This window comes from Francisella sp. SYW-9 (genome assembly GCF_008711465.1).
GTDB lineage: Bacteria > Pseudomonadota > Gammaproteobacteria > Francisellales > Francisellaceae > Francisella.
On sequence record NZ_VXKQ01000017.1, the window covers coordinates 57672 to 110335 of the forward strand.

Genomic DNA, 52664 nt, shown 5'->3' on the forward strand with positions numbered 1-52664 from the left:
AAACATCAGTAGGCGCATATCATCTATCCACTGAGTCCTAGTAATATCAAATGCAGTTTCATAAGCTCTTGAGAAGCCTGCTTGATATGCCAGAGGGCAAATACCACAAATACGTGCTACAGCATCTATAATTGCATTTGGTTCTCTACCTTCGAGGAATTTCTCAAAGTAACGTGGAGGCTCATAGATTCTTAGATCACATTTATCTATTTTGCCATCTTTAATTCTTAAATCTAAAGCACCTTCACCTTCAACACGGGCTAAAATAGGTACTTCTATAACTGTTTCTCTACTCATAACTATACTCCAGCCTTTTTAAATACATCATCTTGGCTACTGATAAATCTATATTTATCATGAATCTGTTTATCTGATAAGCCTAACTCTTTTAGTTTACGTGTCATTGCCCCTAGGTTGGCATATTTAGATGCTCCAAAGCAACCATAGCAACCACGTCCAAGTTTTGGACATATTGCACCACAACCATCTGCGATTACAGGTCCTAAGCATGGCTCACCTTTAGCTACCATTACACAAGTAACACCAGCATGCTTACAAGTTGTACAGACTGGATCAACAACTTTCTCAGGTTCTACACCAAAGAGTAGCTGACGAATAGCTTTAAGTATTTGCTCAGTAGTTATCGGACAACCAGAGATTTCAAAATCAACATTTACATATTCTTTGATAGCTTTAGCAGTTGGAAGATCTTCATCGATGATTACTTGAGTCTCTTGCGGGTAAACAGCTTTTTGCCATTCTAAAAGCTCAGCATCATTTGTGAAGTTTCTTAGAGCTTGGATACCTCCAGCTACAGCACAAGCACCCATAGATATTACATACTTTGCTTTTTCTCTGATTTTTTCTAAACGATGAATATCATGATGAGTGTTTACACTACCTTCGATAAATGCGATATCAACTTCAGCAAACTCATCAAGGGGGCCTGCTTCTGCAAAGTGGACAATATCAACCATCTCAGCAAGGGTAAGAAGTGATACAGCATCGTTTATTAAAGCAAGCTGACAACCATCGCATGAACTAAATTTATGCACGGCTATTTTAGGGCGAGGAGCTAAATTTTTTAATTTATCTTGAGCGGACATAATTATACTCCTTTTATTTCTAGTAGTTTCTTAACAGCTGGATAAGCATATACAGCACCATCTTTACAGACAAACTCTTTGCCCATTTGGCAATGACCACAATGCCCGATAGCACATTTCATGCTACGCTCTAAGCTGACAAAAATTTGCTCTTCTGGTACACCAACTTTAGCAAACTCTTTAGCGACATTTTTCATCATAATCTCAGGGCCAACACTCATTACATAGGTATTCGCATAATCAATGTTTAAATCTGGAATTGCTGCAGTTACAAAACCGTCATACCACTTCCATGGACCATGAGGCTCACCAGCGGTAGCAGCTAGAAGTACTTGTGTATTTGGTTGGTTATTCCAGTTGGTATATTTATCTTGGTAAATAAGTCCAGAAGTATCACGAATACCTTGTACGACATATACTTTGCCATAGTTATTTCTATCTTTCATAATCTCTTCTGTAGCTGCAACTAGAGGAGCATTTCCAAGACCACCAGTCATGATTACAACATCTTTGCCCTTAGCTTGTTCTATTGGCCAAGAGCTACCAAAAGGCCCTCTGACACCGATAGTCTCACCAGTTTTTAGCTTATTCATACCTTTAGTTATACGTCCAACTACTTGGATAGTATGCTCAAAGATATCATCAGCAAAATTTCTATCATTAACAATAGATATAGCTACTTCACCAACACCATACAGATACAGCATATTAAACTGACCTGGATGAAACTTATAATTTTTGCGTAACTCTTCATCTACAAAGCGTAAACGCAGGGTAAAAATATCATGATCATCTTGGATAAACTCAATTATCTTAGCTTCATGAGGTAAATAAGCATCTTGTGGGTATATCATAATTATTTCTCCTCACAAATAGCGTTAATTTCTTCTGTAACATCAATTTTTACAGGGCACCATGTAACGCAACGACCGCAGCCTACACAGCCTTTAGTTTTAAACTGTTCTCTCCAAGTACCAAACTTGTGAGTTAGCCATTGGCGATATCTGTGTTTTGGCTCTTCACGGTATAGTTCACCATGAGTGTAGCTATGATCTAAACCAAAGCATGAATCCCATTCACGTGTATGCTCACTTTCTTTACCATCTAAGCTTGGTTGCTCTTTTTCTGTGTGGCAGAAGCAAGTAGGGCATGATTGCGTACAGCTACCACAAGATAGACACCTCTCTGCAACATCTTCCCACTGTGGATGATCATATGAGCTAGTTAGAGCTTTTTCTACTTGAGCTATTGGTGGTAGAGTTTTCTCTTGCATACTATACACAGCTTTTACTTTTTGCTTAGCTTGGTATGTTTGAGCACCTGTTGCAGGCTCTAATTGTAGAGCTAATATTGTTTGTCTGCCTTTATCGCTACCTGTCTCGATAACAAAACCGTTCTCAATCTCTGTCATAGCTAAATCAAAACCTTTATCAGCCTCAGGCTTATCACCTAGTGCGATACAAAAACAGTTACTATGTGCTGTAGTACAATTAGCTGCTACGATAAACATAGCTTCCCTTCTAGCTTTATAGCGTACATCTTGATAGGCATTTTCAACAAATACTCTATCTTGAATTTCAATAGCTCTTAGATCACAAGGTCTGACACCTAGTACAGCATATTTTTTATTATTTAAGCTTTGATTGAATGTTAGCTTACCATTCTCATCACGTGAAACTTTCCAGAGTGTTTCTTTCTCTTCAAAAAGCATTGGCTTAACAGATTGAACAGGTACACTCCAACCAAAAGCTTTTTTTGCATCTGTTTTGATGACTTCATATTTTGCAGGCTCTTGTATATCTACATAACCCCATGGAAGCTCACTTGCATTATTTATATTGTCATAAACAATAGATTTATCTCTAACTGCTGGTGCCATAACTTCATAGCCTTGCCCTGAGAAGTAAGAAATCATCCTATCTAGATCATCATGTTTTAAAAAATAAAACTGACTCATACCATTCTCCTTAACATATTCTTGGTAATTGCTCACCACTTAACCAGTCCACGCGTCTTTTACCACCAAATGTGGTTTTCATAAATACATGTGGCTGTTCACTTTTTCTTACGGTTGCTATCACTTGGGCATTTTCTCCTAATGGATGACCCCTTAAGCAGTCTAAAACCTTTTGAGTTTGACTAGGCTTACAAGCGATTAAAACTTTGCCTTCATTGGCGATATACAATGGATCTAAACCAAGTAGCTCACAAGCTGATTGAACTTCAGTTGATATAGGAAGTTTTGCCTCATCTATCTCGATAGCTACACTATGTTGGTTAGCCCATTCATTAAGTGTTGCGCCGACTCCTCCACGAGTAGGATCACGCATAGTTTTTACTCTACAGTTATTGTTATAAATTGATTCGACTAGGTCATCTAAGGATGTTGCATCACTCACTACTTGGCATTGGAAATCTAGTCCAGCACGTTGTGACATCACAGCGACACCATGATCACCTAGAGAGCCATTTATGATAATCTCATCGCCATCTTCAAGAGTATCTCTAGTAACAAAATCATCACGAATTACACCAACTCCAGTTGTATTGATAAAGATGCCATCACCTTTACCTTTCTCGACAACCTTAGTATCTCCTGTTACAATCTGGACATTAGCTTTTTTAGCAGCTTCTGCCATAGAGTCTAAGATTATTTTTAGATCTTTAAGAGGTAATCCTTCTTCTAATATAAGCCCTACAGAGATATAGAGTGGTTTAGCTCCTCCGACTACTAAATCATTGACTGTGCCGTGAATTGCAAGACTACCAATATTACCACCACTAAAAAAATACGGTGTAATAACATAGCTATCTGTAGTCATCGCAACCTTACCGTTTATCTGTGGTAGTACAGCTTGATCTTCTGCTTGAGCTAAATACTGGCTATTAAAACTTTTCTTTATCATCTGCTCTATTAAATGGTGCATAGCTTTACCACCAGCTCCCATAGCTAGATCAACAACACCATTTTTGATATTTAATTTCACAGCCATTTTAGTCTCCGTATTGGTAATGTGCTGCACAAGCACCTTCAGATGAAACCATACACGCTCCCATAGGTTGCTCAGGAGTACAAACCACACCAAATAACTTACAATCTTTGGGCTCTTTTAGTCCTCTTAGAATATCAGGACAAGCACATTGCTTATGCTCTAGGCCTTGCACCTCGGGTATTTGATAATACTTTTCAGCATCAAATTTTGAGTATGCATCTTTTATCTCTAAAGCACTATTTGGAATATATCTAAGTCCACGCCATTCAAAAGTATCCCTAATTGTTAGGTATTGAGATATTAAATCTTGAGCTAGTTGATTACCGTTTGGTACTACAGCCCTTGTATACTGGTTCTCTACACCAGTTTTACCAGCATTTATCATCTTAATAAGCATAAGTATAGATTGCAGCACATCTAAAGGTTCAAAACCTGCGACAACCATTGGTTTTTGATATTCTTTAGTCACCTTATCATAAGCATTACTACCGATAATCACACTGACATGAGATGGACCTAAAAAACCATCGATCTTAACATCTTCAGATAGAATAGCTTGCATAGCTACCGGCGTAAGTACATGGTTACAAAAGATTAAAAAATTGTCTAACTTTTTAGCTATTACAAGTTGTATAGCTACAGCAGTTGGGGGAGTAGTTGTCTCAAAACCAATAGCAAAAAATATAACCTTTTTATTAGGATTCTCTTCAGCTAATTTTAGAGCATCTTCTACTGAGTAAATCATACGTACATCAGCACCACGCGCCTTAGCTTTGATTAGACTATCTTGATGAGATCCTGGTACGCGTAACATATCTGCATAACTACAAAATATCACATCTTTTTGTGATGCTAAAAATATTGCTTGATCAACTCTTTTGATAGGTAGTACACAAACAGGGCAACCTGGCCCATGTATCATTTTGACATTTGCAGGTAATAGACTAGGAATCCCATAACGGTGTAAAGCATGTGTATGCCCACCGCAGAACTCCATCAGATTGTATTTTCTATTAGGGTCAACTTCTTTAGCGATTTGTTGTAAAAGACTTTTTGCAACTTTCGGGGCCCTAAATTCTTGTATGTAATCCATAACATCACCCCTTACTTATATTGTAACATTTCTTCAAAATCTTTGAGAGTCTGATGAGCCATTTCTTTGTCTAATTTGCTTAATGCAAAACCAACATGGATTATTACAAAATCACCAATCTCTACACTCTCAGCAAGTAGTGCTAGCGAGACTTCTTTTTTTACTCCACCAACATTTACTACTGCTTGATTATCTTGTTTAATTTCTACAATTTCTGCAGGTATTGCTAAACACATTTTACTTCACCTTTTTTAAATTTTTTGGCTCCAAGCCAAGCTTGTCCAAGACTTATACCACCATCATTTAGAGGTACTTTTTCTGAGATGTAAACATTAAAATATAACTTTTTAAGTTGAGTATAAACCTCGGTTAGTAGTAGCTTATTTTGAAAACATCCACCACTTAGTATTATTGTTTTTATGTTTTTTTGTTGGGCTGATTTACTAGCCCATTCAACTAAAGCATAAGCTAGAGTGCCGTGCCATAAATTACTAGCTATATATTTATCATTAGCTTTAATAATTTTTTTGAATAGTTTTTCTAAAACTAACCTATTCTCATCGGATATTTCAAATAGATTTTCTTCAATGATTATTTGGTTAGTTAATGACTCTAATTCAATTGCACCCTGGGCTTCATAGCTATTTATATGGCAGATGTTAAGTAGGCTAGAAACAGCGTCAAATAGTCTGCCTATACTCGTAGTTTTTCCTTTTGCTAAAGAGTCATTTTGTAAAAGTTTGATAAGACTTTCAGCCTGTGGAAATTCTTTGAGATGATTTGGTATATCAAGATCGTATTTATGACATACTGCCAAAGCCATACGCCAAGGCTCTTTAGCAACTTTGTCTCCACCTATATATTCGATAGGATCTAGCTCACCAATGCGATTAAACTCTAAATTATCAATATCACAATTATAAAGCTCACCGCCTCGAGCTAAACCATCTTCACCTAAACCAAAACCATCTAGTACGAGACCTATAGCTTGACCTTGCAAATTGTGCTCAGCAATTACAGCTCCAAGATGGGCTTGATGATGTTGAATCTGATAAATTGGTAGATTAAACTTTTGCGCAAAATGCGTAGTATAAATATCAGGATGTAAATCACAAGCAATACCATAAAATTTAAGTCCAAACATCTTTTGGAAATGCTCTAAAGACTGCTCAAAAAACTCTATATTAGCTTGGCTATCCATATCACCAATATGTTGCGATACAAAAGCTTGATTATCTTTGATGAAGCAAAAAGTATTCTTTAAGAATGCTCCTGTAGCTAATATATTTGGTAAGTTCTCAGATAGCTGTATTGATTGTGGTACAAGACCTCGAGATCTTCTAATTGGTAGATTTTTATTTATCATAGTATGAAAGACACTATCATCACTTTTTATTGTAATATCACGGTTATCTGTGACTATTAGATCAGCAATATCTTTAAGTTTTTCATAAGCTTCATTATTATCAGCGATAATGCTCTCACCAGATATATTTGCACTTGTAACTATCAAAGCCAAATCATAAGCTTCATCTAGCCAGCTAGAGCCAGTAGGTTGGTTTAGCAGATGGTAAAAAAGGATATAATCAGTCCCTGTTGTAGGTAGCATAAAACCAAGCTGATTTATATTAGGTGCAATGGCTTTACTAATAATACTAGTAGAATGTCTTTTAAGTAAAGCGATAGGTCTAATAGTCGTGTTTAGTAAGTCACTTTGTTGTTTGCTAACTTCTGCGAAATGCTCTTGTATACTTCGAGTATTTAGAGCCATTAGAGCAAATGGTTTATTAGGGCGATGCTTTCTTTTACGGAGTTTTTCGACTGCTTGAGTATTTGTAGCATCTACAACTAGTTTAAAGCCATTTTGACTTTTTATAGCGATGATTTTACCAGTTTTGATAGCTTGTGATATTTCTGCAAAAGAGTGTGATAATTCTGGCCCACATCTAGAGCATGCAACGGTTTGAGCATGGTAGTGTCTATCTAGTGGATTTGTATAGCTATCATGACAGCTATCACAGAGTGGAAAATCTTTATAAGTAGTTTTATCTCTATCATAAGGTAGACTTTGTATCGTGCTAAAGCGAGGACCACAATGAGTACAGCTAGTATATGGATATAGATAGTAGCGGCTTTGTGGGTTAAAGATATCATCTAAACATAAGTCACAAATAGCTGTATCAGCAGGGATCTTGGTCGTAGAGCTACCTTGTAGAGTTTCTAAGATTTTAAAATCTGTAAATTTAGTTTCAGTTTGGTAAATTGTCTTTTCAATAGTTTCTATACTAGCTAGAGGAGGCAATTTTGCCTTCATATTAGCTATAAAGCTATCTGCAACAGATTCACCACATTGTAGAATGATTTCAACACCATTAAGAGTATTTTGCACCGAGCCACATAAATCCATATCTTTTGCAAGGCAATAGATAAAAGGGCGGAATCCAACCCCCTGAACTATACCATTGACGAGAATTTTTGTTATGACATGTTGCATTTTTTCCATTTCTTATAAATATTTATCACTTGTATATTAATCTTAGCTATTTAGTTCTATTGTCTAACTTAAACTATTTAAAAATATAGGAATATATGTTCCATATGCAGAGATTAAAGTACCTAATACTGTGAATAAAATACCTTTAACTTCTGTTCGTAATTCTTTTTTTAGACGAATTCTTGCTTTCTTTATATTTTTTTCTTTTAATCTAATTGATTCTTCTTGGCTTAATGGAGGTCCTGTTACGCCAGTACTTGAAGAAACTATCTGTTCTTGATTAATAAATTTTTCAATAGTAGTAAACTTAATCATTGAGAATAGGCCAAAAATAGTCATTATAGAACCTGATGCAGAGAATAAACTCATATCGTTTAACTTTTGACCATAAAAAAAGCTCGCAATACAATATATAATAATAAATATTATGGAAACCCAAGAATTCAAAGCATTTAAAAGGAATCTATAGATTTTATTCATTTCACCCCCAGTTACTACTATATCAATTTAAAGAATTATAGACCTTTATAATTCTCAATATACTCTAAGACAATCTCATGATGATCTTTTGTTTTAAACTTATCAAACACATGATTGATCTTGCCGTCTTTGTCGATAAAGAAGCTAATTCTATGGATACCATCATATACTTTGCCCATAAACTTCTTCTCGCCCCAAACACCAAACTCTTCAGCAATTTTGTGATTTTCATCACTTAGTAGTTGTACTGTTAGGCTATCTCTTTCTTCAAATTTCTTGAGGCGTTTTGGAGCATCTGGACTAATACCAAGAACTACAGTATCAAGCTTAGCTAGTTTATCACTAATGCTACTTAGACCGATAGACTGAGTAGTGCACCCCGGAGTCATCGCTTTTGGGTAGAAGTAGACTAAGACATTCTTTTTACCTTTAAAGTCGCTTAGCGAGACTTCTTCATTATTTTGGTTTTCTAATTTAAAGTTTGGGGCTAGTTGTCCTTGTTTTAGTATTTTCATTGGTTTTCCCTATTTGATAATTGATTTATTTGAAATATTAGGAGTGGAATATCATCATTGATGTGTTTTGGAGGTTTAGGATCAACAAAGATTGATAAGCATGCTATATTATCTCTTTCCCACTCAACCTTATGTGATGTTAGCATGACTTTACTAATATGTATTTTTTTACCAGTTTGTTCATGAATTATATCTAACTTGCCACATCTATATTGTTTTGATTTATCTTTTATATTGTATATTGGTCTATCCAAAATTAAGTATGCAACAGTCTCTATAAAGTTAACACTTATTAGATTATCTTTATCTGGTAATTCATTAATATTAAAAGTTTTTCTTAAAAAGAGATTAATATCTTCTCTAAGTGTTTCTAGACCAATTGCTTTAGAGATATTTGCTAAAATTAATTCTTTATTACCCCAATTAGAGTTGAGAGTATCTGCAATAGTGTTAAATACCCAACTTGTATGACCGTAATTATATTTTGTCAACTCTTTGTGTAAAATTAAGTTACAGTAAAAACTTATAAGTTTCCAATCTTTTTTATTATCTTGATATTCTAAAAGAGTTCTTAGCATTGTCATAAAAGCCATAACATCTCTGATAGAAAGTTTATAATTTACTTTGGTTAAAAGATATAAAAAAGATGTAATCTCATTTTTTATACAAACTTCATTCATTATTTTCTATTTCCGACATCATTTATAATGTTATTTCAGCTTCTTCAACCAATCCAGCCAGCTATCAAAACCAGCACCAGTTTTTACAGATAGCTCAAATATTTTTACATCTGAACGAATCTTTTTAATATTAGTGATACATTTTTGGATATCAAAATCTACATAAGGCGATAGATCAACCTTATTGATAACAACTACATCTGCATAGTAAAACATATCCGGATACTTAAGAGGCTTGTCAGCTCCCTCAGTAGTTGAGATAACTGCAACACGATGCTTTTCACCAAGATCAAACATCGCTGGACATATCAAATTACCGACATTCTCAATCATTACAAAACCATCTTTAATATCACCAAGATGTTCAAAAGCATGACCAACCATGTGAGCATCTAGATGGCAAGCTTTACCAGTATTTATCTGATAAGCTTTTGCACCTGCTTTACGGATTCTCTCAGCATCAAGATCTGTATGCTGATCGCCTTCAACAACTGCGATAGGGTGGCTATTACCAAGCTCTTTGATAGTTCTCTCAAGTAGAGACGTCTTACCAGAACCAGGGCTTGAGACAAAGTTCAGCGCAATATTATTATCTTTAGCTAATACATCTCTATTTTGTTGAGCATATTGATCATTCGCATCTAAGATTGCTTTCTCTAGCTTTACAGCATCGCCTTCATGGCCATGATGATGGTGGTGATGATTACTATCTGTTCCACATCCACAAGTTGTACACATATCTGACTCCTTAATTAAAAACTATAGATTCTACAAGCATATCTTTACCTTTGATAATATCTTTCTCAAAGCTGCCACAATTTGGGCACTGCTCATATAGCTTAGTTAATTCAAACTCATGTTCACAAGCTTTGCACTTTGCTATAGCTTGTTCATGTATTATTTCTAGCTTTGCTTGCTCTAAGACACTATCTTTTGCTGCTACAGGAAACCAAAACTCAAAAGACTCAACATCAACGCCAGCTAGAGTACCTATTTTAACTATGACTTTAGCTATCTGTTTTGAGCTATCTTTAGGTGTTTTCTCAGCAATACTGATAACACTTTGACAGAGTGAGAATTCATGCATTCTTAGACCGAACAAAATAAATACCTTATAAATATATTATAACATATACATAAATTAGATATCTAAATTTAATGCGGGAACCCTTATTCTATAAGGCTTTTAATGATAATAATTACCATTTAGAAAAATAACAATGTAATTAATTTTCTATCTATATATAATAAATGATATACATAAGAAAACATTAGTTAGGATGATACATCAACTAACTTTTAAAGATAAAGTAAAAACAGTTTCTATAATAAATTTAGGAGCAGTTTTAGAGTGGTTTGAGTTTTGTCTATATGGTTATTTGACAACCTACTTAACTCTACTTTTCTTTCCGAAAGAAGATCAAGTTGTCGCAATGATAACAGTCTTTGGGATCTTTGCCGCTAGCTATATTATGCGACCATTAGGTGGTTTTGTACTCGGTTCTATCGGAGATAGGTTTGGTAGGCGCTATGCTATCAGACTAAGTATGATTTTAATGTGTATTCCAATGTTATTGATGACTGTTATGCCGACATATCAATCAGCTGGAATATGGGCTATTTTGATTTTGCTATTTGCTAGGATGTTGCAAGGTTTTTCAGTAGGTGGTGAATATACAGGTATTCTTGTGGCTCTAGCAGAGAGCGCTTCTGAGAAATATCGTGGTCTGACAACAGCGCTAGCAGGGCTTGCATCGCAAATAGGTGTGATACTGAGTGCGACAACTGTAGGGATTTTATCAAGTTTATTAACCAAACAGCAGATGCTAGCTTATGGTTGGCGAGTAGCTTTCTTTATAGGTTTGATCTTGGCTATTTCTTCAACAATTATCCAAAAGAAAGCTAAAGAATCGCCATTTTTTAAAGAGATGAAAGAGAACAATAAGCTAAGCAAAAGCCCTCTTAAAGATGCTATAAAAGGTCCTAAAATGCCATTAGTTTGGACTTTTGTTTTAACAGGGTATGTTGGTATAGCATATTATATGATGGCGACATTCTTACCTAATATTCTTATCTCAGATAGAGGCTTTGATGTCAATAAAATCATGTTTATAACTGTTGCAGTATCATGCTTTTATGCTGCGATGTCACCACTATTTGGTTGGTTATCTGATATCTATGGTAGAAAACCACTTCTTTATATACCAATACTATTGTTGGCAGTATTTGGCTATCCAATGTTTATCTTTTTTAATAAAGGTGGCTTAGAAAGTATATTGATTGCTGAGGTTATACTAGCGATTATAATATCTGCAATGACAGCATCATTCCAAATAACAGTTGCTGAGCTTTTCCCAACCAATCATAGATATAGTGGTATGTCAGCGGCCTATAATACAGGTAATGCACTATTTGCAGGGTCAACGCCGATGATATGTGTTTGGTTATCAGGAGTATTTAACTCAAGCTATGCGCCGAGTTTTTATCTAATAATATCTTCTATTATCACACTTCTACTTATCTATAAGATGCCTGAAACAAGACATTCTCAAGAGTTTAAATTTATATAAAGTATTCTATAAAAGCTTGTGATTAGAATATTTTATTCACTGAGTAATTAATTTTGAGAAGTTTTTTTCTGAATTAATGCATTTATAATCATTGCTATTAATGTGATTATTGCACCAGCTATAAGTATATAAGCAGGTGCTGTCTTATCACTAGTAAACTTAATTGCGCCAATTACTATCATTGGTGTTAGGCCACCAAATACTGCAAAACCTAAGTTATATGAGAAGCCTATACCACTATACCTAACATCTTGTTTAAATAGATCAATAAGTATGGCAGATATATTGCCCCAAGAAAGAGCTACTAAGACAGCACTAATAACAATAGCTATGAAATAGTAGTCTTGATTGTAAACATAAATGTTATAGATAACAAAACTAAAGATGCATGTAGCTATTATACTAACTAGCAAGATAAATGTACGATTTATTTTATCTGCAAAGAAGCCTACTACCATACAAAGTATAGATATAATAATAACTCCAAGACTATTAATCCAAGTAAAATCTTTTAGATGTAGCTTTAATATAGTTGAAAAATAAGATGGTAATAGTATAAACAGCGTTACAAATGAAAGAGCTCCAAATGAAACTATTATACATGCATAAATGAAGTTCCAACTATGTGTTGCAAGCATCTTTGTAATAGGTAAAGAGAATTCTTCTTTTATAAAAGGATTAAACTCTTTGATATCTATTAGTTGGCGTCTAAGGTAATAGGCAATAAGTCCAAATATGCCTCCTAGGATAAAAGGTATACGCCAGCCATACGATAACATTTCAGCACTGTTGAAGAAAACTAGCAATAGACTTTCAACAATAAAACCTACGGCAACACCAGCTATTAAAAAGCAGAAAATTGTGCCGGTAACGAACCCTTGTCTTTCTGGCACAACTTCTCCTACATAAGTAATAGCTCCAGGGATCTCACCCCCTACAGATATACCTTGGGCAACTCGACAAAGTACCAGTAAAATAGGCGCGATAAAACCTATATGGTTATATGTTGGAAGTATTCCTATAATAAATGTAGACAAGGCCATGATAAGAATAGAGATTGTAAATGTTTTTTTTCTACTATATTTGTCACCGAAGTGACCAAAAATAATACCACCTAATGGTCTTGCAAGATAGCCGATAGCATAAGCACTAAAAGTAATTAATAGTGATGTGATTGCAGATCCTGTTGGGAAAAATAGCTTTGAAATAAAGCTTGCAAGTAAGGCGTAAATAATAAAGTCATAGAACTCAAGCATACCACCTAAGCTTGATAAGAAGAGCGCTTTGCTCTGATTTTTCTGTAACATAAGCTGTTAGTACTCCTTTAAATTTATAAGGGGTTTTATTTTATTCTAGCTATAATATTATCTTTTAATACTAGCTCATGGTATAACGCTGCGGCTATGTGTAGCACAACTAATACCAATAAAATAGTAGCAAATACATAATGATAGCTGAATATTTTTACACCTAAAGAATAATTTACTTCAAATATTTCTGGAAAAGGAATAATAAAGAATATCTTCCATTGATAGCCCATGAACATAGAACCAAGAAGACCAGATAAAGCCATACCAATACTGCTAATGTATAGGCCTAAGTGAACAATCTTAGCAATTATGTGTTGTATAAGAGGTAAAGGAGGATTGTAGCTAAGTTTTTTACTAAAGATTCTAGCAATCACTAACATTATTATTACAAAGAGAGTTAATAACCCTAAAGACTTGTGCAGCACTATAACCCAACTAAAGTCTAATATTTCAAAAACAAAGCCAAAACCTAGTATTAGCTGGATAATTATTAAACTTGCTAATATTTTGTGAAGTAGTCTTATACAAAAGTTATATCTCATAATAAACAAAAAGTACTTAGTAATAATAGTTTTATATCATTTAATATTTTGAACGAAAAGGTATTTGTTAAATTTCCCAAATTTTTCTGAACTCTTTTATTATTTGATCATGACGTAAAAGAAAGTCATTAGTATTATAGTTTTCATCAAATTTTTGGGTTTTGACAATCCTTTTATCTTCATTGAGAATGATCTTGTTAGTAAGACTAAATAGCTTATCAGCAAGAGGTTTTATAAACTTATTTGTCATAAAGCTACGATAGTTTACTAGATATAGTTTTGTTTTATGTTCATTTATTGGTACAAAATAGACACAGATTTTTAGCTTATCAGAATTATTTAGAAGCCAAAAGTTTGGTAAGATATACTTTAACATTAGGCGATCATTTTTAATTGCTTCAATATACTCAGGTGTAATATTTAAAGTTACATTATCAGGGATCTGATATCCTCTACCGATGGATTTTTTATGAACTGTTGCAAGGTGAGTATAGTCTAGCTGATTTTCTATACAGTGACGGATATTGTTTTGCCAGATATCTGTAAGAAGAGAGTATTGGGCTTTAAAACTATCGTGTGTTTTTTGGATAAACTCAAAGGCATAGCTATTATCAATTTCTTCATTAAAAATATTTATCCAAAGCATATCTGCAACTACTTTTGTTGGATATGTTTTTGCCTTTAGTTTTGGTACTGCACTTTTTGTTTCAGGGGTATATATACAGATACCGTTACTATCAAACTCAAAGCCATGAAAAGGACAAACTATAGCATTATTACAGATCTTGCCAGAGCTAAGTTCGGCCCCTCTATGAGGACAGCGATTTTCCATGACGATAATACTATCTAAAGATTTCCAAGCAACGAGATTTTTACCAAACCTTTGTAGCGTGATAGGTTTATTTTTAATCTCTTTTATATGAGCTATGGCATACCAAAATTTTGGAAGGTTTCTCATTTAAGTGAAAATCTTTTTTTCATAAGTAGAATTATACCTCAAGCTATTAGATAATAAAAAGATAAGGTATGTAAAGTGGTTGGTATATATGAGTGTCAATTCTAACAATCAAGAACTAGTCGGTGGGGTAATTTTATTTTCAGCTGCTATTCTCGCTATCTTGGTTAATAACTCTCCGCTATCTTTATATTATGGGATGTTAGATACTGTTAATGTCAAATTAGGTGTTGAGAGTTTAGTTATAGACAAAAGTCTTACGCACTGGATAAATGATGGCTTAATGGCTATATACTTTTTGTATATTGGCTTAGAAATTAAAAGAGAAGTAATCACTGGCGTATTATCGCGACCATCTAGCATAATAACACCAGCAATCGCGGCCTTTGCTGGTTTGATATTGCCAAGCTTAATTTATTTATTAATAAACTTTCATGATACTCAACTTATTGATGGTTGGGCAATTCCATCAGCTACAGATATAGCTTTTACACTGGGGATACTAGCATTACTTGGATCAAGAGTATCACCAAAGCTAAAGCTACTAGTAATCACAATAGCGATATTTGATGATATTGCTGCAATAGTTATAATAGCTTTTTTCTATTCGAAATCTCTATCTTTGATTTCTTTGGTATTAGGTTTATTTTTTATTGCGGTAATGATCTTTTGTAGCTTAGTTTTAAAAGTTAATAGAGCTTCAATATATATCGTTTTAGGCTTCTTAGCATGGTTTTGTACAATTAAATCGGGAGTTCATGCAACCTTAGCGGGGTTTGTTACTGCACTATGTATTCCTTATCGAGATGGTGATCCAGAATCTCCTGCTAAGTTTATGGAAGAGTCTCTTCATTCGTGGGTTATTTATTTTATACTGCCTATTTTTGCTTTTGCTAATGCAGGCATAAATTTCTCTGGGATTAGCATTTCAATCATTTTTGAACCACTAACTTTAGGAATAATATTAGGCTTATTTGTAGGTAAGCAAATAGGTATTTTTTCTATATTAGCTCTTTTTAAGAAGTTAAAGATTTTTAAGTTAGGAGAGTCTTTCTCAAACGTACAGCTATATGGTGTTAGTATACTCTGTGGAATAGGCTTTACAATGAGCTTATTTATAGGAACTTTAGCTTTTAATGATAGCCATCTATTAAATGCTATAAAAATAGGCGTGATTATTGGCTCAGTATTATCAGGAGTTGCAGGCTACATTATACTAAGGTTTTTTGCAACAAGCCCTAAGTAATTTAAGCGATAGTCATATTTTCATATATAATAAAAATATAACTATAAAGATAAGAATACTAAATGTTTGATAGTGAAACGCAAAGGGATTATTCTAGAAAATTTTGCTTAATGAGTTGGAATACTTATAAGATAGACTATAAAGATTCTCAAATATTTAATTCATATATTAGTCAAGTTTATGATGAGCATGATATAGATATTTTCTGTTTACAAGAAGCTGTTCATCATCATGAAACTAGGTTTCCTATCGAGAAGTTTGATATCAACTTTGCTTCAAACATTGTTCTACGTTACCATAACTATGGTGTAGCAACGGTTAGTCACTATCCTGTGATAAAAAATGTCAGGATACTTACCACACATAGAGAATCAGTTATAAACACGCATAAAGCATCACTGATTACGCACTTTAATATTGATGATACTAAGGTTATTGTGGTAAATATTCATGCGATAAACTTTAAACGTAATAAGGTCTATGAGTACGAATTTGAGAAGATAAAAGAAGTAATAAATCCAACAAAATATAAGTATCCTATAATTATTGCAGGAGACTTTAATTCTTGGAATAGAAAAAGGATTAAGTTTATAAAGGACTTTTGTCGAGAATTTAACTTTAAGGTAGCTTTTCTTGAAGAGGTAGAGCTAATTAAATCTTTTCAAAAGAATCATTTAGACTTTGTCTTGTACCGTGGATTAAAATTAGAAAAGGCATATGCTTTAGATTGTCAAAAAATATCAGATCATAATCCAATTGTTGCTAATTTTTCGATTGGGTAATTTAGCCACCGAATGATTTTGTCTTATCATTTATGATGTTATAGCATAGGTCAGTCAGCTCAGCGACAGTGTATTTTTTAGGGTCTATAGCTTTTTCAAAAGACATTCTTGCTATACCTGGTTTAATAAAGTCACCTTTTTTACGTCCAAAGAAAACCCCAAAATTATGTGCTACGGGAATTATTGGAATATCAGTTACTGTGGCTAGTTTCATTGCTGAGCGATGAAATTTAGGATACTCACCAACCGGAACTCTTGTACCTTCTGGGAATATGATAATGCTAAGCCCTTTATTTTTAACTCTATCTTTACCATCTTGTAGAACCTTCTTGATAGCGGAAAGCCCTTTAGATCTATCGATACCTATTGCTTCAGCAAAGTGATTTGTTTTACCAAAGACAGGCTTTTCTAAAAGTTCTTGCTTCATTACAAAACAGCTTTTACGAATTAGGCCATAAAAAACAAAAGTCTCAAGCATTGATTGATGCTTTGAGACATAAATACATGGATAGTCTGGGATATTCTCCTTGCCTTCTATTTTTACATAAATTTGTAGGAGGATGAATACACCTAGTCTATATAGACAAGACCATAACCAGCATACAAAAAGTCGCACTCTTAGAGAAGCTCCTAGAACACCAACGATATTCATTAAAATACAGCATAATGCTAATACGACATTAGCATATATTTTAAAAATATGCATTCTTGCTACTAATAGCAGATGAATAAGCTTTTTCATCTTTTTTCCTTAACCTTTGAACTCTTTTGTTTTTTCAGTTATTACTTTGTGGCAGTAGCTTGTTAGCTCTTTAGAGTTAAACTCATGTGGGTCAATTCTTTTACCAAAATCCATTCTAGCAATGCCAGGTTTAATAACTTGTCCCCACTTTTTAGGGAAAAACTTACCAAAATTATGTGCAACAGGTATAATGAAAACGTTTGCATCTGTAGCTAGTTTCATTGCAGAACGTTGAAATTCCGGGTATTCGCCAACACCAACTCTAGTTCCTTCTGGGAATATTACAACATTTATGCCATCTGCAATGCTTTGCTTTCCATCGGTAACAACTTTTTTTAATGATTCTCTTGGTTTTTCTCTATCTATAGCAATACTGCCTAAGTTTTTCATTGCTGGACCAAATATTGGTGCTTCAAACAGCTCTTGTTTCATAATAAAGTGGCTCTTACCGATCAACCCATAAAACATAAAAGTTTCTAGCATTGATTGGTGTTTTGAAACATAGATACAAGGGTAATCTTTGTCTATATTAACTCTACCTGTAACACGGATATAGACTTGAAGAAATACTAACATACCTATCCAGTAAAGATAGGTCCATACATAGCATACAGCCATTCTCCATGATATTGGAAGTTTAAAAAAAGTAAAAATATTTATAAGAATGCTACAACCACCTATTACTGCAAAAGAGTATAGTTGAAATGCGGACATTCTTATCCACATTAGGGCGTTCCAAATCTTTTTTAGAAAAGATTTCATTAAATAGTCTCCATGTTATTTTTTATAAAAAAATAGTCTTAAATAACTACGGTACCAAAAACTACGGTACAATTTTATTTCCACTATTATACACTTTTTGAGACGATCTGCCGATAGGAAAGTAAATTTATAAACTATAAAAATTACTTTTAAACTTTATAGGTTATATTATTTTTTTAGATATATAGTAAAAGAATTAAACTTTAGAAGTTTAAAAACATTAGGAAAATTGATTTATAGGAGAGATTATTACAAATAAGTTTTTTTGACACAAAAACTCCTTATTAACCCAATAACTTATAATGAACTAGCTTATAAGTACTTATGTGAAATATTGACACTTAAAGTAACAAGGTATTTACCTGAAAATTTCTAAAAAGTTAATTCTATAGCAAGAGCTAAAGAGTTTTTAAGTATAATGTAGAGCAAGAGTAATGTGCTTGGTATTTCCAATAGAAATAATGAAAAGCTAATTGGGCTGCTGATAATAAAGCATCTTCTAAGTTATTAGAGAAAAAAGGTTTAAAAAAACAATTAATACTGAAAACTCAATGCTGGAATACTACTTAGATATTAGATAGCTATTTTCTAGACCATTTAAGTTACAAATTGTTACACATTATAAATATTTCAGATAATTCAACCTATTAATATTTAAAGTATTAAAAGATTAAAGGTTTTATTAATGGAGTAAAAGATGATATTAGGTCTAATAAAAAGTGTAGCAAGTAAAGAAGATGTCTTTTATAAAACAGAAGTGAATGAGCTTGAGGCTATATATTCAGCTATAGAGAATGAAAAGTATTTAACTGTCAAAGCTCTGTCTTTGGAGCAGATTGATAAGGGGTGTTTAGATCCCCGCTATGTAATATATGCCGAATTTGGATATTGGTATGAGGCTGTAGAGTCTAATATTAAAGGTGAAATTCTTATGGAGTTAATTGAGATTCACCAGTTTTTCTTGGAAAAAATTGAAGATGGTAAAATTCGCTTCAAAGTTTATCTAGCGATCCTTGAATGGCTTCATTCTAGTATGCTAGCTCACGTGAAGTTTATAAAATCAAAATCTGATAGCTACTCTAAAGAAGATAAGGGAGCTTTAGAGCGAGCTTTTGATGAGTATATTTTATTCATCAAAGCAAGTTTTGAAGATATTAATATAGTTCAGCTATATCAAATCAAGGATATATATAAGACTTTTAAAGTTGCCCAAGAAGTAGAAAATATTGATCAATTTGAAAACCAAAATGAACAATATAATGAAGTAAGTGATACCAAAGAGCAATGTGAAGATCCTTCTTTAAATCATAGGGATCTTTATATAAGTGATGAATGGAGTAAGCTCTTACGAAATATAAGGATTTATCGAAAACTTGTAAGTGAAAAGTCATGGCTTAGAGCCGCCGTTGTTTATCAGGTTATTAATAGCAGCTTGAAAGAGTTTGATCCTATCAAATACTTCCCTGAGACATTTTATCCTTATCTTAAAGACACAGCAAATGCATATGACCACTTAATGCATCAGTTAAGTCTTTCTAATAATCCATTATGGCAAATGTTATCACAAACATTTAGTAGCGACCCTGAGAGTTTTAGTACAGATGATTCATTGGAGAACACTAGAGAAGTACTGGCGAAACGAGTTAGTGATAGTTTTACAGATCAGCCTCAAAAATATGAAACAGCTATGAGTAATGATGAGCAAGATCAACTAAATTGGTGAGTGTTATGTTAGATAATTTATTTGTTGGAGAGATTAATTTTGATGATTTAACTGATATAAAGCTTGAAGAGCTTAAATCACAATTTAATTATGGTTCACCGAGAAGTCTTCCAGAACTTAAGTTTGCACAGCAATATGATAAGTGGTTTGCTTCTAAGCAGATGGCGGGTATCGTTAATGGAAGACTGCAGGTCAGCATTATTTCCCTAAATGAAGACTTATCTGAAAATACTCAGAAAATAAAATACTTACATACAACCCAAATCAAGGATTTAGAACTTGATTTTGCACTATATGGATTTAGTGGAGAATTGTCTTTTAATATTCCATATGATCTTGAAAAAGAGAGCTTGTGGGATGATTTATCTAATTATCAAAATAAGTTCGTAATTGATATAAAATATCAAGAGGATTTGAAGAACGCTAGTTTCAGCCAGCCTAACAGACAAAACAATTGGAGTATTAAAGGCTACATAGACCTTACAAAAGACAATGCTGTAGAGTTAGTAGATCAAGTAAGCCATATTAATGTTAGACGCTATTTGTCTTGTAAATTGCTTTTTACTGATGCTCTTACATTTATTACAAAACAACACTATCCAGTTAAGATATATCCCCAATCTAGTTATACTGATGTATTCAACGATATATTTGGAAAATTTGATAAATTATTAAGTATAAGTATCAATGAAAATATTACAGCTTTTTATACGCAATATAATTGGATATGTGTAAATTGTGATTATCCAAAATATAGTTTTTATGATTTCTTTTTTTATACGTTAAGACATTATCAGCTACAGCTGATTTATGACTATTCAATTCAAGACCCTAACTATAGCATAGTCGATTTAAGTAAGTCTGAAACTAAAGAAGGAACTGTTACTGAATTACCTACGGGAATAATTAGTAAAATTGTAAATCAAATAGGAAACTATAGTTTTAGTAATAGTAGTTTGATAAATCAGTACTGGGCACTAGAAGAAGAGTCACCGATTAAAAGTGTACATGCTTCGAGTAAGAGTATACCAGCATCAAAAGATCATATATTTAGCTATGCTGTACCATCAACACAATTAGAAAGTGCGGAAGAGTTTTATAAAAAAGAAATTGATAATGCAAAGAAAAAATTAAAATATATAAATCTGGAATGGGATTATTTTCCAGCAGAGTTTATGAGCTTACCAAGAAGTAAATTTTCTTTACCAAAAGCATATAAGAAAATATTATCTCAATATATTGGAGCTTTAGTGATTTCTAGCACAAAGATATCCTTTAGAAATTATAATAATATAGCTATATATGCAGGACAAACATCCATATATACAACTTGCGCATCCAATAAAGATATTTCTAGTATCGATTACCAGTTAAAACATGGTGTAGGTATTAAGACATGTGTATGTTCAGCGGATGCTTTGACGTTATCTTTTCCAAGCTTTAGTAAATCTGTCAAAGCATTAAATATTTATGGTTGGATTGATGGTCAATCCTCAGGCACAGATACTACATATTCTATTGTAGCAGCAGATCAGAAAGATTCTCAGAAAGATATTAATAAAGATTTTTTAACAGAGAAGTCTGTTTTTTTGATGCATGATCATACACTTAAAGAGCTTTCTTATATAGTGAGAATACCTTCACTATTAAATGGGAATTCTAATAAATCACCTTATATAACTTTACCATATTTTATATTACATGATCATGCAGTTATGCCTCTACGTAATGGTACCCCAGTAGCAATTAGTTTAAGTCAGGAAAATGGCTCAATTGATAAGGTTATGTGGCATAGCATGTTAGATGAATCATTTAACAAAGATTCTCAGATTAATAAAATGACATTTGGGGCTAATGATTCAGCAGGAGTTGTTCACCAAGCAGAAAATAAAAACTTACAAGAGGGGGCTTTAGAAATATTTTCACAGACTTCAAATAATAAAACACAAATAATATCTGATAAAACACAGATGTCTTTGGTTTATAGAGAGGAATGATATGAACGCTTTACTCGAAAAACAAAATATTTTGTCTATCTTTGCAATAGGTATCGTGGGAGTAGTTGTATTTATAATAATAATTAAGATGTATAAAAAGCTGATGCAAAGGTCACTCTTTTATAAAAAGGGGCTTGGTAAGATAAATGCCTTTTTTGCTAAATTATTTAAGGTAAATGCTCTTAATGAAATATATCTGGAGTTCTATAGATCGTTAAGCTTATGGAAAAGGTTTAGACTATATTTTGCAAGGAAAAGTATATTAATTGATAGCTCTCTTAAAGTCGAAAATGAGTTCGGAATTTATTTTAAATTAGATGCTAATCACCTTAGATTATATATCAATCCTAAAAAGCTGTATAAATCCAGTCTTAAAGAAGCAGATATTTTATGCTTATTTAATAAGGTATTTAAGGGGCGTATAAATTTAGTTGCAGTTAATTTAAGTACTAGATTTGATAATCATGGCTTAACTAGTCAGATAGATCATATCAGGATGTGTTTTGCTGATATTTCTAGATATTTATCTAGTAGTTTTAGTTATATGGTAAATATAGTTGAACAAGAGAATAATATTTATTATGAGACATGGTGTCAGTATGCACAAGTTGCTAATATTAAAAACTTTTGGGTAGATGAGAAGCCCTCTCTATCATGGTTTGATATAGTTACCACTAAATATACAGATAAACAACTTTACCTAGGTGAACAACCTTTTAGCTCTAAACAGATAAGAGATTTATATTGTTTTTTAAATAACCATCTTCGATTTGAGTACGTTATTAATTCATTACAATCAAAGATACCTAATAATGTGGCTAGGTATAGAGGCTTTGCTATTGATATTTTCAAGCTAAATGAGCTTTTTAAAGATAGCTTGATTGAGAGAGTCTACTATACTCAAAAGTTTACAAAAAAGTTAAAGAAAAAGATTTGTTTAATTATCCTATTTTTATTAACTGGATGTTTTATCTTAGGTTGGTACCAGGTAAAAAACAATATAAAAACAATAGCAAGTCAAATACCATTGAATTGTAAGTATTCAGGCAACTTAAGTGAGATTAATCTAAAGAATTATCATAAAAGTTTAAATAATGCCTTTTATAATAGCTTGATTGTCAAGTTAGCATATCATAATGCAGGAAAGAAACGTTTAGATAGGTTATGGGAAAAGTTTATATATAATCATGTAATACTTATAATATTGTCAAAGGCTAATAGTCCTATACAGAAATTAGCTTTAAATACTCTCCAAAATCATATGGCAGATCCTCATCTGAGAGAATTAGTTTCAGATAATTTATGGTTATGGTCTAAAGTCACTAAGATCCCTGAGAATATTCTGAGTGTATGGTTAGAAGTAGGTTATGAAAAGACTAATACTAAAGATAAGTATGATCTACCTTCTAAAGCACAGCAATATTATAAGACAATTAAGTATCTTAATAATTTTATCGTGCATATATTTGAGCAAAAAAAACCTCTAAAAATTTCATTAGATAAAACATTAGTCAAGAGAACCTTAGAGTTAGCGTTATTAGATCAGCTATTAAATGATCATAATCTAAATATTTATGTAAATGATCCTAAATTAAGAGAACAGTTATTTCTTTCATATGATCAAAGAGTGTTCTTAAATCATTTTATTACTTACTTAGAGCTTAGAGATGTTATTGAAACAGTTGTAAGTCAAGTAAGTACTAGAGATAAAATAGATCAATTAGCTAATATTAAGAAGAGCATAAAGCAGCTAGCTAAAACATCATGGGATATAAAATTAGCTAGTTCTATGTTACAGAGTGTCAGTTATAGCTTCTACTTAAGTTCGCAGGATGAAAGTAAAGATTATTATAGTTATAACTTCTATGAAAAGAATATAAAACCTATCAATTTAAAGCTTTTGAAAACTGTTAAAGCATATGCTGAGATAGGTATTAATATTAGTCCTATATATATGGAGTTTAAATTATCATTAGATAAATATAAAAAAGCTTATAAAAACTATTATTATCAAAAGGCTTTAGAGGCTCTTGAAGTTGATTCTAGAGATATTGATACTTTGATATTTAGTTTAAGAAGGATTAATACATCATCAAATATAGAACCTTTACTATTGTCTATTCAAAAAAACGTTTTACAGCATAAAAATGTTTTTATGTCTGAAAAAAGTCTTAAAGGGATTAATGATTTCCATAACAACCTTCAAAGATATAACAAGATTATGGATAAGTATATTGATATATTAAATAAGGCAAAATCAAATCCTGAAATATTAATTAAATTTTATCAAGATGATAAACATCCTTTTAAAAAAGATATGGATAAGTTTCTACAATCTATTAAGGTAATACCAGAGTTTGCTAAACCTCTTTCTCAACCTGCACTAGCGAGTGAACAAGTAACAACAGAGTTATTACAAGAGCATGTTCAAAAGTATTGGTGTACAAATTTACAAGGCAGTTATAATAAGGTTTTTGACTCCTTTCCATTTAACGAAGATGCTACTAATGAAATAAGTGTAGATACTTTAATAAAAACTATTGGAAAAGGTGGAACGTTTTGGAGATCTTATGCAAAGATTGCACCTTTAATCAGAAATTATAAGGGAAATAAATGGCTTACAGATAGGCAGTTTAAAGAATATCAAAAGATAAGTAAGCTATCTAAGCTTCTTTGGGATGCTAATGGCAAACCAAAACCTATAAAGTTTACTTTAAAAACATCTGAGTTATTACCAAGTTATAGTCATGTTGAAACATCTTGGATTTTCTTCAAAGATAAAAAAACATCTTACTATGAAGGTATTTTATCGGTAGGTGAAAACAGCATTTCTGATATAGGAGTTGGAGAGGTTAAGCGCATCTTTGAAGTTCAGTGGTGGTTAAATAAACCTGCATCAATTGCTTTAGTAAGTGACAAGAAAGATTTAATAGCTCAGCAAGTAATAGAGGGTGACTGGTCATTTTGGAAGTTATTAAAATCATCAGATCATAAAGGGAGTACTTTTTATTGGAATTTTAATAATGATAAGACAGATGTTTCGTTTGATATTAATTACTCAAACATATGGCTTAATTAATGAGTATTCTGGAGGTATTTTATGGATGACTTATCTATTACTGTAAAAGAGATGATAAATGCTCTAAATCAAATACAGTCTCAAGCAGAGAGGGACTTCAAAAATTATACAAGATGCTTATATTCTTCTAAAGTGAAAGCTCATTTTCCTCATATGTTAACCCCAACATTTCAAGGGTGTTATATTAAAGTTTCAGATTGCTATCTACACGATGATAGTAACTATATTGACCTAGAGCAGCAGGTTGAGGTAGATATATTAAAGAAACAACAACTTTTATATTCAGCAATTTCTACAAGGATATTGCCTTTTGATGTCGTGAATGTTGAGAATCAAACTCAGGGGATAAGCCTAAGATTTGCCGCTAAATCAGAGAGTTTCACTTTACAAGATAATAGTTTTAGCTTTTGGCTACATTCCGATTCTATGGCTATAGAAGAGCTTGTTGATATTTATGGGAAATTAAATATATTAGATAAAGCTTCCTTGAAAATAGAATTCGTTGATAGTCCCACACTTGAAAAAGTAGTCGATATTAGTTGTGGTTATGATTATATACAACACTCTAATCATAGGTTTCGTCAAAATTTGGCTGATCCTAGATTACAGTTTAGAATTAATGTGAATTTACACCAACATTTGTCACAGAAGATCAAGTCAATAGAGTTATTAGTTCAAGGTTTTTCTATTGAAGAACTACGCCAAGATCAGTTAAGTGATCTGTTTCATACAAACTTAATACCTGTGATTGACCAATACCAAGCTATTAGTGATAGCTTTGTTATGGATGGTGACTATGAGGTTTATTGGTTAAGGAGTAAAGAAAAGACTGATTTTTATATTCATGAAGTATTAACTGTATATGTAGATAAAAAACCTTTAGCACCTATAGATTATAAGGTCATTTATAAAGATAATCAGGTTGGGTTAGAGTTTAATCAAATTTCTCAAGTTTATAATAAAGTTATTTCGGCGGATATATACATTAGTCGTAAGTTTGATCAGGGATTGATGAACAGTTATCATAAGGCAAAGGTAAAGTGGTTAAACCAAAATATATCTACTTATAAGCTAGAAGTTAAGAGCCTAATAACAACTTCTGAAATTCAATATGATATTCAATTAATAGAGCCCTTATTAAAGATCCTTAGAATACCGAGTATCCATAGGTGGTATTTACAAGATTGGAAAGGCTTACTCAAATTTACAGATATATCAGCACTAGTTGATATTCAGCCTTGGCTTAATGACATATCTATAGGTGAAGAAATGCAAATATCTTTGTATTTTAAGAGTGTTCCTAAAAGCTATCAAAATTGGGTCAGATTCTATCTTATACAGATAGGGATATTCTTGCAAAAAAATACTAAATATAACTTTAAGATAAAGGGGGTTTTTCAATGATATCTTTTCCACGAAATTATAAAAACTGTATTCGCTATATAAATGAACAGTATCCAAACTATAGGAAGCATTGGTATGCAAATTGGGATCAAGATAATGCTGTTTATATTATTAAAGAAGTTATAGTTGAAGGTACGGTCATAAGTATTTGGATTAATATTTGGTTATTAAATAAAGATACTAGAAATTTAGAAATACTTAAAGGTTGTCTGGATGTTGCTGCAACTAAAAATCTTAAGAGCCAGATATTAGAAAAGTGGTTAACACTATATAACTACGCTCTTTATCCTGAGTTATTAAGCTACCAAAGTAATATTTACCACAATGGAGAAATCATCTTTTCTAAAGATGATTATAACTATCGATCTCTTTCTTCAATAGAACAACTTATTCGTAAATCACTGGGTAAATATAGACTCAGAGTCGATTTGAAATATCTTAATAAGGTTAGAGGTAGCCTTTTAGGAGAGGCTAAATTAAATAGTCCTCTATTAAAAGCTTATGCAGATAGATTAACTATTATAAGTGGTAAGATTACTTTTAGAATGTTAACACAGGAGTCAGAAAGAAACCTTAGCAAACTTTATAAAGAGATAATCGCAAAACTTATGGGCCTTAGTTCTGAACTTTATGTCGCTTTTAAGAGTATTTTACTAGTAATTGATAATGGTTTAGAAACTCTGAATTTAGGAGATCTACTAAATAGTAGTAGCTTATCAGGAAGCTTTATATATAAGGTTATAGAAAATGAAAAGTACTAGAATAAAAAATATAAAATCAGTTTCGGTGCTCATATTATTTTTACTTCTTTTAGGATGCACAAGCTCAAACTTTAATCTAATAATTCAACCAAACAAGCTAAGCAATGATGGTCAACCTTTCTATGTTATTGTTAAAAAGGAGTCAATGTTTAATTACTTAGATAGTAACGTAGATAGCGTCTATGATAGTTATCTTAATACAGGTAAAAAAGATTATGGTGTTTTGATATATCCAAGTAAAGGTAAACAGGTTATACCTATAGGAAAGTCAAAGAACCAAGGCATATCAGTATATTTCTTGTTTAAGAGAAATAAAGGAGAAGGGTCTTGGAAGTTTTATATTAATCCAAATAATCAGGAGGATAAAACAGTTAATATTTCAAAAAATAATGTAATGGAGGTCTTGTAAATGTGGAGATTGAAATTTTATAGTATTATTGATGAAGTTGATAACTATATTACTAAAAGTGATATTGATTTTTATCAACATGTTGAAACTTTGTATAAAGAAATTTTATCGTTACAGTTAGAGTTGGTTGATATAAATCGTGAAGAAGGAAAGTATAGTCAATCACATCTAATTACATTTGCCTTAGCAGCATACTGTGATGAGAGATTAAATATAAAAGCAATATCTTCTGGATACTGTTATGAAATGCTACAGACCCAGCTGTTTAAAACATTAGAGGCTGGCAAAGTTTATTACCAATATTTAGAATACTTAGTAGCTCAGAGATCACAACTTTATGTTGATACTTATTGGGTATATTATTATTTACTTATTCATGGCTATAAAGGGATGTATGATTCTGATAATTATTTTGAAAGAAGTCTTTATTTAAGGCAGCTAAAAATATTGTTAATAGATTATACTCCCTTAAAGTTTTCTATTGAATCTCCTTCAAAAATAAAAAGAATTAAAGATAAGCTTAAAAGAGCATCTTTAAGGGTATTAGGCCTAGTAGAATTAGCATCATTTTTCTGTCTAATTTGTAGTTATTTCATAATTAATTATTTATAGGGAGTTAAAAGATATGTCAAAACAAGTTTGTGCAGGAGCTAAGCTCAAGTGTAGCTTTGGTCAAGCACCATCTAGCCTAATAGTTTTACCTAAACCTTTTAGTTGTGATCAGAAGCCTGCAGCAGTTATTACGGATAATGTACCAATGATCAATATTCCCTCATTTGGGATGTGTTCATGTCTAGCAAATCCAGAAGTTGCATCTGCTACATCTGCAGCATTTGGTGTATTAACACCAATGCCATGTATACCTGCTATAGCTACACAATGGTTTCCTGGTAATCCTAAAGTAAGAATAAATGAAATATTATCATTAACTGATGACTGTAAACTAAATTGTATTTATGGAGGTGTTATAGAAATTGAGACGTCAGGGCAAAATAAGGTAATAATAAAATAGAGAGGTTTTATTATGGTTAAACATATAATTACTCAAAATACGCAAGGTATTAATTTAGAGGCTAATAACGATAACAAAATAGTATCTATATTTTGTAATGCAGCAGATGAAGTTATAGTTTTGACAACTCAACAAGCATCGGTAAATTTAAATTCAAAAGAAGGGACAATTCTTTTAAAAACAAATGATATAAAGATATCGCTAGATAAATCAGGAAGTATAACTTTAGATAATGGCAATTCTAATATTAATATAAAAGGTTCAGATGTTAATATTCACGCCTCAAATATTAACATAAAAGGTTCAAATATTAGTATGCAAGGTAATATTAGTATCAAAGGTAACCTTAGTGTTGCTTAACCTTTAAGCAATCTTATACTTATATACAACTAAAAAATCTTTAGATAGCCTTATCTATGTACATCTTCACCTTATAATGAATTTCAAGAAATCGTTCCCTTTAATAGACAAAAGAAAGTTACAAAATTTTACAAATGCTTAATATTTAAGATACATCCAACAATTACTTTAGTATATAGAAACTACAAATAGTTTTATCAAAAAAAGAAAAGGGGTGTTTAAATGAAAGTTAATGAATCAATTCCAAAATCTCGTATTACAATCACATATGACATGGAGGTTAAAGGAACTAAAAAGAAAAAAGAGTTACCTTTTAGACAACTATTAATAGGAGATCTTTCTTTAGGCAACTCACAGGAAAGAAAAAAGGATTTACCTAATCGCAAAATTTATGAGCTAGCAAGTCCAAATTTATCAGAAGTGATGGAGCCTATGGGCATTCAGTTAAATATTCGTGTACCAAATCATCTCAAAGAAAATGCTGAAGATATTAAGGTCAACTTATATGTGGACTCGATGAAAGTATTTGATCCAAGTACTATTGCTCAGCTTATTCCTGAATTAGCATCGTTACTTCAAGCTAAGAGGTTAATACAAGAATTTACCTCTACTATTGATAATAATCGAAAACTTAGGAACTTATTTAATAATGGAATTAATAATGCTCAAGCTATAGAAAAGATTCAAGAAGAGCTTCCTCAACTTGAGTCGTATGAGCTTAATAAAAGGGGAGAGTAAAATGAATGAAACTAAATATAAATGCGCTGATATTCTCTCAGCAGCAGGCTTTGAAGATAGTAGTTGTTTTGATCTTATAGCCCAAGATCAACTAAGTAAAAGTAAGTTACAGGCAAGTTATGAATCAAGATTTATGACAGCATTATCAATATTACTTAGTAATAGAAAGGATGAAACGGTTATTGATAAAAATTTGATTAATCGAGTAACTAATATGATTGATCAGATGCTTAATAAGCAGGTTTCAGAAATACTAGCACATCCAGATTTTAGGAAGTTAGAAACCAGCTGGAGATCTGTTCAAGAAGTTGCAAATAGCGTTAATTTTCAAAATACGCAGCTATCTATAATGGATGTTGAAAAAGATGAGTTAGCAGAAGATTTTGAAAATAATAGTGTAGATGTATCTGGTAGTGACTTCTTTAAGAAGGTCTATGTTGCTGAATATGATCAGTTTGGAGGTGAGCCATATGGAGCATTGATAGGTCTTTATGATTTTGATAAGTCACAAGAAGATATTGAATGGCTTACTGTTATGGGTAAGGTTGCAGAAGCTTCTCATGCACCATTTATCGCAGCAGTATCGCCAAAATTATTTGGCTGTGAGACATATAATGATTTAAGTGAAATCAAAGATGTAGATGGTCTGATGGCCCATCCTCGGTTTGGACGGTGGAATGTGTTTCGTAAGACAAGGGCAGCTGGATATATAGGCTTAACACTGCCTAACTTCATGCTGAGAGCTCCATATGATCCTGTTAATAATCCTGCAGGCAAAGGACCTTTAAGCGATTTTAAAGAAGAGGTTAGTCTGACTATTCCAGATCAAAATTGTTTATGGGGTAATGCATCAGTACTATTTGCTAAAAATTTAGCTAGGTCATTTGAGGCTACAGGCTGGTGCCAATCAATTTGCGGTCCTACAAGCGGAGGAAAACTTGAAGGTTTGCCTATTTATAACTTTAATGAACGTGATAGTAATGCTTTTGTCTTGCCTGTTAACTTATTAATTCCAGATCATAAAGAATATAGCTTAGCTAAGGCTGGTTTTATAGGTTTAGTTTATGAGAAGAAAACCTCAAATGCATGCTTTTTCAGTGCACAATCATTAAAGGTGAGTGAGGAGTTTGAAGATCCAAATGATAGTGAAAATAGTCAGTTAATTACTAAGCTACCATATACATTTTCAGCTTGTAAGATAGCTCATTATGTTAAGTGTATGGCTCGTGATGAGATTGGTTCTGAGTCAGATGAAACAATTATAGCTAACAAATTAAATACATGGATTAGTAAATATATAACAACTCTTCCAAACCCTGATACGTTAACTGTTTCTTATTACCCGTTTAAGGCAGCTAATATTGAAGTCAGCAAATCTCATGGTATGGCTGGTTGGTATAATTGCTCGATCGAAGTCTTGCCTCATGTCAAATTTGAGGGCATGGATGTGGCTATTAAATTAGATACAAGACTTGCTTGAGAAAGAATAACTACAAAAGGAGAAAAGAGATGTCAGAAATTAATAGATTAGTTTTTAATGAAGGTGGGATGTTTCATTTAGAGTCTAATTCACTAGTAAGTGCCCAACCTGATTCACATAATATAACGGACTCACGGTTATTACTAGGAAGTAGTTTCTCTATTAGTATCGCTGGTCAACCTGTTACACTGACTAAGTTTAAAGCTATGCAACCTGGAGGTGCTTCAGAACCAAGAAGTGATATTGTAGCGACACTTGAGCGTATGGATATTGAGAATGCTACTTTAGGGACTTTGGCAAATAACTCTATAACTATAGGGGTAACAAGTGAGACTCTTAATGCTATACAAACGGCATATGCTTCTGCTGCTGCTCGTAGTAGTTTGATTACAACCCAAGTTACAATTACTCCAGATTCTTTAATTCCTGAAGGCCAGTTTTATTTTATATCTGCTACAGGAAAAGAAGGTATTTGGGAAAGTATGGCAAGGCTTGAAACATCAGTAACATTTACAACTATAGCTAGGGCTCAAATCTCTCCAATGGATGCAGGTGGAGGTCCAAATGCTCCAGGATATGTGACTTTTTATAATGTACTTGCGAGTAATAACTTTGATGTTTCAATCGCCACATCAAAGATAAAGCCTAGCGATAAAATAGTTGTACCAGTTCGAGCAAATAATTCAGCAGCAGCTGGGGGATAGGGGTTTTGTTATGAGTCAAGTGCACTGGAGTATGGGGCAAGTATTATTACCGGAACACTTCATCTTACAGCAAAAATATATGCATCAGCTGAGTAGTCATGTGAATAGTGTAATTAATGGCTACGATGATGGTATTTTGGATATTGTTATAGATGAGAAAGCATTATCTTATAATATTTTAAAAATAACTGATTTAGCTATGTTTATGCCCAATCATATTTTTGTATCATTAAAGTTTAATGCTATATGTGAAGCTTATGAGCTAGATTCAGAGCAAGTAAAGGATAATCAGTTAAGCCTATATCTAACCTTAAAAGAGAGTCCAAGTATACAGCTTAAAAGGGTTAATAATTATGATATTGAGATAGAATATTTTGAATTTTTTATAAGTGATTCTTTAGTAGCTAATGCAGAATACTCAGTAAAGCTTTTTGAGTTAATTTATATAGAGGATGAGCAAGAATGGCAAATTGGTAAATATATGCCTAAATGTATACTTTTACCACAGATGTTTGCTAGGGCATTTTTAGAATCTCTAAAAGAAAAGCTATCTAATGTTAAAGAGAAGCTACAGTCTATTTGTATAAGCAAGAATTTATATGATAGATACCAGTCAGTTCATCTTAATCTGTCAGAAATAGAATATTGGCTAAGTCTCCAGCAATTAGGAACTAAGCCTATAAATATACAAGACCTACAATATAGTTTATATAAGCTATATCAGTGTACGTCTATTGTATGGGATAACAGAACTTATCTTTATGAAAGTTGTGGTCAATATTTATATGATTGTATTAAACTTTTAGAGTTAATAAATAAGTACTTCTTAGAGAGGTTGAAAGATCCAAACATATATAGTTTGACTTATAAATATGGTATATATCAATCAGGCATATTAGATGATGCGTTTTTTATATCTGAATCTAAATATCTAGTATATGAGAGTAGCAAATCAGCAGTGTCTGAAAAGAAAGTTTTAATTAAAGGTTTTGCTCCTTCCAGAACTGAGAATATTTTGTTAAAAGCTTTACCTGGTATTGAGATAAAAACAGTTGATGAAAAAATATTTTTGGATAATTTTCCAAATGCAGATCAAGTTTTTGAAATAATACCAAAAGGAGATCAGTGGCAGTCTATAGCTGATGAAAGAGTCTTATGTTTTAATACTAATTTATTAAGCGAAGAAATATCTCAAATATACTTAAGTTGCATATAAAAATAAAAGTATATAGAAAAGCCTTTACTATCTCCTGAATATAATTAAATTAGCATATTCTTAATATATAATTAGAATATGCCTATTAGATAGGGGGATGTATGCATATATTGATTGTCGATGACGATGAAAAAATCTGCTCTATGCTTGAACTTTTTTTTAATAAGTACAACTATGAAGTAGATGCAGTATACTCAGGTGAAGAAGCTCTTAGCCTTTTAGAAACTAGCCATGACCAATTTGATGCTATTATACTAGATATACATATGCAAGGGATATGTGGTATAGAAACTTGTAAGAGAATTAGGCACTTCTCAGAGATACCTATATTAATGTTAACTTCAAGCCAAGAAGATGTTAATACGATATTAGCATTAGAAATAGGTGCTGATGATTATATGACGAAGCCTTTTAATATAATGGTTTTGCATTCAAGAATTAAAAACATTCTTAAAAGATCTCATCAACATTTTCAGATCTTAACAAATAAAAAATTTATTAAGTATACTTTTTCAGACTGTACTCTTGATATAAGTACACAAGCATTAATCTATAAAGATAAAATAATACCGATAACAACTGGAGTCTATAAGATTCTTAAATATTTTCTAGAAAATCCAAATATTGTTCTTTCTAGAGACCTTTTAATGGAAAATGTACAAAATAGATCTTTAGAAAGTTTTGATAGGTCAATAGATATTCAAGTCTCGAGATTGAGGAAAATACTTAAAGATATTGGCATTAATGATGCTATAAAGACTATACATGGTTCAGGGTACATGTGTACTCTACGAGTGCATCAGGATATTAGATAAAGACTTTAAATTAACTATATCTTAATTATTTATTGTTGATCTATCAAAGATAGTATATCCTGAAGTTGATAGATTATTATTTTAAGGAGCTTTTATATCTATTTGATTTAATTTGTACAGGAGTAGCTGATGAAATCAACATTAAGGCTAATATTAAAGAATAAGGTTTTTAAATTGTTATTCATATTAATATTAGTTTTACTTGTTGTACAGCTTATCGTAGCATCATATGTGATATCTAATAAGGCTTCTGCTACAAACCTTAGCAAAGAGCTGATTAGTGCTCATAAAAAAAATATTAGCATGATTAAATTACTCTTAAATCATCAAAGAGATACTATCGGAAATACAATGTTCTTTGATTTCAGATTTAACTTTGTTAAAGCATATTTCTCGAAGAAGCCCATATGTAAAACACGCTTAAGTCAGGAAGATCTCGATAAATATAGTGTTTGTAATAAGGATTTTTGTTTTCATGTAGAAAACTGTATTTCTATTAAGAGCACTAAATCAGGGTGGCTAAATTATATTAGTAAACCATCCTTGCCTAAAGCAAAAGATTTGCTAGTAGCTAATTTAATGACAGCTATATTTATAATTATGATAATTATATTATGCTGGCTTTTGCTGAAGGTTATTATCCCATCTAGGAAGTTAGAAGATAATGTATATGAGCTTGGAATGTCTTTAGTGAAAAGGGATGTTAAAGTAAATGGAGTTAGCTTATTGGGTCGTTTTGCTAACTCAATAAACTTTATACAACATAAATTATTTAGAGCACTAGATGTAAGAACAAAAATTTTATCAATGATTACCCATGACCTTAAATCTCCGATAGCGCGCTTAAAGCTTAGGTATGATCTAGAACCTTCACAGAACAAAGATAACTTAGAAGATATTAACTTGTTAGAATCTTTATGTAACCAAATATTATTAGAAGCAAAAAACGATATGTTTGAATGTGAGAAAGTAGAGACTATAAGTATTACATCTATACTAGAGAAGATAATAAGTAAATACGACAACATAGTTATAGATATAAAAGATGATGTCTATATAAAGGGTCGAAGAATATCTTTATATAGAGCATTTGAGAATCTAATTTCAAACTCAAAAAAATATAGTGATAAGGTCTTTGTAAGTGTTATTAAGTCTGACTGCTTTGTGAATATAAATATTAAGGATTTTGGTATAGGGATAAAAGAAGCAGACATAAAAAATATATTTAGACCATTTTATCAAGTTAATAGTATGAAAAAAGGCAATGGTCTTGGGTTGACCATTGCTCAAGAGGTTATTACTAATCATGATGGCTATATTCATATACGTAATCATTATGATCCTCATGGAGTAATTGTTAATGTTAAGCTACCACTTTAAAAACATCACTTTAGTGTTTATTGTAATTGCTTTAGAAATCATATTAAGCATGATTCCTGAAATAATGGATTATCAACCTTTAGTTTTTCCAAATAGTTATATATATTTTAGATTTTTTTATTTGGTAGGTGCTCTTTTACCAGTTCTAATTTTAATATCTTCTATACTATGCTTTCTTTCTCATAGGAATTTAGACGTAGTGATAAAGACAAATTTTCTTATAGGGTTTTTTGCTTATTTTATATATGCCATATATTTTTATAGTGATTCTGTATGGAAGGTATTATTCATTGTTATATGCTTATCAATGTTGTATACAAATATTTTTATGCTTTTATATAAACTTATTTTAAGAGTAAAAAATAAAATTTTTGTTGCAGGGTTGTTTTGTAGCTTCTTTCCTTTACTAAAATTGGTAATGTTGTTAACAGCAATACTTTTATCGTATAACCATATTAACGGTGAAAAAATATTATATTATACATCGCCTTTGCTAATCATACTGCTGATGCTTTATTCTTTTGTTGTAGGAAAAGAGCAGTCAAGGAAAGTCACCTGTAAGAATTTTTCTATTAGATTTTTTGTATATTTAATAAATATTCTTAAAGAAAATTTTATAATAAGGTTATTTTTATATTTATTAGTTTGTGGTGCTATAAACGGGCTTACACAACAATATCTACTGCAGTATGTATCATTAAGCAATAAGATATATTTTAATTCTTTTTTCTTTTCTCAAGAACTTTTTTATATAATATTATTCATATTAATAATATTAATATCGTCCTATTTGGGTAGTAACAGATTTGATATTATATTCTCTTGTTCTAGTTTTATACTGTTTTTAAATATTGTATTTATATTGGTTTTTGAAAATGTTTCTTTTTTGAAGGAGGCATTGATTATTAATATTGTTTGGTATCACACTTTTTTATTTTTCTATTTACTCACTAAATATATAAATAAGAATAGATATCATAAGTTTAATATGGTGTTAACTTTTGGATTTATAATGTTTTTATTTGGACTTATTCTTTCTGAATGGATAAATGTAGGCTGGCTTATAAACGGAAATATAGTGCTGTTGTTGATATTATTTATATTAGTGTTTTTACATGCAAGAGTAATAGCTTTTAAATAATATTTATTTAGCTTTACTAAACAAACTAATAGAGTTTTATAAATTACATTTAAATTAGTTATAGGGTTTAGATGACCCTAAATTTTAAGTTTAATTAGAATTTAAAAATATGTATTTTCCGTATAATAAGCTCTAAAGAGAGATGTGATAAAAATAAAGACTATTTTTCTAAATATTTTAATTTATCAGGTACAGATGCCCAGTTATCAGCATCTTCACAAGGATCACATTTTTCTACGATATTTGGCCAAGTGTTAGCAAGCTCTCTGTTTAGATCAAGCATTTGTTCTTCACTTTCTGTTAGGTCATCACTAGATTTGATGGCTTCAACAGGACACTCTGGTTCACATAGAGCGCAGTCTATACACTCATCTGGATTGATAACAAGCATGTTTGGTCCTTCATAGAAACAATCTACAGGACAAACTTCGACACAATCACCATACTTACATTTGATGCAATTCTCAGTAACTACAAATGGCATTTTATTAAATCCTTTCGTTTTTTACTTAATACTTTTGAAGAAAACCCACAAATTATAGCACAGATATACTAAAGGTAAATATTATTCGCTTTATAAAGGATTATCTTAATATTAGAAATATTTATAAACTATGATACCATTTCTTTTAGAAACTATATTGGAACTAATAAATATGAAAGCTGAATTTGATCCGAGAAAGCTAATAGCTGTTACAACGATATCTGTCGCTATTCTTTTTTTTGTTACTTATCTTGTATCTATAGCAGATCATCATAATACTTTATGTAACCCATTTATATCTGGATGTTCAGATATAACACATGCAGGCTTCACATCGTATGAGAAGTATATGCTAAAGGCTATTTTGATACCCACAGCAACACTTATGGGAGTTATATTCTTTTTTATACAGAAGCTTTTAGTAGATATTAGTGATAATAGTAGGGCTGTTATTAAACAAGGTAAAGTTATATTATTTTTGGCTATAGTAGGTTGTATAGGGTTAGTAATAGGTACATCAGTAATTGATGGACAAAATACACCGATGCAATTTCACTTAAAAAGTGTTGCGATATTCTTTGTGTTAATGACAGTTTGTCAGGTCTGGTATACAGCTATTGAATATAAATACACTGACAAAATAAATAAATTACCGGTTTTATTACGTAGGTTAGCTATATTAGTAACTGCAATAACTATGATTGTATCAATATTTATGACTCCAACACATCAAAATCAAAGCATTATTGAATGGTGGGGGGTTTATTCCCTTATTTTTTGGTTTTGGACATTTTCTATTACAAATAGAGTTTAAAAAATACTAGCCTCACTTTTTTTTATAGCATCAATCATTTATAGTGTTTGACATGTATCTTTTAAGGAGAAACTAATAGTGTCAATCAAATCTTTATTTAATAGCCCTAACCTTAATATGTATATTGATGAAAATTCAGTAAAATTAGATAAGGTGGCTGAGAAACTTTTTAATACAGCTAAGAATGATGAGTCTAGTATGATGCTTAGCTCACCAAACCAGCTTCAGTTAATGAGTCTGCTGATAAAAATGAGTAATGTTAAAAATATCCTAGAGGTAGGTGTTTTCCGTGGATTTTCTACTTTAGTTATGGCACAAGCCTTGCCTGCTGATGGTAAAATAGAAGCTTGTGATATTAGCTATGATTATATTGAGCCATATAAAAAGTTTTGGCAGGAGGCTGGTGTTGATGGAAAAATTAATTTAAATATAGCTCCGGCATCAGAAACTTTAGATAAATTTATAAAATTAGATAAGAAATTTGATTTTGCTTATATCGATGCTGATAAAGAAAACTACATAAATTATTATGAGAAAACCTTAGCTCTAATGAGCTCTGGCGGGATTATTGCTATAGATAATGTTCTCTGGTCTGGTAGAGTGGCAGATAGCTCAAATAATGAACCAAGTACCGTTGCTATTCGCAAGCTTAATGAGTTAATTCATAATGATGACAGGGTAGAGGCTTGTATTATCTCTATAGGTGATGGAGTAAATTTAGTGAGAAAATTGTAGATTAGTTTATAAAAGCAATGTTATTTAGAAAAAACTATATTGTTTTCAGCATCTATATCAACGACTATTTTATCTTCAGCTTTAAATTCACCATCTAGCAACCTAAGTGCTAAAGGATTTTCTAAACTACTTTGAATAGCTCGCTTAAGAGGTCTAGCACCAAACACAGGATCAAATCCAGCATCAGCTATTTTATTCATAGCCTTTGTGGTTACTTCTAATCCAATACTTAGATCTGCTAAGCGTTTTTCTAAACGTTTAATTTGTATTTTAGCTATTTCTGTAATCATTTCTTTATTTAGAGGTTCAAATACAATAGCATCATCAACTCTGTTTACAAACTCTGGTCTGAAGTGGCTAAGAACCATTTCCATTACAGCAGATTTTACTGTTTCATAATCCTGATCTTGCATTTCTTGGATTCTATGTGAACCAAGGTTTGATGTCATAACTATTACAGTATTTTTAAAGTCTACTGTTCTGCCTTGACCATCAGTCAAACGACCGTCATCCAATACTTGTAGTAGTATGTTAAATACATCAGCATGGGCCTTTTCAACCTCATCTAGTAAAATAACTGAGTAAGGTTTTCTTCTGACATGCTCTGTTAGATAACCACCTTGTTCATAACCAACATACCCTGGAGGAGCACCTATCAGTCTAGCTACAGAATGCTTCTCCATAAATTCTGACATATCTACTCTAAGCATTGCATCTTGGTCATCAAACAAGAATTCTGCTAAGGCTTTTGTAAGTTCTGTTTTACCAACACCTGTAGGGCCTAAAAACATAAATGAGCCTATTGGTCTATTTGGATCAGATAAGCCTGAGCGAGATCTTCTAACGGCGTTAGAAACTGCTTTTATAGCTTGGTCCTGGCCAATTACTCTTTTATGTAAGAAGCTTTCCATATTTAGAAGCTTATCTTTTTCTCCTTCCATCATTTTAGATACAGGTATACCAGTAGCTTTTGATACCACATCAGCAATTTCATTTTCTGTAACAGATGTTCTAACAAGCTTGTTCTCAGAAGGCTCTGCTTCGGTTGCTTCTATTTGTTTTATTTGAGTTTCAAGCTCAGGTATTACACCATATTGTAGTTCAGACATTTTTGTCAAATCACCAGATCTTTGGTATTTTTCTAATTCAAATTTAGCTTTCTCAAGCTTTTCTTTAAGCTTACTAGCACCTTGCATTTTAAGTTTCTCAGCTTTCCATAACTCCTCAAAACCTTTATACTCAGATTCTAGACCTTTAATTTCTTCTTCAAGAATTTCTAAACGCTTTTTTGTAGCCTCATCTTTTTCTTTTTTTAGTTGCTCACGTTGCATTTTTAATTGGATGATTCTTCGGTATAGACTCTCCATTTTTTCAGGTTTAGAATCTATTTCCATACGAATTTGGCTAGCAGCTTCATCAACTAGATCAATAGCTTTATCAGGTAGTTGTCTATCTGTAATATACCTATGTGATAAAGTTGCAGCACTTACAATAGCTGAGTCTGTGATATTTACACCATGATGTAGCTCATATCTTTCTTTTAGACCTCTAAGTATAGCTATAGTATCTTCAACTGTGGGCTCATCAACTAATACCTTCTGGAATCTTCTCTCAAGCGCAGGATCTTTTTCAACATACTCACGATATTCATCTAGAGTTGTTGCACCCACACACTTTAGTTCACCTCTTGCTAGAGCTGGCTTAAGCATATTGCCAGCATCCATAGAGCCTTCAGATTTACCAGCCCCAACCATAGTATGTAACTCATCTATAAATAAGATCACATTACCATCTTGTTTTGAAAGCTCTTTTAGTACAGATTTCAATCTCTCTTCAAAATCACCTCTAAATTTTGCCCCTGCTAATAATGAGCCCATATCTAGAGATAAAACTTTTTTACCTTTGATACCTTCTGGAACTTCATTATTTATTATTCTTTGAGCTAGACCTTCAACAATCGCAGTTTTACCAACTCCAGGCTCACCAATAAGAACTGGGTTATTCTTGGTTCTTCTTTGTAGCACTTGTATAGTTCTACGGATCTCACTATCTCTACCTATAATTGGGTCTATCTTACCTTTTTTAGCTAAATCTGTTAGATCTACAGTATATTTGTCTAATGCACCTTTCATATCTTCTTGATTTTGACTACTCACTTTCTCCCCTCCGCGATAATCATCGACTGCTTTGGTAAGTTTTTCTTTTGTAATTTTAAACTTACTGTACAATCCTGTTAAACTTTTGTCTTCTATAGAAGCTAATAAGAAAATCTCACTTGAGATAAACTCATCACCATTTTTATCTGCTAAATTCTGCATCTTATGTAAAGTTGTTATTAGATCTCTAGATGGTGACACTTGTGGATTAGCTTCTCCTGATAGTACGGCTACTCCATCAATAATATCATTTACAGTCTTAATGAAATCTTGAGTATTAACGCCACAAACACTTAGTATAGATACTACGACACCGTCATTTTGCTCCAATAGAGCTTTTAATAGATGAGCAGATGTAAATTCTGTTGCTTTTTGCTGAAATGCGTATGATTGAGCCTCTGCTAAAGCTTCTTGCAATTTTATTGTAAACTTATTTATATCCATTACCTAATTTCCCCTTGAAATATTATCTGTTATATATCTAAGGACTGATTTAGAAATTTCAAGTGGGTAAGCGATATATTTTTATTTTAAATTGCTATGAATAAATATGCTTCAGACTTTTAAGTTGTTATTATTTTGAACAATTTTTAATATGAGTTTATCTTTTAAGATGATTTATTTATTATTAGAGAGTGTTGCTATTTGTGTCTCTGTAATTCCTTTTTTATTTGGCAGAAGTATTAATAAAACACTTTTAGGTTGTAGTTTTTCTATTTTGTCTTTTATTTTTTGTATATTTAATCTTTTTTTATTAGCCTTTGTTTTAAGTATAGTTTCAGTATTTTATATGTCACGAAAGAATAATTTAGAAAACTATCAAGAACTTCTTAGAAAGGCTCGTCATTAAGTAGCCTTTAAAGAGTTGTTTAAGTATTATTGTATTATTTTTTAAATTAAATGTTAACTTATGCTAAGAAAGATTGTTCTAATCTATGTTGTTTTTGTGGTGTTTAGTTATAACTGTTTTGCAGAAAAACTTCAAGATATAGTTATATTTGGTGATAGCCTGAGTGACGCAGGTTATGCAAATAATTTTTATAATATTAATAGTGACTGGCCAAAATTACCAGCAAACTCAAAAGAACCTAAACAAGCTACATATTCTAGCCCCAGTGATCACTACACAGTATGGCCTCAATACTTAAATATGAAATATAAAAATGTATCTATTCCAAATAATATACTTACATTACCTCAAAATATAAATAAAGCAGTAAAACCAACTTTAAAAGGTAATGACTATGCTGCTGGCGGAGCTACAACAACTTGTGAAGGTATTGGTGAAAAAGGGGGCTATACGCCTCCGCCAATAGGCCCATTAAGGGGTGGTGAGAGCTGTGATGATAACCAAAATATAATTGAGAAATATAATCAAATAGATAGCTATCTAAAACAGCACGGCAATAAAGCGAATCCTAATACTATTTATATTATTTGGGGCGGTGCGAATAATGCTTTCTTACAACTTCAAGATTTTACAGAAAATCAATCAACATTAGTAAAACTATATTTTCTAATGAAATATTACATCACAGGAGGCGTCTCACCAACTAAACAATTAAAGAAGATGAACAGTGCAGCGAAGGATATCGTATATGATGTCAACTATCTAATTAAGCATGGTGCAAAGCCAGAAAACATATATGTTATTAACTTACCAGATTTAGGAATTATTCCAATAGCTACAGATAATGGTAAAAGCTTAAAGAGCTTTAAAACAGGTTTGTTTAACTCTCTATCAACAGCGTTTAATGATCAACTGAAAAGAAGCTCATCAAAGGGCATAAATATTATTGACTCTAACAAGCTTTTTAAAGCAATTGTTAAGAATAAGGAAGTGCGAGTAAATGGAGTTGAGTATAAGTTCTCTAATGTAACTCAATCTGCTTGTAATTTTAAAGGTCCAAATGCACTTACTTGTATTCCTAAAGATTACAATAGTGGCAAATATAATCAGTATCTTTTTGCTGGAAAAGTACATCCCACTAGTTATACACATAAGATTTTAGCTAAATATATAGTCAGTAAGATCAGTTAGTTGGATAATTAGTGAAATAATACTTGTTGCTAATTGTTAATAGGCTTAAAATAACTACTTCTGAATACTTTGAGATATTTTATATATGACAATACTAGAAAATACTTTGACAGGTTGGAGCAAAAGAGAAGTTGCTTGGTTAGTTTGTTGTATTATCTTGACAGTAATTGTGGCTTTTCTTAGTGGTAGTAGTTCTTTTATCTTAATATTCTCTATTATTAGTATTACTAATTTGATTTTGGCTGCTAAGGGTAAAGTTTTTAACTATGTTTTAGGCCTTATTGGTGCGGTGATGTATGCGGTTATTTCATATCAAAACCATGTATGGGGTCAGTTGCTTTTAGCTGTATTATTTTTGTGTCCTGTGCAGTTTTATGGCTGGTATAACTGGACTAGACCTAAAAATACAACTGAAGAGAAACAAATAAAAATCAAAACACTAACAAAAGTTCAACTTATAAGCATTTTAGTTTTTATAGCTATAGTATCGACTATATATGGATATTTTGTTTTACATCTTTATTTCGGTCAAAATGTAGGTTTAGTTGCAGATGCTGTAGTCGAGGTTACTTCAATAATTGCCTTTATACTCACTGTTTTACTTTATAAAGAGTTTTGGGTACTATGGTTAACAGTAGATGTCTTGACTATATCTATATGGGTTGATGGGATATTAGACTCAGTAATTACAATAGCAATTATTCCTGTTATTATTACCAAGTTTGTAGCTCTTGTAAATGCTATTTATGGATACATTAGTTGGCGAAAAATATATAATACTCAGAAAAAGCTAGATAAAGTTTAATTCTCTAACTTAAGGATAGTCAGGTTGTTATCTTTTGTACCAAAAATATAAACATAGTTTCCTTTTACACTTAACGTGTATGCTTTGTTTATATTTGGAATGTTCTTTATTACAGCAACTTCTTTTAACTTATGTGGATTAGATATATCTATTATACTAAAAGCCCCTGTGTCTTCTTGTTCTAGAGGAAGATATGCATAGTTTTTTTCTATTCTAACTCTATTAGCTTTCGCTGATTGTTGAGTACATGTATGGCTTAGTTCTTTAATATTCGCGGGGTCTTTTATATCAAAGCTTGCTAGTCCGCCACATTTACCTCCCCAAAGAGCCATGTATAAAACATCAGAGTTCTTAGCTGTGCTAGGACACATTTGTAAATAATAAGGTTTTGTAATGGTTTTTGTATGTTTAATATCTTTAGGATTTGTAATATCAAGAACTTCAACCGAGTTGCTAAAAAAACCACCAACTATAGCATATACATGATTATTATATTTTTTAATATATATACCTTCTATACCTTTGACAGTTTTTATAGAGTTTATTAATTTTGGATTATTGTTTGTTATTTCTATTATTACTAGCTTATTAGTAAGTGCTGATGATGCAGCAACATATATCTTTTTATTCTGCTTATAGACCTTATCATGAAGTAAAGAAAATTCTCCATCAAAGCCAGGCACCTTATAGCTTTTGATAAGTCTAATATTTTTAGGGTTTGAAACATTTAATAAATATAAAAAACCATTTCTACCTGCAACTACTAGAGTATCGTTGATGAGATCTTGGCCTTCAACATCACTCATTACTTTTTGTTTAGGTTGCCAATGATCTAAAACCTTAGGTTTAGAAGGCGTACTGATATCAAGTGATGTAACACCTCCACCACGCATTGTTAGAAATATAGTATTGGGGTATTTATTATATATTCTAGAGATAGCTACATAGTTAAAGTTTTTGTTATCATGTATGGTTTTAATTACTTTATAATCAATTTTATTAAAGTTTTGAGTATTTGCGTTAGCATATATAAATATACAAAGCGTCAGAGCTAAGAATATAAGTTTTTTCATATTTATTTTATAGTTTTTGCTTTCATACTCTTAACAAAAAAGCTAAGTGTTTTAAGCATTTGATTTTTATCTGATAGATTATTTTGAATTATTTTAACTGTTGCCGAACCTGAGATTGCTCCAGAAGCACCAGCTTTAATTGCATTTGCTACTTGCTCAGGAGTTGAGATTCCAAACCCAAGTATTGGTTCAGGAGCATTAAATTCTTTAAGTTTTTTAAGCACATCTTTAACAGGCATATTTGCTGCCGTTTCAGCACCAGTAACACCAACCCTTGAAAGCAGATAAGTATAGCCACTGCCAAGTTCAGACACTTGCTTTAATAGATTTTCATTAGCATCAGGAGGGGTAATAAATATTTGCGAGATACCAACCCTCCCTGCGATTTCACGAAATTCTTTAGACTCATGAGCAGGCACATCAGCTATAAGTATAGAGTCTACACCAGCATTTAGACATTTTTTATAGAAATCCTCTATACTATTTGCATAGACAAGGTTTGCGTACAGAAGTAAGCCTATTGGTATATCTGGATATTTACTTCTAATCTTGGCTAAAATTTCAAAACAATCATTAGGAGTAATGCCACTATTTAATGCTCTGATATTTGCTTCTTGTATAGTTGGACCATCTGCTAAAGGGTCAGAAAATGGTATTCCTAACTCTAGAGCATCAGCACCTGATTGAACTAATGTATCTATTATTTCAAAAGATAGCTCTTTATTTGGATCTCCAACAGTTACAAATGGAATAAAAGCACCTTCATTTTTAGATCTTAACTTTTCAAATAAATTAGCATAACGATTCATTATTGTACTTCTCCCTTTTGTTTTAAAATATCATGAACAGTAAAGATATCCTTATCCCCACGTCCAGAGAGATTTACAACGAGTGTTTGCTCTTTATTAGGGCTATCAAAAGCGAGCTTTAGTGCATAGGCAAGAGCATGAGATGACTCTAATGCTGGAATAATACCTTCTTTGCGACACAGAAGCTTAAACGCATCTAAAGCTTCATCATCTGTAGCTGAGACATATTCTGCTCGTCCAATTGATTGTAAATATGCATGTTGAGGTCCAACAGAAGGAAAATCTAGTCCTGCAGATATCGAATAAGACTCTTCTATTTGGCCGTTACTATCCTGCATCAGAGGAGCTTTCATGCCAAAGAATATACCTAATTTACCATGCTTTAATGGAGCTCCATGCTTATTTGTATCAATTCCCTTACCAGCAGGTTCAACACCTATTAGTTTAACGTTTTTTTCATCAATAAAATCAGCAAATATTCCGATTGCATTTGAACCACCACCTACACAGGCTATTATTGCATCAGGAAGTTTACCCTCTTTAGCTAATATTTGTTGTTTAGTTTCCTCCCCAATTATTCTTTGGAATTCTCTAACAATAGTTGGAAAAGGGTGAGGCCCTGCAGCAGTACCAAGTAAATAGTGTGCACGACTATAGCTTTCTGACCAATCTCTTAGAGCTTCATTACAAGCATCTTTAAGTGTTGCAGAACCACTGTGAACAGGTATTACTTCAGCACCCATTAGCCTCATTCTAAAGACATTTGGACTTTGGCGTTCAACATCTTTTGCACCCATGTAAACCTTACATTTTAGATCTAGTAAAGCGCATGCTAAAGCAGTAGCTACACCATGCTGCCCAGCACCAGTCTCAGCAATAATCTCTTTTTTGCCCATTCTTTTTGCAAGAAGAGCTTGACCAAGAACTTGATTGGTTTTATGTGCCCCACCATGAAGTAAGTCTTCTCTTTTAAGGTACAGCTTAGTTCTAGTACCTTTAACTAGGTTTTTTGTAAGGGTTAGGGCTGTTGGACGGCCTGCGAACTCTTGTAAAAGCTCTTTAAACTCTTTTTTAAAGCTCTCATCATTTTGCGCTTTTATAAATTCTTGCTCAAGCTGTTCAAGAGCTGGTACGAGTAATTGAGGTACAAATTGACCACCAAACTCACCAAAATAAGCATTTAATTTTGACATTATCAAATATAACTAATTAATTTCATTAGTTATATTATCTCTAATATTTTGCTCAAAGGCTATAGTAGATAGTTGGGTAAGATTAAATATTATTTAAGTTCATAAATGTCAGAAAACTTATTCTCTAGATAGTCGATATAGTATTTTGCATTTAGATATTCACCACACATTTTATGTATGATACTATTTGCAGGTTTTAGACTACCAAATTTATGAATATTCTCATTGAGAAATTTAAGGATAAGGTCTAATTTATTTTCCTGTACTGCTTGGTTAACATCAAACTTCTTATTCATATAATAAAATATCTGAGAAGCATAGGCACTACCTAGAGCATATGTTGGAAAGTAGCCAAATAATCCGGCTGCCCAGTGAACATCTTGTAAAATACCATTAGTGTAATCATCCGAGTGAATACCTAGGTATTTTTGGTATTTATCATTCCAGAGTTTTGGTAGATCTCTAATGGGAATATCTTTTTCAAATATTTCTTTTTCTATCTCAAAACGCACAAGTATATGTAAAGAGTAAGTTAGCTCATCTGCTTCTACACGAATTAAGCTTGGGCTGGCTTTATTTATCGCTTTATAAAAGCTATTGATATCAACTTTGCTGAGGTTTTCTGGAAATGTTTGTTGTAGATCTTGATAATTTACTTGCCAAAATGCTTTATTTTTACCAACGAGATTCTCATAGAAACGCGATTGTGACTCGTGGACACCTAGACTTACACCAGTACCAAGGATACTATCATAAATGTCATCGCCAATGTTTTGCTCATACATTGCATGGCCTGTTTCATGGATTGTGCTAAACAAAGATGATGTGAAAAGATCTTCTATATAGCGGGTTGTCATTCTAACATCATGTTTGTTGAAATTTAGTGTAAATGGGTGAGCACTTTCTTTTAAAACACCACTTTCAAAGTTAAAACCTAATTGTTTTGCAATTTTATGAGAATATTTCTTCTGCTTATCAATATCATAATTTTGATCAATACATGTTGTATCTACTTGTTTAGCAGATTTGATATTTTCTAATAAAGGAACTATCTTTTCTTTGAGGCTATTAAAGAAAGGTTCTAATTTAGCAACGGTCATTCCTTCTTCATACTCATCTAGTAGTACATCGTAAGGGTGCTTTTGATATCCTATGCGTTGAATATATTTTTTCTGATAATTTATTATTTTTTCTAGAAATGGAGTAAATATTTCGAAGTTGTTAGTTTTACGGGCTTCTACCCAAATATTTTGTGCCTGTGATAAGATCTTATTATATTCAACATACTCATCTTTAGGTATTTTACTAAGTTTATCTTTTTCTTTAGTTGTTAGATATACTATTCTTTTACTAGTTTCATCAAGTTCTGAGTAGTTTTTATTTAGAAAAGCTAAACAATTATTTACTTCATCATTATTGATGGTTTCATAGACTTTCTCACTGAAAAAACCGAGAACTTCTGAAGTAGTTTTTACTGAGTTTTTAGGGGCTTCTGTTTCTAAGTCCCAATGCATTAGAGATATTGCGTGATTATATTTCTTCTTTTGGGATAGTCTGTTCTGAAGAATCTGAAGTTGTTTTTTGATTTCGCTCATTCTTTAACTTTTCCTGCTGCTTTCTTTCATTTGAAATAGTTCGTCTTAATAGCGTATCATATATTGGTTTTTGATGGTGAATATATGTCAGCATAGAAGCGCTAAGGCAAGTTATCATAAGAGGTAATAATAGCTGGTAGTTCCAAGTCATCTCAATCACTAAAGTGATTCCTGTTAAAGGAGCACCAACAGTTGCTGTGAATAGTGCACTCATACCCGCAACAGCAAAAACACCAGCTTCAACATTGTAGTGTGGAAAAAGTTGGTTAACCGCAAGTCCATAAGCAAGTCCAAAAATAGTGCCTAAAGCAATCATCGGAGCAAATATACCACCAGTAACACCTGTGCCATAGGAGAATATTACTCCAGCAAAACGTAAAGCAAACATCACAAGTAACATTTTTATAGAAAGGTTATAATCAAGAGCATTTGCGATAACTACATATCCACCACCAACTGCATTTGGGGCAAGGACTACTCCTGTACCAAAGATTATACAAACAGCTATAACTAAGCACCAATATCTTCTTTTTGATCCATTAGAAAAGAAATTTGCTACTTTAATTATAGATTTATTAAAAAATAGTCCAAAATATCCAAATACGACACCTAAGACAACAAAAAGCCAAAGAGTATTTTGAGGCACTGAACTAAATGTTTCAACTCGTATAGCAGGAGGGTTACCCATTATAGCTCTTGAGATAACCGTACTCATAATACATGCTACGATAACACATTTAATAGCAGAGACACTAAATCTAAACTTTCTATTCATCTCTTCTATTACAAAAACTATTCCTGATAGAGGTGTGTTAAAAGCAGCCGCTAGACCAGCTCCAGCTCCAGCGGATATTACAGCATTAGCATATTTCTTAGTAAGTTTAAATTTATCAACAAAAATCTGAGCAATTGCAGCAGCCATATGAATTGAAGGACCTTCTTTCCCTAAACTTAGACCTGAGCCTAAAGAGAAAAGGCCACTAACAAACTTTACAGGGACAACACGCTTACGTAGTTTTCTACAACCTTTTAGGGTTCCTTCAACTTCTTGTATACCACTCCCGCCAGCTTCTTTAGCAAACTTTTTGACAATAAGAATAGATATTACTGTCATAGCAATTGTAATAGCTATAGATATTAGTATTTGTATTATGATATTGTGGCTACCACAAAGAGAAAAAAGTATTTCTTTATATTTAAATATAAGATCTAGTAGTAGTTGGAAAGAAGTAGCGATCAACCCAATCAAGATTCCAATAAGAGCACCACATAATACTAGCACCCAGATATGTCTGTTATTGGTATAATACCTATCTAATACTTTGTTACTCATTGGGATATTAAATTTGACTTGACTATTGCGACAAATTATACATCTTTAAAACTAATTAGAAAGAGGATCTCTAGTAAAAAGTAAAACTAATGTATATTAGTTCAGATTTTTAGTTATTTCATTAACAAGATTAGCAGATTTTTTTTCATCTCCCAATGCTCCGTATCTGATTTTTATTTCAGTTGTACGATTTTTGATACTCGTTAGATCTATAGATATGTCACTACCTGTTTTAAAGTCAAAAGCTTCAACTTCAGCAGATTTGTTAGCATATGAGTTTTTCTTAAGGGAATATTTGCTATTATTTTGTATTGTTTTTATTGTTGCATTATATACTGCTCTTATATCTTTAGGTACTTCTACTATGTAGTTTCCATTTATATAGTAGACTGCGCCACCCGCAACGACGGCTGTTCCAATCAGTATAGCGGTTAAAACGCAGCTGTTAAGACAGCAGATGGCAAAAATAGACAATATTAATAAACGAAACTTTTTATACATAAGCTTTTTTAAGATTTTTGGTGTACGTTAGCTTGGATTTGATCCATTAGTGTAGATGACATCTGTTGGTCTCCAAAAGTACCAAATTTAATAGTAACCTTTGAAGCATTATTTGTGAGTTTCTCTATTTCAATTGAGAAACTAGTGCTATCTATCTTTGTAGCACCCTCAATATCTGCATTATTATTTGTATTATCTATAGTTTTAGAAACTAATACAAAATCATTATTCTCATTTACTGCTTTTAGTGCTGCAGCATAAACATCTTTGTAGTTGCCTTGGATGTTCATAGAATAGTTTCCATCAATATATGCAACTGTTGCACCACCAACAGCCACCGCAGCAATTATGCAACTATTTAACGTTATTATAGAACAAGAAACTAATGATATTAATAAAAGTCTTTTAAGGAGGTTCATTTTTTTATTCTCTATATTATTTTAAATTCTTTTGAATTTGATCCATTAATGTTGCAGATGCTGTTTTATCTCCAAAAGTACCGAACTTGATGCTAACTTTAGATGCATTACTCGTAAGTTTTTCAACTTCTATAGAGAAATCTGTAGAGTCAACTTTCGTGTTACCTTCTATAGTTGCTTCTGTAGGGGTTATTTCTTTTTTAGTAATAACATAATCGTTATTATTCTGTACAGCCTCAAGTGCAGCATTGTAAACATCTTTGATACTACCATCTATATTCATAGAATATGTACCCTGAACATATGCAAAAGTCCCTGCGCCAGCTGCAGCCCCCACAATAAGCCAGCAACTATTTAATGACAGTGCAGAAACTGCTAATAATCCTGCTATTAGTGTTTTTTTTATCTTCATGGTTTTAATCCCTTACAGTTTATTAATAATTTCATAAATCATAATATACACGGTTTGAAAATTAGTCAATTACTTACTAGTATCTAGATATACCTAGTTTATTACCACCTAGACCTTCTTGAGGTAAAAACTTCATAAAATATTTAATCAACGTCTCATAATATTAGATTTTTGTACAAAGATCGTTAATTTGCTGTGAACTTTTTTATTAGCGGATCTTTGTATAATTGGTTGGCGAATTGGAACTTTTGCTCTTATCATGAGTACTAGGAATAATATTAAACTTTTGTCGGCTATACCATCATATAAAAACATTAAAAGCTTTAAGTTATAGGCATGGGTTTACTATTCCATCGTTTGCAATTCATCCGTGGAAATCTAAAGAATATTCTAGCAAGCTATTATCTTTAGATTAAATATTTGCTTGAAAGTAAACTTACAGGAGAAATAAATCTAGATAGGAGGTTTAGAGATTATAGATAACTATTTAACTTTAGGATGCTTCTTTTCTATAGGTGTTGAAGCTCTGTTTAGTGAATTATAGCTAAAAAATCCTTTTGGTAGAATTTTTATTGAGACAGATAACCCTTCGTCATACTCCTAGCTTTTAGGCAGGAAGTTAAAGGATGGTATGCCAACTTTGTTATTTAAAGTTATAGATAAAATTTGTGAAGTAAAGAAAATGAAAATTAAAGATTTTTAAATCTAGCTTTGGGAAAATCAAACAAATATCCTAACAACTACTATAAATTAAGTTGAGTAGTTATTTCTTTTGTTCAATAATTTAGCTAACAGATAATCAAAGAGGGTTTGTTATGCCTTTATACCCAGATATTGAACCGTACAATGAAGAGTTCTTAAAAGTTTCAGAAATTCATACTATATATTTTGAAGAATGTGGTAACCCTACAGGTAAGCCTGTTGTATTTATACATGGAGGGCCAGGAGGCGGAATTAGTCCTGGTGCTAGACAATATTTTAACCCAGAGAAGTATCGCATTATCTTAGTTGATCAAAGAGGGTGTGGAAAAAGTACCCCATTTGCAGAACTTAGAGAGAATACTACCTCAGATTTAATTAATGATTTTGAGAAGATTCGTAGTAAGTTAGGAATAGATAAATGGATGATTTTTGGAGGTTCTTGGGGTAGCACGTTAGGCTTGGCATATGCACAAGCTCATCCTGAAGTTGTTACCGAATTAGTACTTAGAGGTATATTCTTAGGTAGACGTAAAGAGATATCTTGGCTGTATCAACATGGCGCTAGTGAAGTTTTCCCTGATATGTGGGAGCAATATATAGCTCCTATACCAGAGAAAGATCGTGGAGATTTTATATCTGCGTATCATACTTTATTAACTGGTGATGATGAAGAGCTTAAGAGAAAAGCCGCTATAGCATGGAGTGTTTGGGAGGGTTCAACAAGTAAGCTCTATATCGATCAAGAGTCTGTAGATAGGTTTTCTGATGAAGATTTTAGTTTGGCTTTTGCTCGAATAGAAAATCATTTCTTTAAAAATCAGCTCTTCTTAGAGGAAGCTCAACTTCTTAAGAATGCCCATAAGATAAGAAATATTCCAGGTATTATTGTTCAAGGTCGTTATGATATGGTTTGTCCTACTGCCAGTGCTTGGGATTTGCATAAGGCTTGGCCAGAAGCTAGATTGGAAATTATCCCTGATGCAGGACACTCTGCAACTGAACCAGGAATAATTGATGCTTTAGTAAAGGCAACAGACAGTTTTGTAAATAATATTTAATTTCTCACTCTTTATAAAGTTATTTTATTTTTACTTTAAATACTG

52 protein-coding genes (1 of these 52 only partly in view) are annotated in these 52664 nt (G+C 32.1%); 24 read left to right on the forward strand and 28 right to left on the reverse strand.

Features of this window, described 5'->3' with window-relative positions; genetic code table 11:
- The 13 genes from F3D62_RS08400 to hypA form a co-directional block, all read right to left on the reverse strand.
- A protein-coding gene (locus F3D62_RS08400) for a Ni/Fe hydrogenase subunit alpha (protein WP_150467805.1) crosses the window boundary here: on the reverse strand, positions 1-297 show its beginning. 999 nt of this gene lie to the left of the window's left edge; the window shows 297 of its 1296 coding nt (coding positions 1-297); the start codon lies at positions 295-297; the stop codon falls past the left edge of the window.
- 2 nt (positions 298-299) lie between these two features.
- A complete protein-coding gene (locus F3D62_RS08405; RefSeq protein WP_150467806.1) occupies positions 300-1106 on the reverse strand; it encodes a sulfhydrogenase subunit delta in 807 nt (268 codons plus the stop codon).
- 2 nt (positions 1107-1108) lie between these two features.
- Positions 1109-1960, reverse strand: coding sequence for an FAD/NAD(P)-binding protein (locus F3D62_RS08410; RefSeq protein WP_150467807.1), 852 nt, complete (start codon positions 1958-1960; stop codon positions 1109-1111).
- Between the two features lie 2 nt (positions 1961-1962).
- A complete protein-coding gene (locus F3D62_RS08415) occupies positions 1963-3063 on the reverse strand; it encodes a 4Fe-4S dicluster domain-containing protein (RefSeq protein ID WP_150467808.1) in 1101 nt (366 codons plus the stop codon).
- A 10-nt stretch (positions 3064-3073) separates the two neighbouring features.
- Positions 3074-4099 (reverse strand): hydrogenase expression/formation protein HypE, encoded by a 1026-nt coding sequence (gene hypE / locus F3D62_RS08420; RefSeq protein WP_150467809.1) that lies wholly within the window; start codon positions 4097-4099, stop codon positions 3074-3076.
- A gap of 1 nt (position 4100) precedes the next feature.
- Positions 4101-5192, reverse strand: coding sequence for a hydrogenase formation protein HypD (gene hypD, locus F3D62_RS08425; RefSeq protein ID WP_150467810.1), 1092 nt, complete (start codon positions 5190-5192; stop codon positions 4101-4103).
- An 11-nt stretch (positions 5193-5203) separates the two neighbouring features.
- Positions 5204-5428: a HypC/HybG/HupF family hydrogenase formation chaperone gene (locus tag F3D62_RS08430; RefSeq protein WP_150467811.1), complete on the reverse strand. Its 225-nt coding sequence runs from the start codon at positions 5426-5428 to the stop codon at positions 5204-5206.
- The gene (gene hypF, locus F3D62_RS08435; RefSeq protein WP_150467812.1) at positions 5419-7686 is read right to left on the reverse strand and encodes a carbamoyltransferase HypF; all 2268 of its coding nucleotides are present in this window, start codon (positions 7684-7686) and stop codon (positions 5419-5421) included. Before hypF ends, F3D62_RS08430 begins: the two co-directional genes overlap by 10 nt.
- Positions 7687-7749: 63 nt before the next feature.
- The gene (locus F3D62_RS08440; protein ID WP_150467813.1) at positions 7750-8055 is read right to left on the reverse strand and encodes a hypothetical protein; all 306 of its coding nucleotides are present in this window, start codon (positions 8053-8055) and stop codon (positions 7750-7752) included.
- Between the two features lie 146 nt (positions 8056-8201).
- The gene (gene bcp, locus F3D62_RS08445) at positions 8202-8681 is read right to left on the reverse strand and encodes a thioredoxin-dependent thiol peroxidase (RefSeq protein ID WP_150467814.1); all 480 of its coding nucleotides are present in this window, start codon (positions 8679-8681) and stop codon (positions 8202-8204) included.
- On the reverse strand, positions 8678-9361 hold the full coding sequence (locus F3D62_RS08450; RefSeq protein ID WP_150467815.1) for a hypothetical protein: 684 nt from the start codon (positions 9359-9361) through the stop codon (positions 8678-8680). Before F3D62_RS08450 ends, bcp begins: the two co-directional genes overlap by 4 nt.
- A 30-nt stretch (positions 9362-9391) precedes the next feature.
- Positions 9392-10099: a hydrogenase nickel incorporation protein HypB gene (gene hypB, locus F3D62_RS08455; RefSeq protein WP_150467816.1), complete on the reverse strand. Its 708-nt coding sequence runs from the start codon at positions 10097-10099 to the stop codon at positions 9392-9394.
- 10 nt (positions 10100-10109) lie between these two features.
- Positions 10110-10448 (reverse strand): hydrogenase maturation nickel metallochaperone HypA, encoded by a 339-nt coding sequence (gene hypA / locus F3D62_RS08460; RefSeq protein ID WP_150467817.1) that lies wholly within the window; start codon positions 10446-10448, stop codon positions 10110-10112.
- A 193-nt stretch (positions 10449-10641) separates the two neighbouring features.
- On the opposite strand from hypA, the gene F3D62_RS08465 reads away from it, so the two are divergent.
- Positions 10642-11931 carry an MFS transporter gene (locus F3D62_RS08465; protein WP_150467818.1) on the forward strand — a complete coding sequence of 430 codons (1290 nt, stop codon included), beginning with the start codon at positions 10642-10644 and terminating at the stop codon, positions 11929-11931.
- A 47-nt stretch (positions 11932-11978) separates the two neighbouring features.
- Here the strand turns inward: F3D62_RS08465 and F3D62_RS08470 are convergent, their stop codons facing one another.
- The 3 genes from F3D62_RS08470 to F3D62_RS08480 all read right to left on the reverse strand — a co-directional run bounded on the left by F3D62_RS08470 (position 11979) and on the right by F3D62_RS08480 (position 14741).
- Entirely contained in the window at positions 11979-13238 is a 1260-nt protein-coding gene (locus F3D62_RS08470) for an MFS transporter (RefSeq protein WP_150467819.1), read from the reverse strand.
- A gap of 35 nt (positions 13239-13273) precedes the next feature.
- On the reverse strand, positions 13274-13783 hold the full coding sequence (locus F3D62_RS08475) for a cytochrome b (protein WP_150467820.1): 510 nt from the start codon (positions 13781-13783) through the stop codon (positions 13274-13276).
- 67 nt (positions 13784-13850) lie between these two features.
- Positions 13851-14741 (reverse strand): Rieske 2Fe-2S domain-containing protein, encoded by an 891-nt coding sequence (locus F3D62_RS08480; protein WP_150467821.1) that lies wholly within the window; start codon positions 14739-14741, stop codon positions 13851-13853.
- 88 nt (positions 14742-14829) lie between these two features.
- Here F3D62_RS08480 and nhaA point away from each other — a divergent pair, with 88 nt between their 5' ends.
- Complete coding sequence (nhaA, locus tag F3D62_RS08485) at positions 14830-15984, forward strand: Na+/H+ antiporter NhaA (protein ID WP_150467822.1); 1155 nt, start codon at positions 14830-14832, stop codon at positions 15982-15984.
- Positions 15985-16046: 62 nt separating this feature from the next.
- Positions 16047-16766 (forward strand): endonuclease/exonuclease/phosphatase family protein, encoded by a 720-nt coding sequence (locus F3D62_RS08490; protein WP_150467823.1) that lies wholly within the window; start codon positions 16047-16049, stop codon positions 16764-16766.
- A gap of 1 nt (position 16767) precedes the next feature.
- On the opposite strand, the gene F3D62_RS08495 is transcribed toward F3D62_RS08490, so the two are convergent.
- Both F3D62_RS08495 and F3D62_RS08500 read right to left on the reverse strand, forming a co-directional pair.
- A complete protein-coding gene (locus F3D62_RS08495) occupies positions 16768-17508 on the reverse strand; it encodes a lysophospholipid acyltransferase family protein (RefSeq protein ID WP_150467824.1) in 741 nt (246 codons plus the stop codon).
- 9 nt (positions 17509-17517) lie between these two features.
- Complete coding sequence (locus tag F3D62_RS08500) at positions 17518-18270, reverse strand: lysophospholipid acyltransferase family protein (RefSeq protein ID WP_150467825.1); 753 nt, start codon at positions 18268-18270, stop codon at positions 17518-17520.
- 697 nt (positions 18271-18967) lie between these two features.
- Here F3D62_RS08500 and F3D62_RS08505 point away from each other — a divergent pair.
- The 15 genes from F3D62_RS08505 (at position 18968) to F3D62_RS08575 (ending at position 35348) form a co-directional block, all read left to right on the forward strand.
- Positions 18968-19993, forward strand: a complete 1026-nt coding sequence (locus F3D62_RS08505) for a type VI secretion system protein IglI family protein (protein ID WP_150467826.1) — start codon at positions 18968-18970, stop codon at positions 19991-19993.
- 5 nt (positions 19994-19998) lie between these two features.
- On the forward strand, positions 19999-21990 hold the full coding sequence (locus F3D62_RS08510) for a hypothetical protein (RefSeq protein WP_150467827.1): 1992 nt from the start codon (positions 19999-20001) through the stop codon (positions 21988-21990).
- Between the two features lies 1 nt (position 21991).
- On the forward strand, positions 21992-25069 hold the full coding sequence (locus F3D62_RS08515) for a hypothetical protein (RefSeq protein WP_150467828.1): 3078 nt from the start codon (positions 21992-21994) through the stop codon (positions 25067-25069).
- 21 nt (positions 25070-25090) lie between these two features.
- Complete coding sequence (gene iglH, locus F3D62_RS08520) at positions 25091-26473, forward strand: type VI secretion system baseplate subunit TssF/IglH (protein WP_150467829.1); 1383 nt, start codon at positions 25091-25093, stop codon at positions 26471-26473.
- Complete coding sequence (locus tag F3D62_RS08525) at positions 26470-27234, forward strand: hypothetical protein (RefSeq protein WP_150467830.1); 765 nt, start codon at positions 26470-26472, stop codon at positions 27232-27234. The genes iglH and F3D62_RS08525 overlap by 4 nt, the downstream gene beginning before the upstream one ends.
- The gene (gene iglE / locus F3D62_RS08530) at positions 27221-27643 is read left to right on the forward strand and encodes a type VI secretion system lipoprotein IglE (RefSeq protein WP_150467831.1); all 423 of its coding nucleotides are present in this window, start codon (positions 27221-27223) and stop codon (positions 27641-27643) included. Before F3D62_RS08525 ends, iglE begins: the two co-directional genes overlap by 14 nt.
- Complete coding sequence (locus F3D62_RS08535; RefSeq protein WP_150467832.1) at positions 27644-28255, forward strand: DotU family type IV/VI secretion system protein; 612 nt, start codon at positions 27644-27646, stop codon at positions 28253-28255.
- 13 nt (positions 28256-28268) lie between these two features.
- Positions 28269-28655 (forward strand): DUF4280 domain-containing protein, encoded by a 387-nt coding sequence (locus F3D62_RS08540; protein ID WP_150467833.1) that lies wholly within the window; start codon positions 28269-28271, stop codon positions 28653-28655.
- Positions 28656-28667: 12 nt separating this feature from the next.
- The gene (locus F3D62_RS08545) at positions 28668-29015 is read left to right on the forward strand and encodes a hypothetical protein (RefSeq protein WP_150467834.1); all 348 of its coding nucleotides are present in this window, start codon (positions 28668-28670) and stop codon (positions 29013-29015) included.
- A gap of 222 nt (positions 29016-29237) precedes the next feature.
- Positions 29238-29753, forward strand: a complete 516-nt coding sequence (gene tssB / locus F3D62_RS08550) for a type VI secretion system contractile sheath small subunit (RefSeq protein WP_150467835.1) — start codon at positions 29238-29240, stop codon at positions 29751-29753.
- Between the two features lies 1 nt (position 29754).
- Positions 29755-31233 carry a type VI secretion system contractile sheath large subunit gene (tssC, locus tag F3D62_RS08555; protein WP_150467836.1) on the forward strand — a complete coding sequence of 493 codons (1479 nt, stop codon included), beginning with the start codon at positions 29755-29757 and terminating at the stop codon, positions 31231-31233.
- Positions 31234-31262: 29 nt separating this feature from the next.
- On the forward strand, positions 31263-31937 hold the full coding sequence (locus tag F3D62_RS08560) for a hypothetical protein (RefSeq protein ID WP_150467837.1): 675 nt from the start codon (positions 31263-31265) through the stop codon (positions 31935-31937).
- A gap of 10 nt (positions 31938-31947) precedes the next feature.
- Positions 31948-33153: a type VI secretion system baseplate subunit TssK gene (gene tssK / locus F3D62_RS08565; RefSeq protein ID WP_150467838.1), complete on the forward strand. Its 1206-nt coding sequence runs from the start codon at positions 31948-31950 to the stop codon at positions 33151-33153.
- Between the two features lie 101 nt (positions 33154-33254).
- On the forward strand, positions 33255-33968 hold the full coding sequence (locus F3D62_RS08570; protein WP_150467839.1) for a response regulator transcription factor: 714 nt from the start codon (positions 33255-33257) through the stop codon (positions 33966-33968).
- 129 nt (positions 33969-34097) lie between these two features.
- Positions 34098-35348, forward strand: coding sequence for a sensor histidine kinase (locus F3D62_RS08575; protein ID WP_150467840.1), 1251 nt, complete (start codon positions 34098-34100; stop codon positions 35346-35348).
- A 1301-nt stretch (positions 35349-36649) separates the two neighbouring features.
- On the opposite strand, the gene fdxA is transcribed toward F3D62_RS08575, so the two are convergent.
- Positions 36650-36973: a ferredoxin FdxA gene (gene fdxA / locus F3D62_RS08580; RefSeq protein ID WP_150467841.1), complete on the reverse strand. Its 324-nt coding sequence runs from the start codon at positions 36971-36973 to the stop codon at positions 36650-36652.
- A gap of 172 nt (positions 36974-37145) precedes the next feature.
- On the opposite strand from fdxA, the gene F3D62_RS08585 reads away from it, so the two are divergent.
- Entirely contained in the window at positions 37146-37787 is a 642-nt protein-coding gene (locus F3D62_RS08585; RefSeq protein ID WP_150467842.1) for a hypothetical protein, read from the forward strand.
- Positions 37788-37865: 78 nt separating this feature from the next.
- Positions 37866-38522, forward strand: a complete 657-nt coding sequence (locus tag F3D62_RS08590) for an O-methyltransferase (protein ID WP_150467843.1) — start codon at positions 37866-37868, stop codon at positions 38520-38522.
- A gap of 20 nt (positions 38523-38542) precedes the next feature.
- Here the strand turns inward: F3D62_RS08590 and clpB are convergent, their stop codons facing one another.
- Positions 38543-41122, reverse strand: a complete 2580-nt coding sequence (gene clpB / locus F3D62_RS08595) for an ATP-dependent chaperone ClpB (protein WP_150467844.1) — start codon at positions 41120-41122, stop codon at positions 38543-38545.
- A gap of 169 nt (positions 41123-41291) precedes the next feature.
- On the opposite strand from clpB, the gene F3D62_RS08600 reads away from it, so the two are divergent.
- The 3 genes from F3D62_RS08600 (at position 41292) to pnuC (ending at position 43524) form a co-directional block, all read left to right on the forward strand.
- Complete coding sequence (locus F3D62_RS08600) at positions 41292-41528, forward strand: hypothetical protein (RefSeq protein WP_191092574.1); 237 nt, start codon at positions 41292-41294, stop codon at positions 41526-41528.
- Between the two features lie 60 nt (positions 41529-41588).
- Positions 41589-42719: an SGNH/GDSL hydrolase family protein gene (locus tag F3D62_RS08605; RefSeq protein ID WP_150467846.1), complete on the forward strand. Its 1131-nt coding sequence runs from the start codon at positions 41589-41591 to the stop codon at positions 42717-42719.
- Positions 42720-42804: 85 nt separating this feature from the next.
- Positions 42805-43524 (forward strand): nicotinamide riboside transporter PnuC, encoded by a 720-nt coding sequence (gene pnuC, locus F3D62_RS08610; protein WP_150467847.1) that lies wholly within the window; start codon positions 42805-42807, stop codon positions 43522-43524.
- On the opposite strand, the gene F3D62_RS08615 is transcribed toward pnuC, so the two are convergent.
- The 8 genes from F3D62_RS08615 to F3D62_RS08650 all read right to left on the reverse strand — a co-directional run bounded on the left by F3D62_RS08615 (position 43521) and on the right by F3D62_RS08650 (position 50859).
- Positions 43521-44597: an LVIVD repeat-containing protein gene (locus tag F3D62_RS08615; protein ID WP_150467860.1), complete on the reverse strand. Its 1077-nt coding sequence runs from the start codon at positions 44595-44597 to the stop codon at positions 43521-43523. The genes pnuC and F3D62_RS08615 overlap by 4 nt on opposite strands.
- 2 nt (positions 44598-44599) lie before the next feature.
- Positions 44600-45409 carry a tryptophan synthase subunit alpha gene (trpA, locus tag F3D62_RS08620; protein ID WP_411961320.1) on the reverse strand — a complete coding sequence of 270 codons (810 nt, stop codon included), beginning with the start codon at positions 45407-45409 and terminating at the stop codon, positions 44600-44602.
- Complete coding sequence (gene trpB / locus F3D62_RS08625; RefSeq protein ID WP_150467849.1) at positions 45406-46599, reverse strand: tryptophan synthase subunit beta; 1194 nt, start codon at positions 46597-46599, stop codon at positions 45406-45408. The genes trpA and trpB overlap by 4 nt, the downstream gene beginning before the upstream one ends.
- Positions 46600-46688: 89 nt before the next feature.
- On the reverse strand, positions 46689-48194 hold the full coding sequence (locus F3D62_RS08630) for a carboxypeptidase M32 (RefSeq protein WP_150467850.1): 1506 nt from the start codon (positions 48192-48194) through the stop codon (positions 46689-46691).
- Positions 48130-49527, reverse strand: a complete 1398-nt coding sequence (gene clcA / locus F3D62_RS08635) for a H(+)/Cl(-) exchange transporter ClcA (protein ID WP_150467851.1) — start codon at positions 49525-49527, stop codon at positions 48130-48132. The genes F3D62_RS08630 and clcA overlap by 65 nt, the downstream gene beginning before the upstream one ends.
- Before the next feature lie 96 nt (positions 49528-49623).
- Positions 49624-50028, reverse strand: a complete 405-nt coding sequence (locus tag F3D62_RS08640; protein ID WP_150467852.1) for a DUF3568 family protein — start codon at positions 50026-50028, stop codon at positions 49624-49626.
- Between the two features lie 8 nt (positions 50029-50036).
- Positions 50037-50447 carry a DUF3568 domain-containing protein gene (locus F3D62_RS08645; protein ID WP_150467853.1) on the reverse strand — a complete coding sequence of 137 codons (411 nt, stop codon included), beginning with the start codon at positions 50445-50447 and terminating at the stop codon, positions 50037-50039.
- A 16-nt stretch (positions 50448-50463) separates the two neighbouring features.
- Positions 50464-50859: a DUF3568 domain-containing protein gene (locus F3D62_RS08650; RefSeq protein WP_150467854.1), complete on the reverse strand. Its 396-nt coding sequence runs from the start codon at positions 50857-50859 to the stop codon at positions 50464-50466.
- 815 nt (positions 50860-51674) lie between these two features.
- Here F3D62_RS08650 and pip point away from each other — a divergent pair.
- Positions 51675-52619, forward strand: a complete 945-nt coding sequence (gene pip / locus F3D62_RS08655; protein ID WP_150467855.1) for a prolyl aminopeptidase — start codon at positions 51675-51677, stop codon at positions 52617-52619.
- The last annotated feature ends 45 nt before the right edge of the window (positions 52620-52664 follow it).

Bases quoted from the DNA above. Each gene is read 5' to 3' on its own strand.
- F3D62_RS08470 (WP_150467819.1), bottom strand. From the start codon at position 13,238: ATGTTACAGAAAAATCAGAGCAAAGCGCTCTTCTTATCAAGCTTAGGT.
- F3D62_RS08490 (WP_150467823.1), top strand. From the start codon at position 16,047: ATGTTTGATAGTGAAACGCAAAGGGATTATTCTAGAAAATTTTGCTTA.
- F3D62_RS08410 (WP_150467807.1), bottom strand. From the start codon at position 1,960: ATGATATACCCACAAGATGCTTATTTACCTCATGAAGCTAAGATAATT.
- F3D62_RS08600 (WP_191092574.1), top strand. From the start codon at position 41,292: ATGATTTATTTATTATTAGAGAGTGTTGCTATTTGTGTCTCTGTAATT.
- F3D62_RS08480 (WP_150467821.1), bottom strand. From the start codon at position 14,741: ATGAGAAACCTTCCAAAATTTTGGTATGCCATAGCTCATATAAAAGAG.
- tssK (WP_150467838.1), top strand. From the start codon at position 31,948: ATGAGTCAAGTGCACTGGAGTATGGGGCAAGTATTATTACCGGAACAC.
- pnuC (WP_150467847.1), top strand. From the start codon at position 42,805: ATGACAATACTAGAAAATACTTTGACAGGTTGGAGCAAAAGAGAAGTT.
- F3D62_RS08515 (WP_150467828.1), top strand. From the start codon at position 21,992: ATGAACGCTTTACTCGAAAAACAAAATATTTTGTCTATCTTTGCAATA.
- F3D62_RS08450 (WP_150467815.1), bottom strand. From the start codon at position 9,361: ATGAATGAAGTTTGTATAAAAAATGAGATTACATCTTTTTTATATCTT.
- iglE (WP_150467831.1), top strand. From the start codon at position 27,221: ATGAAAAGTACTAGAATAAAAAATATAAAATCAGTTTCGGTGCTCATA.
- F3D62_RS08540 (WP_150467833.1), top strand. From the start codon at position 28,269: ATGTCAAAACAAGTTTGTGCAGGAGCTAAGCTCAAGTGTAGCTTTGGT.
- F3D62_RS08645 (WP_150467853.1), bottom strand. From the start codon at position 50,447: ATGAACCTCCTTAAAAGACTTTTATTAATATCATTAGTTTCTTGTTCT.
- F3D62_RS08650 (WP_150467854.1), bottom strand. From the start codon at position 50,859: ATGAAGATAAAAAAAACACTAATAGCAGGATTATTAGCAGTTTCTGCA.
- F3D62_RS08630 (WP_150467850.1), bottom strand. From the start codon at position 48,194: ATGAGCGAAATCAAAAAACAACTTCAGATTCTTCAGAACAGACTATCC.
- F3D62_RS08615 (WP_150467860.1), bottom strand. From the start codon at position 44,597: ATGAAAAAACTTATATTCTTAGCTCTGACGCTTTGTATATTTATATAT.
- F3D62_RS08495 (WP_150467824.1), bottom strand. From the start codon at position 17,508: ATGAAAAAGCTTATTCATCTGCTATTAGTAGCAAGAATGCATATTTTT.
- F3D62_RS08430 (WP_150467811.1), bottom strand. From the start codon at position 5,428: ATGTGTTTAGCAATACCTGCAGAAATTGTAGAAATTAAACAAGATAAT.
- F3D62_RS08525 (WP_150467830.1), top strand. From the start codon at position 26,470: ATGATATCTTTTCCACGAAATTATAAAAACTGTATTCGCTATATAAAT.
- clpB (WP_150467844.1), bottom strand. From the start codon at position 41,122: ATGGATATAAATAAGTTTACAATAAAATTGCAAGAAGCTTTAGCAGAG.
- hypF (WP_150467812.1), bottom strand. From the start codon at position 7,686: ATGCAACATGTCATAACAAAAATTCTCGTCAATGGTATAGTTCAGGGG.
- iglH (WP_150467829.1), top strand. From the start codon at position 25,091: ATGGATGACTTATCTATTACTGTAAAAGAGATGATAAATGCTCTAAAT.
- F3D62_RS08505 (WP_150467826.1), top strand. From the start codon at position 18,968: ATGATATTAGGTCTAATAAAAAGTGTAGCAAGTAAAGAAGATGTCTTT.
- trpB (WP_150467849.1), bottom strand. From the start codon at position 46,599: ATGTCAAAATTAAATGCTTATTTTGGTGAGTTTGGTGGTCAATTTGTA.
- F3D62_RS08465 (WP_150467818.1), top strand. From the start codon at position 10,642: ATGATACATCAACTAACTTTTAAAGATAAAGTAAAAACAGTTTCTATA.
- nhaA (WP_150467822.1), top strand. From the start codon at position 14,830: ATGAGTGTCAATTCTAACAATCAAGAACTAGTCGGTGGGGTAATTTTA.
- pip (WP_150467855.1), top strand. From the start codon at position 51,675: ATGCCTTTATACCCAGATATTGAACCGTACAATGAAGAGTTCTTAAAA.
- F3D62_RS08605 (WP_150467846.1), top strand. From the start codon at position 41,589: ATGCTAAGAAAGATTGTTCTAATCTATGTTGTTTTTGTGGTGTTTAGT.
- fdxA (WP_150467841.1), bottom strand. From the start codon at position 36,973: ATGCCATTTGTAGTTACTGAGAATTGCATCAAATGTAAGTATGGTGAT.
- F3D62_RS08585 (WP_150467842.1), top strand. From the start codon at position 37,146: ATGAAAGCTGAATTTGATCCGAGAAAGCTAATAGCTGTTACAACGATA.
- bcp (WP_150467814.1), bottom strand. From the start codon at position 8,681: ATGAAAATACTAAAACAAGGACAACTAGCCCCAAACTTTAAATTAGAA.
- F3D62_RS08560 (WP_150467837.1), top strand. From the start codon at position 31,263: ATGTCAGAAATTAATAGATTAGTTTTTAATGAAGGTGGGATGTTTCAT.
- hypE (WP_150467809.1), bottom strand. From the start codon at position 4,099: ATGGCTGTGAAATTAAATATCAAAAATGGTGTTGTTGATCTAGCTATG.
- F3D62_RS08575 (WP_150467840.1), top strand. From the start codon at position 34,098: ATGAAATCAACATTAAGGCTAATATTAAAGAATAAGGTTTTTAAATTG.
- F3D62_RS08475 (WP_150467820.1), bottom strand. From the start codon at position 13,783: ATGAGATATAACTTTTGTATAAGACTACTTCACAAAATATTAGCAAGT.
- F3D62_RS08510 (WP_150467827.1), top strand. From the start codon at position 19,999: ATGTTAGATAATTTATTTGTTGGAGAGATTAATTTTGATGATTTAACT.
- F3D62_RS08535 (WP_150467832.1), top strand. From the start codon at position 27,644: ATGTGGAGATTGAAATTTTATAGTATTATTGATGAAGTTGATAACTAT.
- F3D62_RS08405 (WP_150467806.1), bottom strand. From the start codon at position 1,106: ATGTCCGCTCAAGATAAATTAAAAAATTTAGCTCCTCGCCCTAAAATA.
- tssB (WP_150467835.1), top strand. From the start codon at position 29,238: ATGAAAGTTAATGAATCAATTCCAAAATCTCGTATTACAATCACATAT.
- tssC (WP_150467836.1), top strand. From the start codon at position 29,755: ATGAATGAAACTAAATATAAATGCGCTGATATTCTCTCAGCAGCAGGC.
- F3D62_RS08500 (WP_150467825.1), bottom strand. From the start codon at position 18,270: ATGAAATCTTTTCTAAAAAAGATTTGGAACGCCCTAATGTGGATAAGA.
- clcA (WP_150467851.1), bottom strand. From the start codon at position 49,527: ATGAGTAACAAAGTATTAGATAGGTATTATACCAATAACAGACATATC.
- F3D62_RS08570 (WP_150467839.1), top strand. From the start codon at position 33,255: ATGCATATATTGATTGTCGATGACGATGAAAAAATCTGCTCTATGCTT.
- hypA (WP_150467817.1), bottom strand. From the start codon at position 10,448: ATGCATGAATTCTCACTCTGTCAAAGTGTTATCAGTATTGCTGAGAAA.
- F3D62_RS08440 (WP_150467813.1), bottom strand. From the start codon at position 8,055: ATGAGTTTATTCTCTGCATCAGGTTCTATAATGACTATTTTTGGCCTA.
- F3D62_RS08545 (WP_150467834.1), top strand. From the start codon at position 28,668: ATGGTTAAACATATAATTACTCAAAATACGCAAGGTATTAATTTAGAG.
- F3D62_RS08640 (WP_150467852.1), bottom strand. From the start codon at position 50,028: ATGTATAAAAAGTTTCGTTTATTAATATTGTCTATTTTTGCCATCTGC.
- F3D62_RS08415 (WP_150467808.1), bottom strand. From the start codon at position 3,063: ATGAGTCAGTTTTATTTTTTAAAACATGATGATCTAGATAGGATGATT.
- hypB (WP_150467816.1), bottom strand. From the start codon at position 10,099: ATGTGTACAACTTGTGGATGTGGAACAGATAGTAATCATCACCACCAT.
- hypD (WP_150467810.1), bottom strand. From the start codon at position 5,192: ATGGATTACATACAAGAATTTAGGGCCCCGAAAGTTGCAAAAAGTCTT.